Origin of the sequence: Hydrogenophaga intermedia, from assembly GCF_023715105.1 — a bacterium.
Classification (GTDB): Bacteria; Pseudomonadota; Gammaproteobacteria; order Burkholderiales; family Burkholderiaceae_C; genus Hydrogenophaga; species Hydrogenophaga intermedia_A.
Window position 1 is genome coordinate 1 of the sequence record NZ_JAMBNO010000010.1, and the last position, 55,658, is coordinate 55,658.

Annotated in this window: 54 protein-coding genes and 3 pseudogenes (1 of these 57 running past the window's edge); 24 read left to right on the forward strand and 33 right to left on the reverse strand. The window is 68.0% G+C overall.

Going from position 1 to position 55,658, the window contains the following annotated elements:
* The 3 genes and pseudogenes from M3149_RS10660 to M3149_RS10670 form a co-directional block, all read right to left on the reverse strand.
* Window positions 1-124: pseudogene (locus tag M3149_RS10660) on the reverse strand (ketol-acid reductoisomerase); the annotation flags it as partial.
* Between the two features lie 26 nt (window positions 125-150).
* A complete protein-coding gene (ilvN, locus tag M3149_RS10665) occupies window positions 151-642 on the reverse strand; it encodes an acetolactate synthase small subunit (RefSeq protein WP_251709296.1) in 492 nt (163 codons plus the stop codon).
* A 111-nt stretch (window positions 643-753) separates the two neighbouring features.
* Window positions 754-2,532, reverse strand: coding sequence for an acetolactate synthase 3 catalytic subunit (locus tag M3149_RS10670; protein WP_251709297.1), 1,779 nt, complete (start codon window positions 2,530-2,532; stop codon window positions 754-756).
* Window positions 2,533-2,775: 243 nt separating this feature from the next.
* Here M3149_RS10670 and M3149_RS10675 point away from each other — a divergent pair, with 243 nt between their 5' ends.
* Genes M3149_RS10675 through M3149_RS10685 form a run of 3 tightly spaced genes read left to right on the forward strand, consistent with a single transcriptional unit; the run spans window position 2,776 to window position 4,294 of the window.
* Entirely contained in the window at window positions 2,776-3,315 is a 540-nt protein-coding gene (locus M3149_RS10675; protein ID WP_251709298.1) for an RDD family protein, read from the forward strand.
* A complete protein-coding gene (locus M3149_RS10680) occupies window positions 3,312-3,710 on the forward strand; it encodes a diacylglycerol kinase (protein WP_251709299.1) in 399 nt (132 codons plus the stop codon). Before M3149_RS10675 ends, M3149_RS10680 begins: the two co-directional genes overlap by 4 nt.
* Window positions 3,707-4,294: a TIGR00730 family Rossman fold protein gene (locus M3149_RS10685; RefSeq protein WP_251709300.1), complete on the forward strand. Its 588-nt coding sequence runs from the start codon at window positions 3,707-3,709 to the stop codon at window positions 4,292-4,294. The genes M3149_RS10680 and M3149_RS10685 overlap by 4 nt, the downstream gene beginning before the upstream one ends.
* A gap of 29 nt (window positions 4,295-4,323) precedes the next feature.
* On the opposite strand, the gene M3149_RS10690 is transcribed toward M3149_RS10685, so the two are convergent.
* The 3 genes from M3149_RS10690 to M3149_RS10700 form a co-directional block, all read right to left on the reverse strand.
* Entirely contained in the window at window positions 4,324-4,662 is a 339-nt protein-coding gene (locus M3149_RS10690) for a P-II family nitrogen regulator (protein WP_251709301.1), read from the reverse strand.
* Between the two features lie 83 nt (window positions 4,663-4,745).
* Window positions 4,746-5,624, reverse strand: coding sequence for a hypothetical protein (locus M3149_RS10695; RefSeq protein WP_251709302.1), 879 nt, complete (start codon window positions 5,622-5,624; stop codon window positions 4,746-4,748).
* Complete coding sequence (locus tag M3149_RS10700) at window positions 5,621-6,211, reverse strand: phage tail protein (RefSeq protein ID WP_251709303.1); 591 nt, start codon at window positions 6,209-6,211, stop codon at window positions 5,621-5,623. The genes M3149_RS10695 and M3149_RS10700 overlap by 4 nt, the downstream gene beginning before the upstream one ends.
* A gap of 147 nt (window positions 6,212-6,358) precedes the next feature.
* On the opposite strand from M3149_RS10700, the gene M3149_RS10705 reads away from it, so the two are divergent.
* The gene (locus tag M3149_RS10705) at window positions 6,359-7,423 is read left to right on the forward strand and encodes an asparaginase (RefSeq protein WP_251709304.1); all 1,065 of its coding nucleotides are present in this window, start codon (window positions 6,359-6,361) and stop codon (window positions 7,421-7,423) included.
* On the opposite strand, the gene M3149_RS10710 is transcribed toward M3149_RS10705, so the two are convergent.
* Window positions 7,401-9,086 (reverse strand): NAD+ synthase, encoded by a 1,686-nt coding sequence (locus M3149_RS10710; RefSeq protein ID WP_251709306.1) that lies wholly within the window; start codon window positions 9,084-9,086, stop codon window positions 7,401-7,403. The two genes, M3149_RS10705 and M3149_RS10710, sit on opposite strands and share 23 nt — an antisense overlap.
* Between M3149_RS10710 and M3149_RS10715 the strand changes: the two genes are divergently transcribed.
* The 3 genes from M3149_RS10715 to M3149_RS10725 are packed head-to-tail and all read left to right on the forward strand — an operon-like array spanning window position 9,085 to window position 11,098.
* Window positions 9,085-10,260: a GNAT family N-acetyltransferase gene (locus M3149_RS10715; protein WP_251709307.1), complete on the forward strand. Its 1,176-nt coding sequence runs from the start codon at window positions 9,085-9,087 to the stop codon at window positions 10,258-10,260. The two genes, M3149_RS10710 and M3149_RS10715, sit on opposite strands and share 2 nt — an antisense overlap.
* A 32-nt stretch (window positions 10,261-10,292) precedes the next feature.
* Window positions 10,293-10,643, forward strand: coding sequence for a hypothetical protein (locus tag M3149_RS10720; RefSeq protein ID WP_251709308.1), 351 nt, complete (start codon window positions 10,293-10,295; stop codon window positions 10,641-10,643).
* The gene (locus tag M3149_RS10725; RefSeq protein WP_251709309.1) at window positions 10,640-11,098 is read left to right on the forward strand and encodes a bactofilin family protein; all 459 of its coding nucleotides are present in this window, start codon (window positions 10,640-10,642) and stop codon (window positions 11,096-11,098) included. Before M3149_RS10720 ends, M3149_RS10725 begins: the two co-directional genes overlap by 4 nt.
* 4 nt (window positions 11,099-11,102) lie before the next feature.
* Here the strand turns inward: M3149_RS10725 and ppa are convergent, their stop codons facing one another.
* A complete protein-coding gene (ppa, locus tag M3149_RS10730; RefSeq protein WP_251709310.1) occupies window positions 11,103-11,642 on the reverse strand; it encodes an inorganic diphosphatase in 540 nt (179 codons plus the stop codon).
* 275 nt (window positions 11,643-11,917) lie between these two features.
* Between ppa and M3149_RS10735 the strand changes: the two genes are divergently transcribed.
* A complete protein-coding gene (locus M3149_RS10735; protein ID WP_251709311.1) occupies window positions 11,918-13,978 on the forward strand; it encodes a sodium-translocating pyrophosphatase in 2,061 nt (686 codons plus the stop codon).
* Between the two features lie 43 nt (window positions 13,979-14,021).
* Here M3149_RS10735 and M3149_RS10740 read toward each other — a convergent pair whose 3' ends face one another.
* The gene (locus tag M3149_RS10740) at window positions 14,022-14,615 is read right to left on the reverse strand and encodes a TetR/AcrR family transcriptional regulator (RefSeq protein WP_251709312.1); all 594 of its coding nucleotides are present in this window, start codon (window positions 14,613-14,615) and stop codon (window positions 14,022-14,024) included.
* A gap of 110 nt (window positions 14,616-14,725) precedes the next feature.
* Between M3149_RS10740 and M3149_RS10745 the strand changes: the two genes are divergently transcribed.
* From M3149_RS10745 to M3149_RS10800, 12 genes and pseudogenes are all read left to right on the forward strand, one after another.
* A complete protein-coding gene (locus M3149_RS10745) occupies window positions 14,726-15,544 on the forward strand; it encodes a metal-dependent hydrolase (protein WP_251709313.1) in 819 nt (272 codons plus the stop codon).
* A gap of 87 nt (window positions 15,545-15,631) precedes the next feature.
* Window positions 15,632-16,402: a FadR/GntR family transcriptional regulator gene (locus M3149_RS10750; protein ID WP_251709314.1), complete on the forward strand. Its 771-nt coding sequence runs from the start codon at window positions 15,632-15,634 to the stop codon at window positions 16,400-16,402.
* Entirely contained in the window at window positions 16,399-17,343 is a 945-nt protein-coding gene (ltnD, locus tag M3149_RS10755) for an L-threonate dehydrogenase (RefSeq protein WP_251709315.1), read from the forward strand. The genes M3149_RS10750 and ltnD overlap by 4 nt, the downstream gene beginning before the upstream one ends.
* Window positions 17,340-18,617 (forward strand): 3-oxo-tetronate kinase, encoded by a 1,278-nt coding sequence (gene otnK / locus M3149_RS10760; protein WP_251709316.1) that lies wholly within the window; start codon window positions 17,340-17,342, stop codon window positions 18,615-18,617. Before ltnD ends, otnK begins: the two co-directional genes overlap by 4 nt.
* Before the next feature lie 29 nt (window positions 18,618-18,646).
* The gene (locus M3149_RS10765) at window positions 18,647-19,291 is read left to right on the forward strand and encodes a class II aldolase/adducin family protein (RefSeq protein WP_251709564.1); all 645 of its coding nucleotides are present in this window, start codon (window positions 18,647-18,649) and stop codon (window positions 19,289-19,291) included.
* Between the two features lies 1 nt (window position 19,292).
* Complete coding sequence (gene otnI, locus M3149_RS10770; RefSeq protein WP_251709317.1) at window positions 19,293-20,096, forward strand: 2-oxo-tetronate isomerase; 804 nt, start codon at window positions 19,293-19,295, stop codon at window positions 20,094-20,096.
* Window positions 20,093-21,121, forward strand: a complete 1,029-nt coding sequence (gene denD, locus M3149_RS10775; protein WP_251709318.1) for a D-erythronate dehydrogenase — start codon at window positions 20,093-20,095, stop codon at window positions 21,119-21,121. The genes otnI and denD overlap by 4 nt, the downstream gene beginning before the upstream one ends.
* Before the next feature lie 44 nt (window positions 21,122-21,165).
* Window positions 21,166-22,136 (forward strand): annotated as a pseudogene (locus M3149_RS10780) (TRAP transporter substrate-binding protein).
* Window positions 22,137-22,260: 124 nt separating this feature from the next.
* A complete protein-coding gene (locus M3149_RS10785; protein WP_251709319.1) occupies window positions 22,261-22,752 on the forward strand; it encodes a TRAP transporter small permease in 492 nt (163 codons plus the stop codon).
* A gap of 42 nt (window positions 22,753-22,794) precedes the next feature.
* A complete protein-coding gene (locus tag M3149_RS10790; RefSeq protein ID WP_251709320.1) occupies window positions 22,795-24,123 on the forward strand; it encodes a TRAP transporter large permease in 1,329 nt (442 codons plus the stop codon).
* Window positions 24,124-24,133: 10 nt separating this feature from the next.
* The gene (locus M3149_RS10795) at window positions 24,134-25,567 is read left to right on the forward strand and encodes an aldehyde dehydrogenase family protein (RefSeq protein WP_251709321.1); all 1,434 of its coding nucleotides are present in this window, start codon (window positions 24,134-24,136) and stop codon (window positions 25,565-25,567) included.
* Between the two features lie 37 nt (window positions 25,568-25,604).
* On the forward strand, window positions 25,605-26,366 hold the full coding sequence (locus M3149_RS10800; RefSeq protein ID WP_251709323.1) for an SDR family oxidoreductase: 762 nt from the start codon (window positions 25,605-25,607) through the stop codon (window positions 26,364-26,366).
* Window positions 26,367-26,396: 30 nt separating this feature from the next.
* Here M3149_RS10800 and M3149_RS10805 read toward each other — a convergent pair whose 3' ends face one another.
* The 4 genes and pseudogenes from M3149_RS10805 to purL all read right to left on the reverse strand — a co-directional run bounded on the left by M3149_RS10805 (window position 26,397) and on the right by purL (window position 32,002).
* Window positions 26,397-27,314, reverse strand: coding sequence for a DUF808 domain-containing protein (locus tag M3149_RS10805; RefSeq protein ID WP_251709324.1), 918 nt, complete (start codon window positions 27,312-27,314; stop codon window positions 26,397-26,399).
* A 25-nt stretch (window positions 27,315-27,339) separates the two neighbouring features.
* The gene (locus M3149_RS10810; protein ID WP_251709325.1) at window positions 27,340-27,651 is read right to left on the reverse strand and encodes a HigA family addiction module antitoxin; all 312 of its coding nucleotides are present in this window, start codon (window positions 27,649-27,651) and stop codon (window positions 27,340-27,342) included.
* Window positions 27,652-27,663: 12 nt separating this feature from the next.
* A pseudogene (locus M3149_RS10815) lies at window positions 27,664-27,953 on the reverse strand (type II toxin-antitoxin system RelE/ParE family toxin).
* A 38-nt stretch (window positions 27,954-27,991) separates the two neighbouring features.
* On the reverse strand, window positions 27,992-32,002 hold the full coding sequence (gene purL, locus M3149_RS10820; RefSeq protein WP_251709326.1) for a phosphoribosylformylglycinamidine synthase: 4,011 nt from the start codon (window positions 32,000-32,002) through the stop codon (window positions 27,992-27,994).
* A gap of 130 nt (window positions 32,003-32,132) precedes the next feature.
* Between purL and map the strand changes: the two genes are divergently transcribed.
* Complete coding sequence (gene map, locus M3149_RS10825) at window positions 32,133-32,963, forward strand: type I methionyl aminopeptidase (RefSeq protein ID WP_251709327.1); 831 nt, start codon at window positions 32,133-32,135, stop codon at window positions 32,961-32,963.
* Between the two features lie 13 nt (window positions 32,964-32,976).
* A complete protein-coding gene (locus M3149_RS10830) occupies window positions 32,977-35,616 on the forward strand; it encodes a [protein-PII] uridylyltransferase (protein ID WP_251709328.1) in 2,640 nt (879 codons plus the stop codon).
* On the opposite strand, the gene M3149_RS10835 is transcribed toward M3149_RS10830, so the two are convergent.
* From M3149_RS10835 to M3149_RS10845, 3 genes are read right to left on the reverse strand one after another with little or no spacing between them, the layout of a single operon-like run.
* Window positions 35,613-36,344, reverse strand: a complete 732-nt coding sequence (locus tag M3149_RS10835; RefSeq protein ID WP_251709329.1) for an SIR2 family NAD-dependent protein deacylase — start codon at window positions 36,342-36,344, stop codon at window positions 35,613-35,615. The genes M3149_RS10830 and M3149_RS10835 overlap by 4 nt on opposite strands.
* A gap of 1 nt (window position 36,345) precedes the next feature.
* Entirely contained in the window at window positions 36,346-37,113 is a 768-nt protein-coding gene (gene rlmB, locus M3149_RS10840; protein ID WP_251709331.1) for a 23S rRNA (guanosine(2251)-2'-O)-methyltransferase RlmB, read from the reverse strand.
* Window positions 37,114-37,135: 22 nt separating this feature from the next.
* Complete coding sequence (locus M3149_RS10845; protein WP_251709332.1) at window positions 37,136-37,837, reverse strand: ABC transporter ATP-binding protein; 702 nt, start codon at window positions 37,835-37,837, stop codon at window positions 37,136-37,138.
* Between the two features lie 46 nt (window positions 37,838-37,883).
* On the opposite strand from M3149_RS10845, the gene M3149_RS10850 reads away from it, so the two are divergent.
* Both M3149_RS10850 and mnmH read left to right on the forward strand, forming a co-directional pair.
* Entirely contained in the window at window positions 37,884-38,501 is a 618-nt protein-coding gene (locus tag M3149_RS10850) for an arylesterase (protein ID WP_251709334.1), read from the forward strand.
* A gap of 7 nt (window positions 38,502-38,508) precedes the next feature.
* Window positions 38,509-39,573 carry a tRNA 2-selenouridine(34) synthase MnmH gene (mnmH, locus tag M3149_RS10855; RefSeq protein WP_251709335.1) on the forward strand — a complete coding sequence of 355 codons (1,065 nt, stop codon included), beginning with the start codon at window positions 38,509-38,511 and terminating at the stop codon, window positions 39,571-39,573.
* Window positions 39,574-39,637: 64 nt separating this feature from the next.
* Here the strand turns inward: mnmH and M3149_RS10860 are convergent, their stop codons facing one another.
* The 17 genes from M3149_RS10860 to pilW form a co-directional block, all read right to left on the reverse strand.
* The gene (locus M3149_RS10860) at window positions 39,638-39,829 is read right to left on the reverse strand and encodes a hypothetical protein (protein WP_251709337.1); all 192 of its coding nucleotides are present in this window, start codon (window positions 39,827-39,829) and stop codon (window positions 39,638-39,640) included.
* Window positions 39,830-39,857: 28 nt separating this feature from the next.
* Window positions 39,858-41,057 carry a PLP-dependent transferase gene (locus tag M3149_RS10865; protein WP_251709339.1) on the reverse strand — a complete coding sequence of 400 codons (1,200 nt, stop codon included), beginning with the start codon at window positions 41,055-41,057 and terminating at the stop codon, window positions 39,858-39,860.
* Window positions 41,057-41,581 carry a phosphoribosyltransferase gene (locus tag M3149_RS10870; protein ID WP_251709340.1) on the reverse strand — a complete coding sequence of 175 codons (525 nt, stop codon included), beginning with the start codon at window positions 41,579-41,581 and terminating at the stop codon, window positions 41,057-41,059. The genes M3149_RS10865 and M3149_RS10870 overlap by 1 nt, the downstream gene beginning before the upstream one ends.
* A gap of 62 nt (window positions 41,582-41,643) precedes the next feature.
* Window positions 41,644-43,032, reverse strand: coding sequence for an adenylosuccinate synthase (locus M3149_RS10875; RefSeq protein WP_251709342.1), 1,389 nt, complete (start codon window positions 43,030-43,032; stop codon window positions 41,644-41,646).
* A gap of 12 nt (window positions 43,033-43,044) precedes the next feature.
* A complete protein-coding gene (locus M3149_RS10880; protein ID WP_251709344.1) occupies window positions 43,045-44,211 on the reverse strand; it encodes an ATP phosphoribosyltransferase regulatory subunit in 1,167 nt (388 codons plus the stop codon).
* Window positions 44,212-44,296: 85 nt separating this feature from the next.
* Window positions 44,297-44,482, reverse strand: coding sequence for a DUF2065 domain-containing protein (locus M3149_RS10885; RefSeq protein ID WP_251709345.1), 186 nt, complete (start codon window positions 44,480-44,482; stop codon window positions 44,297-44,299).
* A 31-nt stretch (window positions 44,483-44,513) separates the two neighbouring features.
* Window positions 44,514-45,407: a protease modulator HflC gene (gene hflC, locus M3149_RS10890; protein ID WP_251709347.1), complete on the reverse strand. Its 894-nt coding sequence runs from the start codon at window positions 45,405-45,407 to the stop codon at window positions 44,514-44,516.
* Window positions 45,408-45,425: 18 nt separating this feature from the next.
* The gene (gene hflK / locus M3149_RS10895) at window positions 45,426-46,784 is read right to left on the reverse strand and encodes an FtsH protease activity modulator HflK (RefSeq protein WP_251709349.1); all 1,359 of its coding nucleotides are present in this window, start codon (window positions 46,782-46,784) and stop codon (window positions 45,426-45,428) included.
* Window positions 46,785-46,831: 47 nt separating this feature from the next.
* Window positions 46,832-48,019, reverse strand: a complete 1,188-nt coding sequence (gene hflX / locus M3149_RS10900; RefSeq protein ID WP_251709351.1) for a GTPase HflX — start codon at window positions 48,017-48,019, stop codon at window positions 46,832-46,834.
* Between the two features lie 75 nt (window positions 48,020-48,094).
* Complete coding sequence (hfq, locus tag M3149_RS10905) at window positions 48,095-48,394, reverse strand: RNA chaperone Hfq (RefSeq protein ID WP_251709566.1); 300 nt, start codon at window positions 48,392-48,394, stop codon at window positions 48,095-48,097.
* Between the two features lie 21 nt (window positions 48,395-48,415).
* Window positions 48,416-49,756: a ribosome biogenesis GTPase Der gene (gene der, locus M3149_RS10910; protein WP_251709352.1), complete on the reverse strand. Its 1,341-nt coding sequence runs from the start codon at window positions 49,754-49,756 to the stop codon at window positions 48,416-48,418.
* A 10-nt stretch (window positions 49,757-49,766) separates the two neighbouring features.
* A complete protein-coding gene (bamB, locus tag M3149_RS10915; protein ID WP_251709354.1) occupies window positions 49,767-50,888 on the reverse strand; it encodes an outer membrane protein assembly factor BamB in 1,122 nt (373 codons plus the stop codon).
* Entirely contained in the window at window positions 50,885-51,544 is a 660-nt protein-coding gene (locus tag M3149_RS10920) for a YfgM family protein (protein WP_251709356.1), read from the reverse strand. The genes bamB and M3149_RS10920 overlap by 4 nt, the downstream gene beginning before the upstream one ends.
* A gap of 53 nt (window positions 51,545-51,597) precedes the next feature.
* Window positions 51,598-52,893 carry a histidine--tRNA ligase gene (gene hisS / locus M3149_RS10925; protein WP_251709358.1) on the reverse strand — a complete coding sequence of 432 codons (1,296 nt, stop codon included), beginning with the start codon at window positions 52,891-52,893 and terminating at the stop codon, window positions 51,598-51,600.
* A gap of 14 nt (window positions 52,894-52,907) precedes the next feature.
* Window positions 52,908-54,161 (reverse strand): flavodoxin-dependent (E)-4-hydroxy-3-methylbut-2-enyl-diphosphate synthase, encoded by a 1,254-nt coding sequence (gene ispG / locus M3149_RS10930; RefSeq protein ID WP_251709568.1) that lies wholly within the window; start codon window positions 54,159-54,161, stop codon window positions 52,908-52,910.
* A 29-nt stretch (window positions 54,162-54,190) separates the two neighbouring features.
* Complete coding sequence (locus tag M3149_RS10935; RefSeq protein ID WP_251709360.1) at window positions 54,191-55,138, reverse strand: RodZ domain-containing protein; 948 nt, start codon at window positions 55,136-55,138, stop codon at window positions 54,191-54,193.
* Window positions 55,139-55,145: 7 nt separating this feature from the next.
* A protein-coding gene (gene pilW / locus M3149_RS10940; RefSeq protein WP_251709361.1) for a type IV pilus biogenesis/stability protein PilW crosses the window boundary here: on the reverse strand, window positions 55,146-55,658 show its 3' portion. The gene runs 330 nt beyond the window's last position; 513 of the gene's 843 nt are visible here — the last part of the coding sequence; its start codon lies off the right edge, out of view; its stop codon occupies window positions 55,146-55,148.

Genomic DNA, 55,658 nt, shown 5'->3' on the forward strand with positions numbered 1-55,658 from the left:
CCTTCACGCCGCTGTCGTTGAGGTTCTGCGCGTGCGCGTGGCCCTGGCTGCCGTAGCCGATGATCGCGACCGTCTTGCCCTTGATGAGGGAAAGATCGCAGTCCTTGTCGTAGAAAACTTTCATGGTTGCTCCGTTGGGGGATGGGGTGATCAGACGCGCAGGATTCTCTCGCCACGACCGATGCCGCTGGCACCGGTGCGCACCGTCTCGAGGATGGCGCCGCGGTCGATGGCTTCCAGGAAGGCGTCGTTCTTGCTCTGGTCGCCGGTGAGTTCGATGGTGTAGCTCTTGTCGGTCACGTCGATGATGCGACCGCGGAAGATGTCGGCCATGCGCTTCATCTCCTCGCGTTCCTTGCCCACCGCGCGCACCTTCACCATCATGAGCTCGCGCTCGGTGTAGGAGCCCTCGGTGAGGTCGACCACCTTGACCACCTCGATGAGGCGGTTGAGGTGCTTGGTGATCTGTTCGATGACGTCATCCGACCCGGTGGTCTGGATCGTCATGCGCGACAGGCTGGGGTCTTCGGTGGGCGCGACGGTGAGCGACTCGATGTTGTAGCCGCGGGCCGAGAACAGGCCCACCACGCGCGAGAGTGCACCGGGCTCGTTCTCGAGCAACACGGCAATGATGTGTTTCATGTGCAGCTTCCTCTTTTCGCCGCCCTCCCCTGGCACCGGTAAGTGCCAGGCTCGGCGGTCAATAGATTCGACTTGAGGGAATGGGCCGGCGTTGCCACCGGCCCGCGGGGATCAAAGGTCTTCGGAACCCAGCAGCATCTCGGTGATGCCCTTGCCGGCCTGGACCATCGGGAAGACGTTCTCGGTCGGATCGGTACGGAAGTCCATGAAGACGGTGCGGTCCTTGAGCTTGCGCGCCTCGCGCAACGCGGGCTCCACATCCTGCGGGCGCTCGATCAGCATGCCCACGTGGCCATAAGCCTCGGCCAGCTTCACGAAGTTGGGTAGCGCGTCCATGTAGCTGTGGCTGTAGCGGCCGGAGTATTCGATCTCCTGCCACTGGCGCACCATGCCCAGGTAGCGGTTGTTGAGCGAGACCACCTTGATCGGCGTGTTGTACTGCAGGCAGGTGGAAAGCTCCTGGATGCACATCTGCACCGAGCCTTCACCGGTGATGCAGAACACCTCGGCATCGGGCTTGGCCAGCTTGATGCCCATGGCGTAGGGAATGCCCACACCCATGGTGCCCAGACCGCCCGAGTTGATCCAGCGGCGCGGCTCGTCGAACTTGTAGAACTGCGCGGCCCACATCTGGTGCTGCCCGACGTCGGACGTGATGTAGGTCTCGGTGTCCTTGGTCATGTTCCACAGCGTCTCGACGACCATCTGCGGCTTGATGACGTCCTTGTTGCCACGGTCGTACTTGAGGCAATCGCGCGAGCGCCAGCCTTCGATGGTCTTCCACCAGTCGGCCAGGGCCTTCTCTTCGACGCGCTGGGGCGTCTCGCGGATCATGTGGATCAGCTCGGTCAGCACGTCCTTCACATCGCCCACGATGGGCACGTCGACCTTGACGCGCTTGGAGATGCTCGACGGGTCGATGTCGATGTGGATGATCTTGCGTTCGTTCTGCGCGAAATGCTTCGGGTTGCCGATCACGCGGTCGTCGAAACGCGCGCCCACCGCGAGCAGGACGTCGCAGTTCTGCATCGCGTTGTTGGCCTCGATGGTGCCGTGCATGCCCAGCATGCCGAGAAACTTGCGGTCCGACGCCGGGTAGGCACCCAGGCCCATCAGCGTGTTGGTGACCGGGTAGCCGAGCATGTCGACCAGCGTGCGCAGCTCTTGCGTGGCATTGCCCAGCAGCACACCACCGCCGGTATAGATGTAAGGGCGCTTGGCGTTGAGCAGCAGTTGAAGTGCCTTGCGGATCTGTCCGCCATGGCCCTTGCGCACCGGGTTGTACGAGCGCATGGTGACGCTCTCGGGGTAACCCGTCCATGACGCCTTGTTGAAGGAAACGTCCTTCGGTACATCGACCACCACCGGGCCGGGACGGCCGCTGCGCGCGATGTGAAAGGCCTTCTTCATCACCTCGGCCATCTGCCGCACGTCCTTCACCAGGAAGTTGTGCTTGACGATGGGGCGCGTGATGCCGACGGTGTCGCACTCCTGGAAGGCGTCCAGGCCGATCGCCGGCGTGGGCACCTGCCCGGTGATGATCACCATCGGGATGCTGTCCATGTAGGCGGTGGCGATGCCGGTGACCGCGTTGGTGACGCCCGGGCCGGACGTGACCAGTGCGACGCCGACGTCGCCCGTGGCGCGCGCATAGCCGTCGGCCGCATGCACGGCTGCCTGCTCGTGGCGCACCAGCACGTGCTGGATGGTGTCCTGCTTGTAGAACGCGTCGTAGATGTGCAGCACGGCGCCGCCGGGGTAACCCCAGACGTACTTGACGCCTTCGGCCTGCAGGGCCTTGACGAGGATTTCCGCGCCGCGAAGTTCGAGGGGGGGCTGGGTGGCCGTGGCGGCCGCTGCCGAGGCCAGTTCGGCCTTCGAGATGTCCATGATCAACCTTTCGGGTATTTCTCTGACGAAAAACCTTGGGTGCCCCTTGGCCCGCCCTTGTGGGGCAGCTTCGGGACTTGAGACCAGTGGCCATGAGCGGAACGAATACCCGCCGGACCCTGATCCGTTTGCCTTGTAATGACGAAAGCCGCAGATTATGGCACTGCAACAAGGACATCCCGCGGATTTTTTTGCCCGCTGGGCGGCAATGCGACAATTCGCACCCACCCGAACGATGCCGACATGACCTCCGACGCCCCTGCCTCCGGCGCCGCCGACCGCCCCGATCTCACCGCCCCGTCACTGCGCCGCCGCATGGCTTGCTGGCTGTACGAAGGCATGCTCATGTTCGGCGTCGTCTTCATCGCCGGTTACCTGTTCTCCGCCCTTACCCAGCAGCGCCACGCCCTGGACAACCGCCACCCGCTGCAGGGTTTTCTGTTCGTGGTGTTCGGGATCTACTTCACCTGGTTCTGGCACAAGGGCCAGACGCTGGCGCAAAAGACCTGGCACATCCGCGTCGTGGATGCCAAGGGTCGCCCGGTCAGCCAGTGGCGCGCGCTGCTTCGCTACGTGCTCTCGTGGCTGTGGCTGCTTCCCCCGCTGGGGCTGAGCTGGGTGCTCGGCGCGCGCGGTGGCGGGCTGGTGGTGCTGCTGCTGGGTTGGGTGGTCGTTTATGCGCTGCTATCGCGCTTCCATGCGCAGAAGCAGTTCCTGCACGACGCACTGGCGGGTACACGGCTCGTGCACCACGCCCCGGCCGACAAGCCCGCCAAGGCATGACGACCCCCGAGGACGCCAATCCGCAAAAGCGCCGTACCGGGCTGAGCCGCGTCTGGCACGCGCTGCACTATTCCCTGGCCGGCCTGCGCGCCGGTTGGAGCGAGACCGCTTTTCGCCAGGAGGCCCTCGCCGCGTTCGTGCTGGTGCCACTGGCTTTTTTCGTCGGCCAGGGCTGGGTGGAAACCGCCTTGCTGATCGGTACCGTCGTGCTGGTGATGATCGTGGAACTGCTCAACACGGGCATCGAAACCGCCATCGACCGCATTGGGCCCGAGTGGCACGCGCTGTCCAAGCGCGCAAAGGACATGGGCAGCGCAGCCGTGCTGTTGAGCCTGCTGCTGTGCGGGGGCACCTGGCTGGCAGCCTTGTGGGGGCATTTCGGGAGCCTGATTTGATTGACCCCGCATTCTCCATCTGCGTTTATTGCGGCTCGCGCCCAGGGGCGAGCCCTGTTTATGCCGACGCCGCACGCGCCGTGGGCCGCTGGATAGGCCGCCGCGGGGGACAACTGGTGTACGGCGGTGGTCGCAACGGCCTCATGGGCATCGTGGCCGACAGCACGCTGCAGGCCGGTGGACGTGTGGTGGGCGTGATTCCCAAGGCTTTGGTCGAGAAGGAATGGGCACACCACGGCTGCAGCGAACTGCATGTGGTCGACACGATGCACGAGCGCAAGCGATTGATGGCCGAGCACGCCGACGCGTTTCTCGCCCTGCCCGGCGGCATCGGCACCTTCGAGGAGTTCTTCGAGGTCTGGACCTGGCGCCAGCTCGGCTACCACGACAAACCCGTGGGCCTGCTGAACGTCGACGGGTACTACGACGGCCTGCTCGCCTTTCTGCGCACCAGCGTGCAGGCGCAGTTCATGGGCGATTGGCAGATGGACCTGATGCGCGTGTCGGCCGACGTGAACGCGCTGATGCCGGAGCTGGTGCAGTCGGCCGGGCTCGTGCCAGAGTCGCGGCTCGACGAAATCTGAAACATCGGCGCTTGCGAAGCGCCAGCCGCTCAGACCGCGGCTTCGTCTTCCTCGCCGGTGCGAATGCGCACCACGCGCTCCACGGGCGCCACGAAGATCTTCCCGTCACCGATCTTGCCGGTGCGAGCGGCATTGACGATGGACTCGACGCAGCGGTCGACGTCCTCGTCTTTGACCACGACTTCCACCTTGACCTTGGGCAGAAAATCCACCACGTACTCGGCACCGCGATACAGCTCGGTGTGGCCCTTCTGGCGGCCAAAGCCCTTGACCTCGGTCACCGTCAAGCCGGTCACGCCCTGTGCGGCGAGCGCTTCGCGCACTTCCTCCAGCTTGAAAGGTTTGATGACGGCGGTGATCTGTTTCATAAGCGAGACCTTCGGTCGGTGACGGAACGTGCTGAAAAATGTATCACGCTCGCCACAACGACCGATGCGGCAGGTCTCCCGGACTACGAGCAGGTGAACGCGATGCCCCATGAGCCGGGTGTGGGCATGCTGTCCATCGGTTCGTTGCCGATCAATCGGACTTCGATGGCATCGCCCTCCGACAGGGTCACCGCCGCATTCGCGTCGCAGTATCGCCGGGCGCTGGTGATTTCGCACTCAAGCGGGGTGTCGATGGTGTTGGCCTCCAGCAGTTCGGGGCCTGGGATGTGCCTCAGCGTGAACCGGAAGACTGTACCGGGCGAGGGCACGGCCAAGGTGGCAACCTGCAACCTGGCCTGGGTGCATGCCTGGGGCATCAGCACTGGGTTACGGGCGTTGATGTTGGGTCCTTGTGGCCAGAGGTAGTACGTGCCATTGCCGAATGTGGAGTTGGACGGCATGGACCAGTGACGGCTGAAGATGGCCGTGCCGGTCGGGCCCTGGAGCCCTGCAGGGCCGACGAGTGGCAACCCGGAAGAAGGCCAGGCACCGCCTTGCTTGGGCCCGAACAACGTGGATGTGGAAAGGTCCACATAGAAGTCACCATCGCGCCCGAGCGCATCCGAGGGCAAGCCGTTCCCACTGACGATACCGGCTCCGGCTGCTCCGGTCGATCCGGGGGCTCCAGGTGAACCGACAAGTGCCGCGGGGGGCTGCGGCCACTGACCCGCGGTTCGCGGACCGTAGAGCGCCAGCGCTTGGGTATCGATGTAGTACTGGCCGTCCTGCCCGATGGAATCAGGGGGCGCCTGGTTGCCGGCAAGTACCACCGCCTGGCCGTCATCGACCGCCGGCGTCTCCACGACGCGGACGTCGTCGCCACCACCGCAGCCGACCACAATCCAGGCAACGACAAGCGTCGTGACGAGCGACGCAAGCCCGCGTTGATCGAGAGGCTTCATGCGGACCTCTGGGGATACACGCCCTGCAGGGCGATGATGAAATTGAGCCCCAGCCCCGGATTGCGCACATCAACAGGCTCACCGCCTCCCGTGGCCTGAACGACCACCTGCCCATCCACCGGCAATGGCGACATGCCCGCGCTGGCCTGGGCCGCGGGGGCAAACGCCGGCAGGGCGATACCACCTTCGCCCACCGGGTTGGCGGGGACTGCCCCGGTCGGGTCTGTCAGCGAGCCACCGCCGCGGTATGCCACGGGACGCACGCCGGCGCTCGCAAACGTGGCATCGTGGGTGTGAGCAGGCAAGTGACGCTGCAGAAGAGTCAGGTCCTCTGCACCCAGATACTCACCGAAGGCGATGTTGCCGAGGTTGGCACCTTGGCCTGAGCCGATCGGCGAACGGCCTCGAAGGTCCGGCAAGCCGAACGTGTTCAAGCCGTCACCGCCGAACACGGTGCCAAGCAGGGCGTAAAGCGCAGTGTGCTGCTGCAGAGGCAGAAGTCGGCCGTCACAGAGCGCCCAGCCCTCAGGCGCGAACGGAAAAGCGACAAGACGAATCTCGCCGATGAAGGGATCGGTTGCGGACATGGGGAACTCCCTGGGGGTTTTTGGTGATCTCGTGCGCTGCCGCGATGACTGCCTTCAGCGCTCGCGGGCGAATACTTGGACATGGCACGCGGATGTCCAATACTGCGGCTGCAGTAATTGCTGCGTTCGTCATGAAATCCTCAATCCATGAGCATCCGCGTCGAGACCCTTGAGCAACCCTTGCATGGCCATGCACCCATCGCCGCCAGTTTTCGCGGCGGTCATCCCGAGAACATCCACCATGGGTCGTTTGCCGTTGTGTCGGCCGATGGCGGGTTGATCGCCGCCTGTGGCGACGTCGAGTACCCGGTGTTCACGCGCTCGGCGCTCAAACCACTGCAGGCCATGCCACTGGTGGCCTCGTCGGCCGAGCGTCTCGGCCTGAGCGACGCCGACATCGCCTTGCTCTGTGCCAGCCACAACGGTGAACCGATGCACGTTGAGCGCGCGGCCAGCCTGCTCGCTCGCATCGGCGCCGGCGAGGCCGCACTGGCCTGCGGCACGCACGAGCCCTATCTGTTCCGCTTTACCGACCAGAGGCCCGCCGCCGGGGCGCGCTTCGGCCCGCTGCACCACAACTGCTCGGGCAAGCACGCCGGCATGCTGCTACTGGCCGATGCGCTGGGAGCGCCGCTGACGGGCTACCTCGATCCGGCACACCCTACGCAACAGGCCATCGCACGCAGCGTGAGCCATTGGTCCGGTGTGCCTGAAGCCGATCTGGTGCGCGGCATCGACGGCTGCAGCGCGCCTAACTTTGCCCTGCCCTTGCGCGCATTGGCGCACGCTTTTGCGCGCCTTACGTCGGTCGAGCCCGATGCGCAGTACGGCAGTGCTCCGCTGCGCATTGCGCGCGCCATGAGCCGCCATCCCGAGCTGGTAAGCGGCCAGGGCCGCAACGACCTTGTGTTGATGCAGGCCGGCCGGGGCGACTGGTTCAGCAAGGTTGGCGCCGACGGCGTGCAGGCCCTGGGCAGCTTCAGCCGCGGCATCGGCATCGCGGCCAAGTGCAGCGACGGCCAGCTCGCGCCGTTGATGGTGGCGCTGGTGTCCGCGCTCGACCAGCTGGGCTGGCTCGACGACGATGCCCGCGCCGCACTCGCCGCGCTGATTCCGCCGCCGCTGAAGAACGCGGCCGGCATTGAGGTCGGCGAATGGCGCGCCGTACTCAAACTCCAGCCCGGCGGACTCAAGCCCGGTACTTGCTCGTGATCGGGTAGCGCCAGTCCTTGCCGAAGCTGCGGTGGGTCACGCGGATGCCCACCGGGGCCTGGCGGCGCTTGTACTCGTTGATGCGGATCAGACGCACCACCTTCTCCACGTCGGCGCGCGCAAAACCCTCGGCAATGATCGTCTCGGGGCTCTGGTCGTTTTCCATGTAGCGCTCGATGATGGCGTCGAGCACCTCGTAGGGGGGCAGGCTGTCCTGGTCTGTCTGGTCGGGACGCAGTTCGGCGCTGGGCGGGCGCGTGATGATGCGCTCGGGGATCGGGTTGGCACCGGTGCCGTATGGGTCGTGCGCGTTGCGCCAGCGCGCGAGCTTGAACACCACCGTCTTGGCCACGTCCTTGATGACGGCAAAGCCGCCGGCCATGTCGCCGTAGAGCGTGCAGTAGCCGGTGGCCATCTCGCTCTTGTTGCCGGTCGTCAGCACGATGCTGCCGAACTTGTTGGACAGCGCCATCAGCAGCGTGCCGCGGATGCGCGCCTGCAGGTTCTCTTCGGTGGTGTCCTCGGCCCGGCCTTCGAACAGCGGCGCGAGCGAGGCCTTGAATGCCTCGAACTCGGGCGCGATGGAGATTTCGTCGTAGCGCACACCCATGCGCGCGGCCATGTCGCGGGCGTCGATCCACGATATGTCGGCCGTGTACGGCGAGGGCATCATCACCGCACGCACCTTGTCCTTGCCCAGCGCATCCACCGCAATCGCCAGCACCAGCGCCGAGTCGATGCCGCCCGACAGACCGAGGATGGCGCCGGGGAATCCGTTCTTGCCCAGGTAGTCGCGCACGCCCAGCACCAGTGCATGCCACAGGTCGGCCTCAGCGCTGTGGGCACGGTCGATCTCGGCCGTGATGCGCCAGGCGCTGCCCTGGCGCTCGAAACTCGCGTCGAACTCGGCCTCCTTGAAGCTCACCGCACGGCCCACGAGTTCGCCCGCTGCATCCAGCACGAAGCTGCGGCCCTCGAACACGATCTCGTCCTGCCCGCCCACGAGGTGCGCGTAGACCAGCGGCAGGCCGGTCTCACGCACGCGCTCACGCATGGTGGCTTCGCGCTCGCCTCCCTTGCCGGCGTGGAACGGTGAGGCATTGATGACGGCGATGAGGTCGGCACCTGCGGCCTTGAGCTCGGCGGCCGGGGCCTCGAACCAGGCGTCTTCACAGATCAGCAGGCCCACCTGAACGGGTCGGCCCTGGGCATCCGGCACCGCAAACACGCACGGGGCCTGGCCCGGCGTGAAATAGCGGCGCTCATCGAACACCTGGTAGTTGGGCAGTTCGCGTTTGGCGTACGTCACCACGACACGCCCCTCGGCAACCACACTGGCGGCGTTGTACAGCGCCGCCACCGACACACTGCGCTCGCGCGCGCCGCGCCCGGCCCGCGCCGGATGTCCCACCACGATGTGCAGGCCTTTGAGGCCTGCGGTCGCGGCCGCGATGGTCTTCAGGGCATCATCGCAGGCGTCGACGAAGGCGGGGCGCAGGTACAGGTCTTCCGCCGCGTAGCCGCAGATCGCGAGTTCGGGGGTGAGCAGCAGTTGCGCCCCGCGCGCATGGGCCGCGTGGGCGGCGTCGACGATGCGGCGGGCGTTGCCCACCATGTCCCCCACCACGAAGTCGAGCTGGGCAACCGATACGGAAAACGTCATGGAAACAGGTGGGCTGACAGGGGAAAAACATTATGTCACCCGGGTTCTGAGCGACTGGGCCGAAATCCGCGAAGCCGACTGGGACGCGCTGCTGGCCCGCAGCAGCGATCCGAGCCCGTTTGCCCGCCACGCCTACCTGCGCGCCATGGCCGACAGCGGCAGCGCCACGCCCGAGACGGGCTGGGCGCTGCACCTGATCACGCTCTGGCGCGGCCAGGCGTTGTGCGCGGCCTGTGCGGTCTACCTCAAGGCGCATTCCTACGGCGAGTACGTCTTCGACTGGGCCTGGGCCGATGCCTATGCCCGCCACGGCCTGCGTTACTACCCGAAGGCGCTGGCCGCGGTGCCGTTCACGCCGGTGCCGGGCGCACGCCTGTTGGCGGTCGACGACCAAGCGCGAAGCGCGCTGGTGCAGGCCCTGTTGCGTTGGTGCGAAACGCAGGAACTCTCCTCGCTGCATCTGCTGTTCCTGCAGCCCGAGGACATCAAGGCCTGTGAAGGCGAGGGCCTGATGCTTCGCCACACCGTGCAGTTCCACTGGCACAACCCGGGCTGGCGCGACTGGGAGGCCTTTCTGGCCAGCCTGCAGCAGGAGAAGCGCAAGAAGATTCGCCAGGAACGCCGCAAGGTGGCCGAGGCCGGTGTGACGTTTCGCTGGGTGCAGGGCCGCGACATCACCGACGCCGACTGGGATTTTTTCTACCGCTGCTACGAGCGCACCTACCTCGAACACGGCAACCCGCCCTACCTCACACGCGAGTTTTTCGCCGCCATGGCACGTGACATGCACGGGCACTGGTTGCTGTTCATCGCCGAGGCGGGCGGGCAGGCCATCGCCAGCAGCCTGATTGCCATCGACCCGGAGCACCGCGTGGCGTATGGCCGCTACTGGGGTGCTCTGCAGCGGGTGGACTGCCTGCATTTCGAGGCCTGCTACTACCAGCCGCTGCAGTGGTGCATCGAGCACGGCTACCGGCGCTTCGAGGGCGGCGCCCAGGGCGAGCACAAGATGGCGCGCGCCCTGCTGCCGGTGAAGACCACCAGTGCCCACTGGCTGGCCCACCCGGCCTTCGCCGAGGCGGTGGACCGCTTCCTGCAGCGCGAGGGCGAGGGCGTGGCGCAATACCTGGACCACCTGGACGCACGCAACCCGCTCAAGCGAGGTGCTTGCTGAAATCCGCGCAACACCCCCTACACTCGGCCGCCATGGACGAGCAGGACGCCTTCTTCACCCAGGCTGTCGTCGGCGCACCCTTCTCGGTGCTCCTCGGGCGCCAGATGTCGGCGCCCGCTCTCAAGGCGCAGGGCCTCGAACTCCCGGTGGACGGCGGTACACCGCGCATCAGCCCGGCCTGGCAGCCCTGGGTGATCGAACGCCTGGCTTCGCTGCCCGCGGGTGTGCCACGCCCGCGCCCGCGCGGCCTGCGGCGCTGGTTGGAGCGCCACGCGCTGGCCATCGCCTTGCTCGGGCTGATCAGCCTGGTTGCCGCAGCGCTGCTCGCGGCACACGCGCGCGGCTGGCTGCAACCGCTGATGCAAGGAAGGCTGCCGTGGTGAACAAGACCGCACAGGACACCCTCACCATCGACCCGGTGGCGATGAACATCGTCAACCGCGTGGCCGCGGGCTGCGACCTGAGCGGCGACCTCAATTTCGAGGGCGGCCTGATCGTGCAGGGCCACGTCGAAGGCCACATCCGCGTCGACGGGCGCCTCATCATCTGGACCGGCGCCAGCGTGCGCGGGCGCATCCGCGTGCTGGGCGACCTCTATCTCTTCGGCCAGCTCGGCGCGCCCAACGGCGGGCCGCACGACACCAGCCTGGAATGCGAAGGCATGGTCTACGTGAGCAAGACCGGTGTGTCCACCGGCACGCTGCTGGCGCGCAAGCTGCAGATGTACGAAGGGGCCCAGTTCAAGGGCCCCTTCCGCACGCTGCAGACCAGCGACAAACTGCCTGTGCTGCGCGACGTGCTGGTGGAGCCGCCCGCCGCGCCTGAGGCAAACACCTGACAGATCAGGCCTCCTGCGCCTTCTCGTAGTTGGCGATCCCGTCCAGGATCTCCTTGTGGGCGGACTCCTTGCCCTCCCAGCCCAGCACCTTGACCCACTTGCCGGGCTCCAGGTCCTTGTAGTGCTCGAAGAAATGCTGGATGGTCTTCAAGCGCATCGGGTTCAGGTCTTCGGGCTTTTGCCACTGGGTGTAGATCGACAGGATCTTGTCCACCGGCACGGCGAGCAGCTTGGCGTCTTCGCCGGCCTCGTCTTCCATGCGCAGCATGCCCAGGGCGCGGCAGGTCACCACCACGCCGGGGATCAGCGGCACCGGCGTGATCACCAGCACGTCCACCGGGTCACCGTCGCCCGAGATGGTCTTGGGGATGTAGCCGTAGTTTGTGGGGTAGTGCATGGACGTGCTCATGAAGCGGTCCACGAAGATGGCGCCGGTCTCCTTGTCGACCTCGTATTTGATCGGGTCGGCGTTCATCGGGATCTCGATGATCACGTTGAAGGAATCGGGGACCTTGCTGCCAGGGGTGACGTTGTCGAGGGACATGGATGTCTCGGGGGGAGGTTGAGGGAATCGGGTTCGGCGCGTCGCGACGGCGACGCACGGGCGCGCGGCGCGCTCCGGATTTACCCTGATTTTACCGACGCGAGCCTGACGCCCCCGATGGCAAGCGGGGGGAATCTGGCTACAGTCGCGCCGTTGGCCAATCGCCTGTGCGTTGCTGCATCTTCTGCAGCAGCGGCGACAGCGAGGAAGCAACGCAGCGGGGGCAGCCCCGGAGGCGTTGCCCCCTCCAAGTCGATAACTGGCAGGAGAACTACATGGTTGGTCAAAGTGCGCTGATCTTTGCGCTCGCTTGCGGACTGGTCGCCGTCATTTACGGTTTCTGGTCGCGAAGCTGGATCCTTTCCCAAGACGCCGGCAACGCCCGCATGCAGGAGATCGCCAGTGCGATCCAGACCGGTGCGGCGGCCTACCTCGCGCGTCAGTACAAGACCATCGGCATGGTCGGCATCGTGCTCGCGGTGCTCATCGGCGTCTTCCTCGACGGCCCCACCGCCATTGGTTTCGTGCTCGGCGCGGTGCTCTCGGGCGCCTGCGGATTCATCGGCATGAACATCTCGGTGCGCGCCAACGTGCGCACGGCACAGGCGGCCACCAAGGGCATCGGCCCGGCGCTCGATGTCGCCTTCCGCGGCGGCGCCATCACCGGCATGCTGGTGGTGGGCCTGGGCCTGCTGGGCGTGGCCGGCTTCTTCTGGTTCCTGGTGGGCAACGGCAACCTCAACCCGGCCTCCAACCTGGCCAAGATGCTCAATCCGCTGATCGGCTTTGCGTTCGGCTCCTCGCTCATCTCGATCTTCGCGCGCCTGGGCGGCGGCATCTTCACCAAGGGTGCCGACGTCGGCGCCGACCTGGTGGGCAAGGTGGAAGCCGGCATTCCGGAAGACGACCCGCGCAACCCGGCGGTGATCGCCGACAACGTGGGCGACAACGTGGGCGATTGCGCCGGCATGGCCGCCGACCTGTTCGAGACCTACGCGGTCACGCTGATCGCGACCATGGTGCTGGGCGCGCTGATGGTGGCCGCCGCACCGATGCAGGCCGTGCTCTACCCGCTCGTGCTGGGCGCCGTGTCCATCATCGCGTCCATCATCGGCTGCTTCTTCGTCAAGGCCAGCCCGGGCATGAAGAACGTGATGCCGGCGCTCTACAAGGGTCTGGCGATTGCCGGCGTGCTCTCACTGATCGCCTTCTGGTTCGTGACCGCATGGATCATGCCCGACAACGCCATCACGGAAAGCGGCAGCCAGCTGCGGCTGTGGGGCTCGTGCGCGGTTGGTCTCATCCTGACTGCCGCCCTGGTCTGGATCACCGAGTTCTACACCGGCACGCAATACAGCCCGGTCAAGCACATCGCGCAAGCGTCCACCACCGGCCACGGCACCAACATCATCGCGGGTCTGGGCGTGTCGATGCGCTCCACCGCCTGGCCGGTGCTGTTCGTCTGCGCCGCCATCATCGCGTCGTATGCGCTGGCCGGCCTGTACGGCATTGCGGTGGCCGCCACGTCGATGCTGAGCATGGCCGGCATCGTGGTCGCCCTCGACGCCTACGGCCCCATCACCGACAACGCCGGCGGTATTGCCGAGATGGCCGAGCTGCCCAGCAGCGTGCGCGACATCACCGATCCGCTGGACGCCGTGGGCAACACCACCAAGGCCGTCACCAAGGGCTACGCCATCGGCTCCGCCGGCCTGGCCTCGCTGGTGCTGTTCGCCGACTACACCCACAAGCTTGAGACGTACGGCGCGCAGGTCAGCTTCGACCTCAGTGACCCGATGGTGATCATCGGCCTGTTCATCGGCGGCATGATCCCGTACCTGTTCGGCGCGATGGCGATGGAGGCCGTGGGCCGCGCTGCGGGATCGGTGGTGGTGGAAGTGCGCCGCCAGTTCAAGGAGATCGCCGGCATCATGGAAGGCACGGCCAAGCCCGAGTACGGCAAGGCGGTCGACATGCTCACCACGGCGGCCATCAAGGAAATGATCATCCCCAGCCTGCTGCCGGTGGTCGTGCCCATCCTGGTGGGTGTGTTCCTCGGGCCCAAGGCACTCGGCGGCCTGCTCATGGGCACCATCGTCACCGGCCTGTTCGTGGCCATCTCCATGTGCACCGGCGGTGGCGCCTGGGACAACGCCAAGAAGTACATCGAAGACGGTCACCACGGCGGCAAGGGCTCCGAGGCGCACAAGGCCGCGGTCACCGGCGACACCGTGGGCGACCCGTACAAGGACACGGCCGGCCCCGCGGTGAACCCGCTGATCAAGATCATCAACATCGTGGCGCTGCTGATCGTGCCGCTGCTGCCGCTGGCCTGACCTGCGCCCGCAACCCCGAAAAGCCCGCCGCGTGCGGGCTTTTCTACGCTTGCGCCAGCCTGCGCACGATGGCGCTGGCGACGGGAACCAGGCTTTCCAGTTCGGCCTGTTCGTTGCGCTCGATGGCTTGCAGCACGAGTTCGGTGATGGCACCGACCGCAGCCATCGCCATCGCGGGGCTGAGCGCCTGTTTGGCGGGGCGGTCGCGGTTGACGGTTTCGCACATGAAGTCCGCCAGCGAACCCATCACCTCGCGGCGGGCGGCGGCGCCGGCCTCGCCCAGGTGGTGGATCTCCACGAACAGGGTGCGCAGCAGGCGTGGACCCGCCGACAGATGCGAAAAGTAGGCCCGCAGCGCGGTCTCCACCTGTGCCTGCCAGGGCAGCGAAGGCTGCACCGCTGCGCGCAAGGTGTTGAGCGCCGAAGCGCTGGCGAGCCGGTAAAGGGTGAGGAAGCAGACGTCCTTGTCGGCAAAGTGCTCGTAGAAGGTGCGCTTGGAGACGCCGGCCACGCGCACGACATCGGCCACGGTGACGGCTGCGAAGCCCTTGTCGGCCGCCACGTCGGCCAGGGCATGGAGCAGGCGGCTGTCGGGTGCTTCAAGCGTGCTGGTGTTGGCGGCGTCTCGACGGGGCATGGCGCCATCTTAGGGGCCATCCACCCAGGCGCCATCCGGGCTTGACAGCGCGGCGCGAGCGACGCACAGTCCCTTTGGTACTCGTCGGTACCAAATGACGGAGCCCCATCATGTCCGACCTCACCGTTCGCCGCCTGCTGATCGATCTGGAACAACCCGTGGCGCGCCACTGGTGCGGTGGCGATGCCTTTCTCACCGCCTGGTTCAACGCGCTGTCGATGAGCTTTCCGGTCGGCGAGCAGTTCTTCATCGACGCCGTGCGCGAAGGCGCCAAAGGCCTGCCCGAGGAACAGCGCGCGCACTGGGACGCCGAGGTGAAGGGCTTCATCGGTCAGGAGGCCACGCACCGGCGCATCCATGCGCTTTTCAACGCACAGATCGAAAAGCACGGCCTGCAGAATGCCTGGGCGCCGCGCGCCGAGCGGCGCATGAAGCTGCTTGCCGGCACCGATGCGCGCCATGCGCTGGGCATCACCGCGGCCAACGAACACTTCACCGCCCTCTTCGCCGAATGGCTGCTGGGGCACCCCGAGGTGCTGGCCGGCAGCGAGCCGCGCCTGCAGGCGCTGTGGCTGTGGCACAGCGCCGAGGAAGCCGAGCACAAGTGCACTGCGTTCGATCTGTACCAGGCACTGGGCGGCAACCACGAATGGCGCGTGAAATGGATGCGCCGGGTGACCGTGTTCTTCCTGACCGACGCCCTGCGCCAGACGGTGAACAACCTGCGGCGCGATGGCACCCTGTGGCGCTGGTCGACCTGGCGCAGCGCCTGGAACCACCTGCTGGGCCCTCGCGGCATGTTGCGCGACAACTTGCCGGCCTGGCGCGACTATTTCCGCGCCGATTTCCACCCCAACCAGCAGCACAGCGAACGCTCCGCGGACTGGCTGCGCACGCACAGCGACCTCTTCATCGCCGTCGGCCGCTGATCGGACGACCCCGGGTTTTCCCGGTCGGTCCGTCGTCGGCTCAACTTGTATGATGACCTGATCAGCATACAAAGCATCCCGACACGCATGCTCTCCGACAACGCCGAGCCCCTGCAAGCACCGCAGCGCCTCACCGACCGGCTGGCGGCCTTGTTGATGCAGCGCATCGAGTCGGGCGATCTGGGCCCCGATCAGCGCCTGCCGACTGAACAGCGGCTGTCCGAACAGTTCGGGGTGTCGCGCACCGTGGTGCGCGAAGCCATCAGTCAGCTCAAATCCATCGGTTTGCTCACCTCGCGGCAGGGGGCCGGCGTGTTCGTGGCGCCCAGCCACCGTGCACGCCCGCTCGCTTTCGATCCGACCGTGCTGCACTCCATGGAGGCCGTGCTCCAGGTGGTGGAGGTGCGCCGTGGCCTGGAGGCCGACGTGGCCGAACTGGCGGCGCGGCGCATCACGCCGGAGAAGTCGCGCGCCATCCTCGACGCCCTGGCCGAGCTGGAAGCCTGCCCTGCCCTGGGTACGGCCGGCGTGGAGGCCGACCTGCGCTTTCACCGCAGCATCGCGCGCGCCACCGACAACCCGCACTACGAGCGGCTGCTGGGCTTCCTGGAGCAATACCAACGCGACGCGATGCGCGTCACCCGCACCAACGAATCGCTGGACAACGGCTACATGGCGCAGGTGCAACGGGAGCACCGTGCGATTGCCGAAGCGGTGACGCAAGGCGACCCCATGGCCGCGCGCGAGGCCGCGATGCGCCACATGGCCAACGCGGCGCACCGCATCGAGCACGCCTCGCCACCCGTTCGCCGCGCGCTCGACGCGCTGCTTCAACCCCCTGCATCCCCCCACGAATGACCGCTGTCAACACACCTTCGCCCACCACGCTGGGCGTCATCGGCCTGGGCTCCATGGGCATGGGCGCGGCCCGCTCGGCCCTGCGTCGCGGCCTCACCACCTGGGGTTGCGACCCGAACCCCACCGCACGCGAAACATTCGGGCAAGCCGGCGGCCGCGCCGTGCTGCACCCCGCTGAACTGGCCCCGCATTGCGATGTCGTGCTGGTGCTGGTGGTCAACGCCGCGCAAACCGAAACGGTGCTGTTCGGCGACAACGGCCTCGTGCCCGGCCTGCGCCGCGGCTCGGTGGTGATCGCCTCGGCCACCGTGGACCCGGCCTTGCCCGCGCAATGGGAGGCGCGCCTGGCCGAGCACGGCATCCTGCTGATCGACGGCCCGGTCTCGGGTGGCGCCCGCAAAGCGGCCGAGGGCCAGATGACGGTGATGGCCTCGGGCAGCGACGCCGCGTTTGCGGCTGCCGACGCCGCGCTGCAGGCGATCGCGGGCAAGGTCTACCGCCTGGGCGATCGCGCGGGCGTGGGCTCCACCGTGAAGATGGTCAACCAGCATCTCGCCGGCGTGCACATCGCCACGGCCTGCGAGGCCATGGCACTGGGCATCAAGGCTGGCGCCGATCCGCGACAGCTCTACGAGGTCATCTGCAACAGCGCCGGCATGAGCTGGATGTTCGAGAACCGCGTGCCCCACATCCTGGACGGCGACTACACCCCGCTGTCGGCGGTGAACATCTTCGTGAAGGACCTGGGCATCGTGCTGGACGCCGCACGCGCGATGAAGTTTCCGCTGCCGCTGGCCGCCGCCGCCCACCAGCTCTACCTGGCCACGGCCGCCATGGGCCTGGGCGGCCAGGATGACGCCGCGGTGGTGAAGTACTACGCCGCGCTGGCCGGTCTGGAGCTGCCCTCGGCAGCACCGGGCGCGGGCGGGAGCGCGGCATGATCCTCGGCGTCATCGCAGACGATTTCACCGGCGCCACCGACGTGGCCAGCATGCTGGTGCGCGCCGGCATGCGCACGGTGCAGGTGCTGGGTGTGCCACAAGGGCCTCTTCCGCAGGCCGATGCGATCGTGGTGGCTCTCAAGTCACGCACCATCGCACCCGAACTCGCGGTTCAGCAAAGCCTGGATGCATTGGCCGCATTGCGCGCGGCCGGCGCCCGGCAGATTTACTTCAAGTACTGCTCCACCTTCGACTCCACGCCACGCGGCAACATCGGTCCCGTGATCGATGCGCTGATGCAGGCACTGAACACCGACCTCACCATCGCCTGCCCGGCGTTCCCCGAGAACGGGCGCACGGTCTACCGAGGCCACCTGTTCGTGGGCGATGCGCTGCTGAGTGACTCCGGCATGCGCAACCACCCGCTCACGCCCATGACCGACGCCAACCTGCTGCGGGTGCTGCAGGCACAAACGCCGCAACGCGTGGGCCTGCTGCGCCACGACACCGTCGCGCAGGGCGCCGATGCTACGCGCGCGAAATTGCAGTCGTTGCGCGCCGAAGGCACACGCGTCGCCGTGGCCGATGCACTCAGTCAGGACGACCTGCTCACGTTGGGCGAGGCATGCGCCGACCTGCCCCTGGTCACCGCCGGCTCCGGCGTGGCCCTGGGGCTGCCGCCAGCCTACGCGCGGCGCGGCTGGCTGCGGCCGGACGCCCAGGCCGCCGCCTTGCCCGCCGTGGGCGGTGCTGCGGCCGTGGTATCGGGCTCCTGCTCGCAGGCCACCAACGCCCAGGTCGCGCGCTGGCAACAGGGCGGCGGTGCTTCGGTTCAGGTCGATCCGCTGGCCCTGCACGAGGGCCGCACCAGCCCCGCCGATCTGCTGGCCGAGGCCACCGCGTCGCTGGCCCAGGGCCCGGTGCTGGTCTATGCCACCGCCACGCCAGAGCGCGTGGGCGCGGTGCAGCAGGCCCTGGGCGTGCAGGCCGCCGGCGAGCTGGTGGAACAGGCGCTGGCCCACATTGCTCGCGGCCTGGTGACGCGCGGCGTGCGAAGGCTGGTCGTCGCGGGCGGTGAAACGTCGGGCGCGGTCGTGCAGGCGCTCGCCGTGCAGCAGTTGCAGATCGGACCCAGCATCTGCCCCGGCGTGCCCTGGACCGCCACGCGCCATGGCGAAGCTGCAGACCCGCTGTTGCTGGCCCTCAAATCCGGCAACTTCGGCGGCCCCGATTTCTTCCGTGAGGCACTGGCCATGACGGAGGCGGCGGCGTGACGCTCTCGGCGCCCGACACCCAGCAAGCCATGCGCGCCGAGATCGTGCGCGTGGGATCGTCGCTTTTTTCGCGAGGCCTGGCCCACTCCACCGCCGGCAACATCAGTGTGCGTCTGGATGCGGCCCAAGGCGGCGGATTCCTGATCACGCCCACCGACGCCTGCCTGGGACATCTCGACCCCGACGAACTGGCCTGGGTCGGTGAGGACGGCCAGCAACGCGCTGGCGCACGCGCCAGCAAGACGCTGGCCCTGCACCGGCGCATTTACGAAGCGGCGCCCCACGCGCGCAGCGTGTTGCACACCCACAGCACCCACCTGGTGGCGCTGAGCCTGCAAGGCGTGTGGCAGGCACAGGACATCCTGCCGCCCATCACGCCCTACCAGGTGATGAAGGTGGGCCATGTGCCGCACCTTGCTTACCGCGCACCGGGCGACGCCGCCGTGGCCGATGAACTCGGCGCGCTGATCCGCCGGGCCGAGCGGCCGCTGCACGCGGCCATGCTCGAACGCCTGGGCCCCGTGGTGTGGCACCACAGCCCCGCGCAGGCCATGGCACTGCTGGAAGAACTCGAAGAAACCGCCCGACTGTGGCTGCTCTGCTCGCCCCGCCCCGCACCGCTCGACGACACCCGCATCGACGAACTGCGACAACGCTTCAACGCCCTCTGGTGACATGCCCCGATTCGCCGCCAACCTCACGATGATGTACACCGAAGTGCCCTTCCTGGAGCGCTTCGCAGCCGCCGCGGCCGATGGCTTCGACGCGGTCGAGTTCCTCTTTCCCTACGAGTTCGACGCCCAGGAACTGGCGCAGCGCCTGCGCGCGAGCGGCCTCACCCAGGCCCTGTTCAACATGCCGCCGGGTGACTGGGCCGCGGGTGAACGCGGCATGGCTTGCCTGCCCGGCCGCGAGGCCGAGTTCGCGGCCCATCTGGAGACCGCCCTGCGCTACGCACAAGCCACCGGTTGCCTGCGGCTGCATGCCATGGCCGGCCTCGTGCCCGAGGGCGCCGACCGCGCCGGCCTGCGCGCCACGTACGTTGCCAACCTGCGGCTGGCTGCGGCCCGCGCGGCACCGCTGGGCATCACGGTGCTGATCGAGCCGCTCAATGCCCGCGACGTGCCGGGCTACTTCCTCGGCACGCAACAGCAGGCGCATGACGTGGTGGCCGAGGTGGGCGCGGCCAACCTGCGCGTGCAGATGGACTTCTACCACTGCCAGATCAGCGAAGGCGACCTCACGCGCCGCCTGGAACGCCACTTCGATGGCGTTGGCCACATCCAGATCGCCGGCGTGCCCGACCGACACGAACCGGACGACGGCGAGATCAACCACCCCCATCTGTTCCAGCGCCTGGACGACCTGGGCTACGCGGGCTTCGTGGGGTGCGAGTACCGCCCGCGCGCGGGCACCAGCGCCGGCCTGGGCTGGCTGCGCCGCTGGCGCGAACAACAACAACGCGGGAGCCGCACATGAACATCCTGATCACCGGCGGCGCCGGATTTCTGGGCAGCCGCCTGGCGCGCGAGTTGCTGCAACGCGGCCACCTCGGATCGCGGCGTATCGAGCGCGTGATGCTGGCCGACCTCGTTGCACCACGCGACGCCACACTCGTCAACGATGCGCGCGTACAGACGCAGGCGGGCGACCTGCAGGCGAGCCTGCCTGCGCTGTTCGCGCAGCGCTGGGACGCGGTGTTCCACCTTGCCTCGGCCGTCTCGGCCGAATGCGAGGCGGATTTCGATCTTGGCCTGCATGCCAACCTTGACACCACGCGCCGCCTGCTCGACGCCTGCCGCCAGCAGACGCTGCAGGGCCATCCCGCGCCGATGTTCTTCTTCTCCAGCTCGGTCGCCGTCTATGGCAGCGACCCGGCCCTGCCGCTGCCCGCGGTGGTGGGCGACGACACGCTGCCAACGCCGCAATCGAGCTACGGCATCCACAAGTTCGTGTGCGAGCAGCTGGTGGCCGACTACACGCGCAAGGGCTTCATCGACGGCCGTGCAGCGCGCCTAATGACGGTTTCCGTGCGCCCGGGGCGGCCCAACGGCGCGGCCTCGGGATTCCTGTCGGGCATGCTGCGCGAACCGCTGGCAGGCCAGCCCAGCAACTGCCCCGTGCCGCTGGACACGCCGGTGGCGCTGTCCTCACCGGCCACCACCATCGCGGGCATCATCGCCGTGGCCGAGGCCTCGCGCGAGGCCTTCGGTGGGCGCACCGCCATCAACCTGCCGGCACTGAGCCTGCGCGTAAGCGACATGCTGGACGCGTTGGCCGCCTTCGCCGGCCGCGAGGCCACCGCGCTGGTGAGCCACGAGCCCGATGCCGCGACCGCGCGCATCGTGGCCGGCTGGCCCTCGCTGTTTCACAGCCCGCGTGCGCAGGCCCTGGGCCTGCGTGCCGACCCCGACTTCCATTCGGTCCTGCGCCAGTACGCGCAGGACCACCCCGATGCCGTGACCCTGCCGGCAGCGCGCGCACGGCTGACCACCGCGCACTGACCACCCTTCCCGCAACGACCCACCCTTCTCAAGGAGACAAGCGCATGATGAAGAAGCTGCTCACCCCCCTGGCCCTGGCCGCGATCCTCGCCGCCGGCGGCGTGCAGGCACAGACCGTGTGAAGATCGGCTACGCCACGTCGGCCACGTCGCACTACGGCGTGGGCTCCACGGTCTTCTGCGAAGAGATCGAAAAAGGCACGCAAGGCCGCTACAAGTGCCAGCAGTTCCCCAACTCCGCTCTCGGCGGCGAGCGCGAGCAGAACGAGGCGGTGCAGCTGGGCACGCAGGACCTGGTGAACACCTCAACCGGCCCGCTGGGCAACTTCGTGCCCGAGGTCAAGATCGTGGACATTCCCTTCCTCTTCCGTGACTACGACCACGCACGCAAGGTCATGGACGGCCCGATCGGCCAGGACCTGAGCAAGAAGATGGAAGCCAAGGGCCTGATCAACCTGGCCTGGACGGAAAACGGCTTTCGCCACATGACCAACAGCAAGCGGGCCATCAACCAGGCCAGCGATGCCAGCGGCCTGAAGATGCGCACCATGGAGAACAAGGTGCACATGGACGGCTACAAGACCTTCGGCATCCTGCCCACGCCGATGCCCTTCCCCGAGCTGTTCACCGCGCTGCAGCAAGGCACCGTGGACGGCCAGGAGAACCCGATCCCGGTGATCCTGTCCTCCAAGTTCTCGCAAGTGCAGAAGCACCTCTCGCTCACCGGCCACGTGTACTCGCCGGCGGCGCTGATCCTCTCGCCCGCGGTGTGGAACAAGCTGTCGGCCGCCGACAAGCAAGTGTTCCTGGAGGCCGGCAAGAAGGCCGCCGCGGCCCAGCGCAAGAAGGTGAACGACGACGAGAACACCGGCATCGCCCAGCTTGAGAAGGATGGCATGCAGGTGGTCAAGCAGGTCAACGGCGAGAGCTTCCGCAAGGCGGTGGCGCCGGCCTACGCACAGTACGCCAGAGAGTTCGGCGCCGACAAGATCGCCGCGATCCAGAACGTCAAGTGACGTTGTTTCCCCGGAGCGGGCGGTCCACGCGATGGGCCTTCCCCGCACCGGGGCCTTGCCGGCGCAAGCGCTCATGCGCTTCGCCGCTTTCCCGCCTTAGCGCACCTGCATTCCGAGTTGAACCATGAGACGCTTCATCCTGCGACTCGATCGCTGGCTTACCGGCCTGTGCCTGACCGTGGCCTGTCTGTTGCTGGCCACCATCTCCTGCCTGGGGCTGTGGCAGGTCACGAGCCGCTTCGTGCTGGAGCAGCCCTCGACCTGGACCGAAGAGTCGATGCGGCGCCTGCTCATCTGGATGGTCATGCTTGGCGTGGTGGCCTCGCTTCGCCAGGGTGCGCTGGTGTCGGTTGACCTCATGTTGCGCCTGTCGCGCGGCGCCTTTCACCAGATGGTCCGCTGGATCATCACCGTCGTGAACCTGACCTTCCTGAGCGTGCTGATCTGGTTCGGCATCGACCTGGTGTGGCGGGTGCGCTTCCAGACCTTTGCCAGCATGGAAATCTCCATGGGCTGGGCCTATGCGGCGTTGCCGGTGGGCGCGGCGCTGGCCGTGATCGCGGTCATCGCGTACCACCTCGACCCCCGCAACGAAGAACTCGCCGCCGCCCAGTAACCGCCCGACGGCCTGCGCCCAAGAAGCGCCGGTCAGCACACCATGTCTTTCACCTTACTGTTCACGATGCTGCTGGGCTTTGCCTTCAGCATCTCCGTTGCCGTTGCGATCGGGGGCTCGGCCATTCTGGGCCTGGCCATCTTCGACAGCGACAAGCTCATCCTCGTGCCCAAGGAGATGTTCTCCGCGATCGACAAATTTCCGCTCGCGGCCATCCCGTTCTTCATCCTTGCCGGCAACCTCATGGAAACCGGGGGCATCTCGCGCCGCCTGGTCGAATTCGCCAAATCGCTGGTGGGCGGCGTGCAGGGCGGCCTGCCCATGACCTGCGTGCTCACCTGCATGATCTTCGCGGCGGTCTCGGGCTCTTCGGTGGCCACCACCTTCGCGATCGGCGCCATCCTCATCCCGGCATTGGTCAAGCACGGCTATCCGCCGGGCTATGCCGCTTCGCTGCAAGCCACGTCGGCGGAACTGGGCGTGGTCATTCCGCCCTCCATTCCCATGATCCTGTTCGGCGTCGCCGCCGAGGTCTCGATCGGCGAGCTGTTCATCGCGGGAGTGGTGCCGGGCCTGTTCATCGGCGTCACGCTGATGCTGTTCGTGCACCTGTGGTGCCGCTTCAAGGGCCTGGGCAAGAACGACGGCGACGGCCGCCTGCCGGTGGGCCGCGCCACGCTGCAGGCCGGCTGGGCGCTGCTGATGCCGGTGATCATTCTGGGCGGCATCTACGGCGGTGTCTTCACCCCCACCGAAGCGTCCGTGATCGCCGTGTTCTACGCGTTGCTCGTGGGCATGGTCATACACCGCGAACTGGGCTTCAAGGACCTGCTGCCGGTGCTGCGCAAATCGGTGATCTCCAGCGCCGTGATCATGTTCATCATCGCCAACGCCGGCCTGTTCGCCTTCCTGATCACGCGCGCCGGCATTCCCGATGCCATCGGCCTGTGGCTCAAGGATGTGCTGCAGTCGCCCGTGCTGTTCCTGGTGGGCGTCAATGCCGCGCTGTTCGTCATCGGCATGTTCATCGAGACCTCGGCCGCCATCATCGTGCTGGCGCCCATCCTGGTGCCGGTGGCCGTGTACTTCGGGGTCGATCCGGTGCACTTCGGCATGATCATGGTGGTGAACCTCGCCATGGGCATGATCACGCCGCCCTTCGGCGTGAACCTGTTCGCCGCAGCCACGGTGGCCCGAATATCGCTGGATCGCATGATCGTGCACCTCGTGCCCTTCGTGCTGGTGATCGTGGGCTGCCTGGCCGTCATCACCTATTTCCCCTCGGTCTCGCTCACCCTGCGCGACATCGTGTTCGACAAACCCGCGGCGGTGATGCCCGTGGGCCCCACACCGGCCATCGGGCCGCAGTGAGGAGCGGCCCATGGCACTGCATTTCATCGACAACCGCAGCGTGCGCGGCGCGCTCGGGCAGACCCTGCCGGTCATCGACCCGGCCACCGGCGAGACCTACGACAGCCTGGAACGCGGCAACGCGGCCGACATCGACGCCGCCGTGCAGGCCGCGCAGCGCTGCCTGCACGGACCCTGGGCCCGCCTGAGCGCGGCCGAACGTGGCCGCCTGCTCATGAAGCTCAGCGCCAAGGTGGCGGAACACGCCGAGGAACTGGCCGCCATCGAGCAGCGCGACTGCGGCAAACCCGTCAAGCAGGCGCGCGCCGACGCGCTGGCGCTGGTGCGCTACTTCGAGTTCTACGCCGGCGCGGGCGACAAGCTGCATGGCCACACCATCCCCTACCTCGACGGCTACAGCGTGCTCACCTGGCACGAGCCGCACGGCGTGACCGGCCACGTGATCCCCTGGAACTACCCGATGCAGATTTTCGGGCGCAGCGTGGGCGGTGCGCTGGCCGCGGGCAACGTGTGCGTGGTCAAGCCGTCGGAGGACGCCTGCCTGTCGCTGCTGCGGGTGGCCGAACTGGCGGCCGAGGTCGGCTTTCCGGCGGGGGCCATCAACATCGTCACCGGCTACGGCCACGAAGTCGGCGACGCGCTGGCGCGCCACCCGGGCATCGACCACATCAGCTTCACGGGCAGCCCGCGCGTGGGCACCCTGATCCAGCAGGCCGCGGCCGAGCGGCATTGCCCCGTGACGCTCGAGCTCGGCGGCAAGGGGCCGCAGATCGTGTTCGACGATGCCGACGTCGACGCTGCCCTGCCCTTCATCGTCAACGCCATCGTGCAGAACAGCGGCCAGACCTGCAGCGCGGGCTCGCGCCTGCTGGTGCAACGCGGCCTGTACGAGCCGTTGCTACAGCGCCTGGGTGAGGCGTTCAGCACGCTGCGCGCGGGCCCGCCCGAGCTCGACCTCGATCTCGGGCCCCTGATTCGCCGCAGCCAGCTGGAGCGCGTGCGCGGCTTCCTGGACGACGTGCGCCGCGACGGCCTGCCCATCGTCGCGCAAGGGCAGATCGTGCCGCAGGCGAGCCAGCAGGGTTACTACGCTGCGCCGATCCTGGTGCGCGACGTGCCCGCGCAGCACCGCCTGGCGCAGGAAGAGGTGTTCGGCCCGGTGCTGGCGGCCATGGCGTTCGACGACGAAGACGACGCGGTGCGCCTGGCCAACGGCACGGCCTTCGGCCTGGTCGCGGGGGTCTGGACACGCGATGGCGCGCGCCAGCTGCGCATGGCCCGACGGGTCAAGGCCGGTCAGGTCTTCATCAACAACTACGGCGCCGGCGGCGGCGTCGAGCTGCCCTTTGGCGGCGTCAAGTCCAGTGGCTATGGCCGCGAAAAGGGCTTCGAAGCGCTGCTGGGCTTCACCACCCTCAAGACCGTGGCCATCCGCCACGGCTGAAACCAGGGCCGATCGGACCGTCACGGAGACACATCACATGCGAGTGCAGAACAAATCCATCATCGTCACCGGCGCGGGCAGTGGCATCGGCGAAGGCATTGCCCACCGCCTGGCCGCCGAGGGTGCCCAGGTGATCGTCAACGACGTCAACGTGTCCGGCGGCGAGCGCGTGGTGGCCGACATCACCGCCCGGGGCGGACGTGCCAGCTTCTTTGCGGCCGACGTCACCCGCTCGGACGATGTCAAGGCGCTGGTCCAGGCCGCGGTGGAAAGACACGGCCGTCTGGACGTGATGGTCAACAACGCCGGCTGGACCCACCGCAACCAACCCGCGCTGGACGTGAGCGAGGAAGAGTTCGACCGCTGCTACGCGGTCAACGTCAAGAGCATCTACCTCTCGGCCCTGCACGCGGTGCCCGTGTTCCGCGCCAACGGCGGCGGCGCTTTCATCAACATCGCGTCCACCGCTGGCGTGCGGCCGCGCCCGGGGCTCACCTGGTACAACGGCTCCAAGGGCGCGGTGATCATCACCAGCAAATCGCTGGCCGCCGAGTTCGGGCCGGACAACATCCGCGTGAACTGCGTGAACCCGGTGATGAACCCGTTCACCGGGTTGGGGGCATCGTTCGCGGGCGGCGAACTCACCGACGAGCGCCTGGCGAAATTCCGCAGCACCATTCCACTCGGTCGCTTCTCCACCCCGGAGGACGTGGCCAACGCCGTGCTCTACCTCGCCAGCGACGAGGCGGCCTTCATCTCGGGCGTGTGCCTGGAAGTGGACGGCGCTCGCTGCGTGTGACCGGGCTGGCTGGCCAACCGGGCATGCGCCTCAAGCCGGCATGGGCTTGCCGCGCAGGCGCTTGACCAACGCCACCACGGCCACCACCGCAGCGCCGGCCACCACGCCCACCAGCGCGCCGGTGAGGCTGGGCACGAAGGCGCCCAGCCAGCCCATGGTCTCGGCCATGGCTTCCACACCATGCGCCAGCAGCGGCAGGCCGTGCAGCAGGATGCCGCCGCCCACCAGGAACATGGCCGCCGTGCCCAGCACCGACAGCGACTTCATCAGCCACGGCGCAAAGGCCAGGATGCCGCGGCCGAACGCCTGCTTCCAGGCCTGCGCCTGGCGGTTCAGGTGCAGGCCCAGGTCGTCGAGCTTGACGATGCCGGCCACCAGGCCGTACACGCCCACCGTCATCAGCAGCGAGATACCCACCAGCACACCGACGCGCTGACCCATGGTGGCGCTGGCCACGGTGCCCAGGCTGATGACGATGATCTCCGCCGAGAGAATGAAGTCGGTGCGGACCGCGCCCTTGATCTTCTGCTTCTCGAAGGCCACGAGATCGACCTTCTCGTCCGCAACCGCCTTCACCAGCTCGTCGTGGTGCTTCTTGTCGTCGGCCTTGTGCGCCCCCAGGCTGTGCATCAGCTTCTCGACGCCTTCAAAGCACAGAAACAGGCCGCCCAGCATGAGCAGCGGCGTGATGAGCACCGGCGCGAACGCGCTGATGAGCAACGCCGCCGGCACGAGGATGGCCTTGTTGAGCATCGAGCCCTTGGCCACCGCCCACACCACCGACAACTCGCGGTCGGCCTTTACCCCGGTGACCTGCTGCGCATTGAGCGCCAGGTCGTCACCCAGCACGCCCGCCGTCTTCTTGGCCGCGACCTTGGTCATCACCGACACGTCGTCCAGCAGCGTGGCGATGTCGTCGATGAGTGCGAGAAGGCTGGTACCGGCCATGGTGGTGTCCTGGATCGGGTGATGTTCAGGCTGCCATGGGCAGCACTTCCTTGGCAATGCGGGCAGCGAGTTCCTTTTGGGCCACTTTCACTTCGTACGCCGTCTGCAGATTCATCCAGGTCTGCACGTCGCCACCAAAATAGCGGACCAGGCGCAAAGCGGTATCGACCGTGATGCCACGGCGCTCAAGCACGATGTCGTTGATGCGGGAAGCCGGCACCTTGAGCGCTTGTGCCAGCGCATTGGCGCTCATGCCCAGCGGGGCGAGGTACTCCTCCCGAAGAATCTCCCCCGGGTGAACGGGGCGCATACCGTTGCGAACCGATTTGATGGCCATGGCGACCTCCAGTCAGTGGTAATCCACGATCTGCACATCGTGCACGCCGTCGGCACGCCGTCGGCACGCCAGACGAAGCAGACTCGAAACTGATCGTTCACCCGGATGCTGTGTTGGCCGCGTCGGTCACCCGTCAGGGCTTCGAGACGGTTACCCGGTGGCACGCGCAGGGCATCCAGCGTGGCGGCACTGTCGAGCAACTGCAGCTTGCGCTGCGCCACCGCCAGAATGTTCACCCAGCGCCGGACTTTGCGCCCGGCAAACACAGCGGCCGTGTCCTCGTCCAGAAAGGAAACGATCATGCGGCCAGCAGTTTATACCGTTTACCGGTAAACAGCAATCATCCCACCCAGCGCCGCGCGTTGCGCCACATCCGCATCCAGCCGCTGTGGGCCGACACGTCCTGGTCCGTCCAGCTCATGAGCACGTTGCGGAACACGCGTTCCGGGTGCGGCATCAGCGCGGTGAAGCGGCCGTCGGCGGTGGTAACGGCGGTGAGGCCACCCGGGCTGCCGTTGGGGTTGAACGGGTAGCGCTCGGTGGCGGCACCGGTGTTGTCCACGAAGCGCATGGCGGCGATGGCCTTGGCCGGGTCGCCACGGTGGCGGAAGTTGGCGTGGCCTTCACCGTGCGCCACGGCAATCGGTAGTCGCGTGCCGGCCATGCCCTGGAAGAACAGGCTGGGCGAGTCGAGCACCTCCACCAGCGACAGCCGCGCCTCGAAGCGCTCGCTCTGGTTGGTGGTGAAGCGCGGCCAGGCTTCGGCGCCCGGGATGATGTCGGCCAGCTCCGCGAACATCTGGCAGCCGTTGCAAACGCCCAGGCCGAAGGTGTCGCTGCGCGCAAAGAACGCCTGGAACTGGTCCGACAGCACCGGGTTGAAAGTGATGGAGCGCGCCCAGCCAATGCCCGCGCCCAGCGTGTCGCCATAGCTGAAGCCGCCGCAGGCCACCACGCCGCGCATGTCGCGGAGGTTGGCGCGGCCGCTTTGCAGGTCGGTCATGTGCACGTCGATGGCCTCGAAGCCGGCCTGCGTGAAGCACCACGCCATTTCCACGTGCGAGTTCACGCCTTGCTCACGCAGGATGGCCACCTTGGGCCGCGACAGGTTCAGGAACGGCGCGGCCACGTCCTCGGCCGGGTCGAACGACAGGTGCGTGTGCAGGCCGGGATCGGTCGGGTCGCCGGCGGCGGCGTGCTCGGCGTCGGCGCAGGCCGGGTTGTCGCGCTGCTGGTTGATCTTCCAGCTCACGCTGTCCCAGACCTGATGCAGGTCGACCAGCTTCGCGCTGAACACGGCCTTGGTGTCGCGCCAGACCTGCAGCTCGCCCTTGCCGGCGTCGATGGCGGACGACAGGGGCCGCGTCTTGCCGATGAAGTGGCTGTGCTTCGACAGGCCGTGCTCGCGCAGCACCTGCATGACCTCGTTGCGCTGATCGGTGCGCACCTGCAGCACCACGCCCAGCTCTTCGTTGAAGAGCGCCTTGAGCGTGAGTTCCTCGCGGCGCGCGCTCACCTGTTTGGTCCAGTTCTTGGCATCGCCCATCTCGGCGCGACTGTCGCTGATGCCGTCGCCCTCGGTGACGAGCTGGTCCACGTTCAGCGCCACGCCCACCTGGCCGGCAAAGGCCATCTCGGCCACGCTGGCCAGCAGGCCGCCGTCGCTGCGGTCGTGGTAGGCGAGGATGCGGCCCTGGGCGCGCAGCGCGTTCACCGCGTTGACGAGGTTCACCAGGTCCTGCGGGTCGTCGAGATCGGGCACGTCGCCGCCCGGGTGGCCCAGGGTCTGCGCGAGGATGCTTCCGCCCAGGCGGTGGCGGCCCTTGCCGAGATCGACCAGCACCAGGGTGCTGTCCTCGATCTCGCGGTTCAATTGCGGTGTGAGCGTGCCGCGCACGTCGGCCAGCGAGGCAAAGGCACTCACGATCAGGCTCACCGGCGCGGTGACCTTCTTCGTCTGTCCATCGGCCTGCCACTGCGTGCGCATCGACAGGCTGTCCTTGCCCACGGGAATGGACACGCCCAGCGCCGGGCACAGTTCCATGCCCACGGCCTTCACGGTCTCGTAGAGCGCGGCGTCCTCGCCGGGCTCGCCGCAGGCGGCCATCCAGTTGGCGCTGAGCTTCACGCGCGGCAGCTCGATCGGCGCGGCGAGCAGGTTGGTGATGGCCTCGGCCACCGCCATGCGGCCCGATGCCGCGGCATGGGTGGCCGCCAGTGGCGTGCGCTCGCCCATGGCCATGGCTTCGCCAGCGAAGCCCGCGTGGTCGGCCAGGGTGACGGCGCAGTCAGCCACCGGCACCTGCCAGGGGCCCACCATCTGGTCGCGGTGGGTGAACGCGCCCACGGTGCGGTCGCCGATGGTGATCAGGAAACGCTTGGAGGCCACCGTGGGGTGGCTCAGCACGTCGATCACGCTTCTCTGCAGATCGACACCGGTGAGATCGATGGCGGGCGAGGTGCGCGCCACGGTCTTGACGTCGCGGTGCATCTTGGGCGGCTTGCCAAGCAGCACATCCATCGGCATGTCGACCGGACTCTCCTGCCTTTCGTCGACCAGCCGCAATTGACGCTCTTCGGTGGCCACGCCCACCACGGCGAACGGGCAGCGCTCGCGCTCGCAGAAGGCCTGAAACTGCGGCAGCGACGCGGGCGCGATGGCCAGCACGTAGCGCTCCTGGCTCTCGTTGCACCAGATCTCCTTGGGCGCCAGGCCACTCTCTTCGAGCGGGACCGCGCGCAGGTCAAAGCGTGCGCCACGGCCGGCGTCGTTGGTGATCTCGGGGAAGGCGTTCGACAGGCCACCCGCGCCCACGTCGTGGATCGCCAGGATGGGGTTGTTCTCCCCCTGCGCCCAGCAGTGGTTGATGACCTCCTGCGCTCGGCGTTCGATCTCGGGGTTGCCGCGCTGCACGGAGTCGAAGTCGAGCGCGGCGGCGTTGGTGCCGGTGGCCATGGAACTGGCCGCACCGCCGCCCATGCCGATCTTCATGCCCGGGCCGCCGAGCTGGATGAGCAGCGTGCCGGCCGGGAACAGGATCTTTCTGGTGAGCTTTGCGTCGATGGTGCCGACGCCGCCCGCGATCATGATGGGCTTGTGGTAGCCGCGTTGCACGCCATCCACCACCTGCTCGTATTCGCGGAAATAGCCCGCCAGGTTGGGCCGGCCGAACTCGTTGTTGAAGGCCGCGCCACCCAGCGGGCCCTCGGTCATGATCTGCAGCGGGCTGGCGATGTGCTCGGGCTTGCCGGCGGGCTGATCGGCCAGGCCACCCCAGAGTTTGCCGACCGAGAAGCCGGTGAGACCGGCCTTGGGTCTGGCACCCCGACCGGTGGCTCCCTCGTCGCGGATCTCACCGCCGGCGCCGGTGGAGGCGCCCGGGAACGGCGAGATGGCGGTGGGGTGGTTGTGCGTTTCCACCTTCATGAGCACGTGCTGAGTCACGGACTCGGCCCGGTAGGCGGGTGCCGCATCACCGTCGTAGCGCGCCGCAAAGCGCTGCACGTCGTGGCCTTCCATCACCGAGGCGTTGTCGGCATAGGCGATCACCGTGTGCTGCGGGCTGGTCTGGTGGGTGTGGCGAATCATCCCGAACAGGCTCTTGTCCTGCGCCACGCCGTCGATGGTGAACTGCGCGTTGAAGATCTTGTGGCGGCAGTGCTCGCTGTTGGCCTGCGCGAACATCATGAGCTCCACGTCGGTGGGGTTGCGCCCCAGCCCGGTGAAGGCGTTGATGAGGTAGTCGATCTCGTCGTCGGCCAGGGCCAGGCCCCAGTCGGTGTTGGCGCGCTCCAGTGCGGCCCGGCCGCCGCCGAGCACGTCCACGCGCTCCATGGGCGCGGCGTGCAGTTCGGTGAACAGGGCGTGGGCTTCGTCGCGCGTGGCGACCACAGCCTCGGTCATGCGGTCGTGCAGCAGGCTGGCCACGGCCCAGCGCTGCTCGGGCGTGAGAGCAGGCTTTCCACCCAGCAATCCGGGCTTGAGGGCGATGCGGTACTCGATGAGGCGCTCCACGCGGTGCACCGTGAGGCCACAGTTGCGCGCGATGTCGGTGGCTTTGGAGGCCCAGGGCGACACGGTGCCCAGGCGGGGCATCACGATCAGTGCGGGGGCACCATCGGCTTCGAGCTTGAGGTGCTCGACCTGCGCGGGTTCGCCATAGGTGAGCAACTCGCCCAGGCGGCGTTCGGTACCGGCGTCGGGCGCGGCGTCGAATGCCGCCAGGTGCACGAAGCGCGCGCTGAGGCCGACAATCTTGTCGTGGATGGCTTGAAGGCGGGGAAGAAGCTGCTGGACTTTGAAGTCGCTAATGGCGTGGCCGCCATCAAAAGTGCGCAGGTGCAGGGACACGGTGGGGCCTGTGGTGCGTTGAACCACCCGCGGGCGGGGCGGTGGAAAGCCCGCGATTTTACCTGCCGGCCCCATGGCGATTGGCCCGCCAGGGGCGTGCAGACGGGGTCCGGTGGGATAATCCAGCCCCATGAGCATCACCTACAAGGACGCCGCCGGTATCGAGGGCATGCGCACCGCCTGCCGCCTCGCCTCCGAGGTGCTGGACTACCTCACGCCGCTGATCCAGCCCGGCATCACCACGCTCGAGATCGACCGCCTGGCGGCCGACTACATGAAGCAGCAAGGCACGCGCTCTGCCACCATCGGCTATCAGCCGAGCGGCTACCCGCCCTACCCCGGCCACCTGTGCACCTCGCTCAACCACGTGGTGTGCCACGGCATTCCGAACGACAAGCCGCTCAAGAAGGGCGACATCCTCAACGTGGACGTCACCGTCATCACGCCCGACGGCTGGTACGGCGACAACTCCCGCATGTTCCTCATCGGCGGCGAGGCGGCCTGCTCGCTGCAGGCACGCAGGTTGTGCCAGGTCACCTACGAGGCCATGTGGAAAGGCATCGTTCTGGTGCGCCCAGGCGCCCGGCTGGGCGATATCGGCCACGCCATCCAGACCTACGCCGAGGGCAACGGCTACTCGGTGGTGCGCGAATTCTGCGGTCACGGCATCGGCCAGCGCTTCCACGAGGAGCCCCAGGTGCTGCACTACGGCCGCCCGGGCACGCTGGAAGAACTCGAGCCCGGCATGACCTTCACCATCGAGCCCATGATCAACGCCGGTCGGCGCGAGATCAAGGAGCTTGGCGACGGCTGGACCATCGTCACGCGCGACCGCTCGCTCTCGGCCCAGTGGGAGCACACGGTGCTGGTCACCGAAACCGGCTACGAGGTGCTCACGCTGTCGGCCGGCAGCCTGGCGCCACCGGCCTTCGTGACCGCCGCCGCCGCCGTTCCCGCCTGACGTTGCGCGCGCCATGGACGACCTGGCCGCGCTGCGCCAGCGCTACCGCGACGAAAAGGCCGCGCTGTTCGCGGAGCTGGGCAAGTCCGGCGCGTCCACCCGCGGCGTGCGCCAGGCGCTCGCCCGCCTCGCCCGGCTCACCGACCAGACCCTGAGAACCCTGTGGCAGCGCGCCGGTTTCGGCCCGCGCTACGCGCTGCTGGCGGTGGGCGGCTTTGGCCGTGGTGAGCTGTTCCCGCACTCCGACGTGGACGTGCTGGTGCTCCTGCCCGACGGCTGCGTGCCCGACGCCGATGCCGAACTGAAGGCGCGCATCGAAGGCTTCATCGGCGCTTGCTGGGACCTCGGGCTGGAGATCGGCTCCAGCGTGCGCACGGCCGACGACTGCGTGGCCGAAGCCGGCAAGGACGTGACGGTTCAGACCTCGCTGCTGGAATGCCGCCTCATCACCGGCCACCGCGCAGGCTTCAACACCTTGGTGCGCCGCCTGGGTGAGGCCATGGACCCAAAGGCCTTCTTCGTGGCCAAGACGCTGGAGATGCGCCAGCGCCACCACAAGTTCGAGAACACGCCCTACTCGCTCGAGCCCAACTGCAAGGAAAGCCCCGGCGGCCTGCGAGACCTGCAGATCATCCTGTGGGTGGCCAAGGCCGCGGGCCTGGGCCGCAGCTGGGACGAACTCGCGCGCACCGGCCTGGCCACGCCGCTGGAGGCGCGCCAGATCAAGGCCAACGAGGCGCTGCTGAGCCTCATCCGCGCCCGGCTGCACCTCATCGCCAAACGCCGCGAAGACCGGCTGGTGTTCGACCTGCAGACCGCGGTGGCCGAGTCGTTCGGCTTCAAGGCACAGTTGCCTGCGCCCGGCGAGACCAACCCACGCGGCACGCGCCGTGCCAGCGAGGCGCTGATGAAGCGCTACTACTGGGCGGCCAAGGCGGTCACGCAGCTCAACCAGATCCTGCTGCTCAACATCGAGGAACGTCTGGCCAGTGGTGAGCCGGGCGTGCAGCGCCTGCGCCCCATCAACGAGCGCTTCTTCGAGAAAGGCGGCATGCTGGAGGTGGCGCACGACAACCTCTACATCCAGCAGCCGCACGCCATCCTCGAGACCTTCCACATCTACCAGACCACGGTGGGCGTGAAAGGCCTGTCGGCGCGCACGCTGCGAGCGCTGTACAACGCGCGTCACGTCATGAACGGGCGTTTCCGCAGTGATCCGGTCAACCGCGAGACCTTCCGCCGCATCATCATGGAGCCCCAGGGCATCACGCACGCCATGCGGCTGATGAACCAGACCTCGGTGCTCGGGCGCTACCTCTGGGTGTTCCGCAACATCGTCGGGCAGATGCAGCACGACCTGTTCCACGTCTACACCGTGGACCAGCACATCCTGATGGTGCTGCGCAATGTGCGCCGCTTCTTCATCGCCGAGCACTCGCACGAGTACCCGTTCTGCTCGCAGCTCGCCGCGGGCTGGGACAAGCCCTGGATCCTGTACGTGGCCGCGCTGTTTCACGACATCGCCAAGGGCCGCGGTGGTGACCACTCCGAACTCGGCGCGCACGACGTGCGCAGCTTCTGCCGCCAGCATGGCATCGACCGCGAGGACGCGAAGCTGATTGCGTTTCTGGTCGCCGAGCATCTCACCATGAGCCGCCTGGCCCAGAAGGCGGATCTGTCCGACCCCGACGTGATCGCCGATTTCGCGCGCCGCGTGGGCAACGAGCGCCACCTCACCGCGCTCTACCTGCTCACGGTGGCCGACATTCGCGGCACCAGCCCGAAGGTGTGGAACGCCTGGAAAGGCAAGTTGCTGGAAGACCTGTACCGCTACACGCTGCGCGTGCTGGGCGGGCGCGCGCCCGACCCGGGTGCCGTCATCGAAGGCCGCAAGCGCGAGGCGCTGCAGATGCTGGCCCTGCACGCCCTGCCCCACAACGCGCACAAGGCGCTGTGGGACACGCTGGACGTGAGCTACTTCATGCGCCACCAGGCCGATGAAATCGCCTGGCACACCCGCGTGCTCACGCGCGAGCTTGCCAAGGCCGAGCGCGACCCGCAGCGCTGCATCGTGCGCGCACGCCTCTCGCCCGAGGGCGAGGGCCTGCAGGTGCTGGTGTACGCCCCCGACCAGAACGACCTCTTTGCACGGATCTGCGGCTACTTCGACATGTCGCAGTTCAGCATCCTGGACGCGCGCGTGCACACCACCCTGACCGGCCACGCGCTCGACACCTTCCAGGTGGTCGTGCCCGAGCTGGCCGAGCACTACCGAGAGTTGGTGGCCATGGTCGAGAACCGGCTGGCCCAGGTGATCGACGCCCGGGGCCCACTGCCGCCACCCACCAAGGGCCGGCTGTCGCGGCGCGTGAAGAGCTTTCCCATCACCCCGCGCGTGGACCTGCGCCCCGACGAGAAGGCCCAGCGCTGGCTGCTCTCGGTGTCTGCCAGCGACCGGGCCGGGCTGCTCTACGGCATCTCGCGCGTGCTGGCCCGCCACGGCGTGAGCGTGCAGCTGGCCAAGATCACGACGTTGGGCGAGCGTGTGGAAGACACCTTCCTCATCAGCGGTGCGCCGCTGCAGGTGAACAAACGCCAGATCGAGATCGAGACCGAGTTGCTCGAAACGCTCGAGGGCGCAAGCGGCGCTTAGCCTGGCTCGGCCAGCAGAGCCGGCAGCGCCTGCGCTGCGGTCTGGCGCCATGTGACGTGGGCCACATCATCGAGCGCGGTCTCGTGCGGGTTGACGATCACCACGCGTGCACCGGCATGGCGTGCCACCCCCGCCAGCCCCGCGGCGGGGTACACCTCCCCCGAGGTGCCCACCACGAGCATCAGGTCACAGGCCTCGGCGGCTGCCTGGGCAGCAACCAGTTCGGCCTGCGGCAGCATCTCGCCGAACCACACCACCGCGGGGCGGCGCAGGTTCCCGCATACCGGGCAGCGCGGCGGTCGACCGGGCTCGATGGCCTCCTTCTGGCAGCAGGCCCGCGGCGCGTCCAGCCAGCGGTCCTCGGCGATGTTGCCGTGCAGGGCCAGCACCCCGGGACTGCCCGCGCGCTGATGCAGGCCATCCACGTTCTGCGTGATCAGCGTCAGGCGCCCCGGGTGGCGCTGCTGGTACGCCGCGATGGCGCGGTGCCCGGCATTGGGAAGCACCCGGGCAATGGCCTCGCGCCGCTCGGCGTACCAGTCCCACACCAGGGCTGGGCTGCGTCGGTACGCCGCTTCGGTGGCGAGCTGCTGCGGGTCGAACTGCGCCCACAGCCCCGTGAGCGCGTCGCGGAAGGTAGGCACGCCCGACTCGGCGCTCATGCCGGCGCCGCTGAGCAAGACGATGGCGCGCGCCGAGCGTACCGTCTCGCGCAGCGCTTCGACCACGTCACACCTCGCGTTGTCGCAAGGCTTCGTACAAGCACACGCCGCTGGCCACCGACACGTTGAGGCTTTCCACCGCCCCGCGCATGGGGATGCTGACCAGCTCGTCGCAGGTCTTGCGCGTCAGCTGGCGCATGCCCGGGCCCTCGGCACCCAGCACCAGGGCCACCGGCCCCTTGAGGTCCACCTGATAGACCGTCTTCGGCGCGTCATCGCTGGTACCGATGACCCAGATGTTGCGCTCCTTGAGTTCGTTCAGGGTACGCGCCAGGTTGGTCACCATGAAGTACGGCATCGTCTCGCCGGCACCACTGGCCACCTTGGCCACGGTGGCGTTCAGGCCCACGGCGTGGTCCTTGGGGGCGATGACGGCGTGCGCCCCGGCGCCGTCGGCCACGCGCAGGCAGGCACCCAGGTTGTGCGGGTCGGTCACGCCATCGAGCACGAGCAGCAGCGGCACCTCGCCCGTGCCCTCGAGCTGGTCGAGCAAGTCGTCGAGCGAGCGTGCCTGTTCGATCGGCAGCACCCGCGCGGCCACACCCTGGTGGCCGTGGCTGCCGGCCAGCTTGGCGATGCGCAGTGCATCGGCTTCGATGAGGCGCACGCCCGCCTCCTTGGCTCGCTCGAGGAACTGGCGCATGCGCGCGTCGCGCCGCGTGCCCTCGAACACCACCTCAACGATGCTTTGCGGTGCGGTCTTGAGCCGCACGCCCACGGCGTGGAAACCGAACAGGACCTTGGTGGCGGAGGGAGCTTTGGGCGATGAGGACATGGCGGGATTATCCCGCCACGGCTCAGGCAAGCCTCGCGGTGAGGCGGTTGCTGATGTCCGCCACCTGCCCGGCAGCGATGGTGATGCGCCGGTCGCAGCGCTCAGCAATGCTGCGGTCGTGCGTGACGAGCATCAGCGTGGTGTCTTGCTCGCGGTTGAGCTCGAACATCAGCGCCATAACGGCCTCGCCGGTCGCGAAATCCAGGCTGCCTGTGGGCTCGTCGGCCAGCAACACGGCCGGGCGAACCACAAAGGCACGTGCCAGCGCCACGCGCTGCTGCTCTCCGCCCGACAGCACCTTGGGGTAGTGGTTCAGCCGCTCGCCCAGGCCCACGCGCTGCAGCATGGCGGTAGCGGCCGCGCGCGCGTCACGCCGCCCGGCCAGCTCCAGCGGCAGCATCACGTTCTCCAGCGCCGTGAGGTTGGCCAGCAGCTGGAAACTCTGGAACACGAAGCCCACCTTGGCCGCGCGCAGCGCCGCGCGCTGGTCCTCATCAAGCGCGAACAGATCGTTACCGTCGATGTGAACCGTTCCCTGCGTGGGCGTATCCAACCCCGCGACGATGGACAGCAGCGTGCTCTTGCCCGAGCCCGAGGCGCCCACGATCGCCACCGTCTCGCCACGGCGCACGGTGAAATCGATATCCCGCAGAATGGTCAGTGTGCCGGTCGAATCGGTGACCGACTTGAACACATGGCTGACCGCAATCATCACATCCGACATGAAGCATTCCCTGAGTTCGAACCGCCGCCACTTTAGCCTGTGCCTCATGACAGCGCTGTCATTCGGACATGTCGGCATGCTGCAGGCCCAGGGCAGGACAGCCCCGGTGGTGCTGGTGGTGGGCGATTCGCTGAGTGCCGAGTACGGCCTGCGCCGCGGCAGCGGCTGGGTGGCGCTCACGGAGGAGAAACTCGCGAGCGAGAAGATCGACGCGCGGGTGGTCAATGCCAGCATCAGCGGAGATACCACCTCGGGTGGACGCTCGCGCCTGCCCGCCTTGCTCAAGCAGCACCGGCCGGCGGTGGTGGTCATCGAACTGGGCGGCAATGACGCGTTGCGCGGCCTGCCGCTGAACATGACGCGCGAAAACCTCACCGCCATGGTGAAGGCCGCCAAGGGCGCGGGCGCACGCGTTCTGCTGCTGGGCATGGACATGCCGCCCAACTACGGCGCGAAGTACGCACAGGAGTTTCGCGAGCTCTTCACCACGGTGGCGCGCGAGGAAAAGACCGCCCTGGTGCCTTTCTTCCTCAAGGGCGTGGCCGACACCGCCGACCCACTGGCGCTGTTCCAGAGCGACCGCATCCACCCCAACGAGAAGGCGCAACCCATCATGCGCGACACCGTCTGGCCCGAACTGCGCAAGCTGGTGGCGGCCGGATAATCGGCGCATGCCTGTTGCCACCCTGAGCGCTGCCGACGCCCTGCAGCGCCTCGACGACTTCGACACCATCATCGACGCCCGCACCGAGGACGAGCATGCGCTCGACCATGTGCCCGGGGCGTTGAACTGGCCCACCCTGAACAACGCCGAGCGCATCGAAATCGGCACGATGTACAAGCAGGTCAGCGCCTTCGAAGCCAAGAAGCGCGGCGCGGCGCTGTCGGCACGCAACATCGCGGCGCACATCGAGCGCGAGGTGATCGACAAACCCAAGGGCTGGCGCCCGCTGGTGTATTGCTGGCGCGGCGGCAACCGCAGCGGCGCGCTGGCCACCATCCTGGGCGCCATCGGGTTTCAGGTCACGCTGATCGAAGGCGGCTACAAGGCCTGGCGCGCGGCGCTGGTGGACGACCTGCCGCACCGGGCCAGCCGCCTGCGCTACCGCGTGCTGTGCGGCCCCACGGGCAGCGGCAAGACCCGGCTGCTGCAGGCGCTGGCGGCAGAGGGCGCGCAGGTGCTCGACCTTGAAGGCCTGGCTTGTCACCGCAGCTCGGTGCTGGGCCTGCTGCCGGGCCAGCCGCAGCCCAGTCAGAAGCGCTTCGATTCACTGATCTGGGACGCCCTGCGCCGCTTCGACCCGGCGTGGCCGGTGTACGTGGAGAGCGAGAGCAAGAAGGTGGGCAACCTGCGCGTGCCCGATGCCCTGATGGATGCCATGCGCGCCAGCGACTGCATCGCGCTGGAACTGGCGGACGCCGAACGCGTGGCACTGCTGCTGGAAGACTATGACTTCTTCGTGCAGCGACCGGATTTCTTCATCGAGCGCCTGCAGGCGCTGCGTCAGGTGCGCGGGGCCGAGATCGTCGACGGCTGGTCGAAGCAGGTGCGCGAAGGCCAGACACCTGCGGTGGTGCTGGACCTGCTGGTGCGTCACTACGACCCCACCTATCAGGCCTCGACCCATCGGAACTTCCAGCGCCTCGCACAGGCGCTGCCCTGCGTGCTGGCCGACCGCTCTGCCGGTGCGATGCGCGCCGCAGCCCGGGCACTCATCGCCACCGAAGGGGCTTGATCGGGCGGCCTCACGGGGTCGGTGAGGCCGGTATCGCGCCCCGCCGTGACAACCTGGCCGGGTCTCAGTCGGCGCTGCCGCCTTCGCCGCCCGGTGCACCGGTACCAGCGGCGCCACTGTCGTTCTGCGGTTCATCGCCGGGGTGAGCGCCCTCGTCGGTCTTGCGGGCGGCCTTCTGGCGCGCTTTTTCTTCCTTCTTCTGCTTCTTGGCCAGCTCGCGCTGGCGCTTCTCGTATCCGTAGTTGGGGGTGGCCAATGCGATGTTCCTGGAGGGGTTGAAGGGGTCAGGGATGCAGCCGGGGCAACGCCTGGGCCAGGTCGGCGCGGAGGTCTTCGACATCCTCCAGGCCTGCGGCAAAGCGTACCAGACCCCCTGCGTGAGGCCAACCCAGCGTGCGGATGCCCGGGACGTTGTAGGGTGCGCACAGGCTGACGGGGCCCGCCCAGCTCCAGCCGAGCCGGAAGCGGCGCAGCCCGTCGCAGAAGGCGTCGATGCGCTCCTGCGGTATCGAGGCGTCGAACGCGGCACTGAACAGACAGGCGGCGGCGCTCGCATCGCGCTGCCAGGTGGCGTGCCCGGGCGATCCGGGCAAGGCCGGGTGAAACACGCGCGCCACGCCGGGCTGTGTCTGCAGCCAGGTGGCCAGTTCACGGGCGGTGGCGTCCTGCTGGTGGTATCGCAATTCGATGGTCTGCAGACCGCGGAGCACGAGTTCGGCGTCGTTGGCCGAGACACCCAGGCCCAGGCGCATGTGGCACAACAGGACATCGCGATGCAAGGCCTCGTCGCGCGTCACCACCGAGCCCATGAGCACGTCGGCTCCGCCGCTGGGGTACTTGGTGAGCGCCTGCATGGAGACGTCCACGCCCAGGTCGAAGGCGCTGAAGGCAATGCCCGCGCCCCAGGTGTTGTCCAGCGCGGTCACGATCGCGCGATCGCCGCCGGCCCGCGCCCGGTTGGCGGCCTTGACCACCGCCACCAGCGCTGGAACGTCCGGAAACTCCAGCGTGATCGAGCCCGGCGCCTCGAACCACACGAGGCGCGTGGCCGGCGTGATCTTCGCGGCCAGATCGGCCGGGTTCATCGCGTCGTAGAAGCGGTGCGTGATGCCCCAGGCCGCCAGCTCACCGGCCGCAAAAGCCTTGCCGGGGCCGTAGGCGTTGTCGGGAACCAGCAGTTCGTCGCCGCTGCGCAGGAAGGCCATGTCGACCAGCGCCAGCGCCGACAGGCCGCTGGGCGCCAGCACGCAGAAGCGCCCGCCCTCCAGCGTGGCGATGCGCTCTTCCAGCGTGAAGGTGGTCGGCGTGCCATGCAGGCCGTAGGTGTAGCCGCTCTTGTCCTTCCAGTCGTACGTGCGCAGGGCGTGTACGTTCGGAAAAATGACGGTGGAGGCCTTGTGCACGCCCGGCGCGACGGCCTCGAAGCCCTCCGGGGGCTTGTAAGGGTGATGGATCAGCTGGGTGGAGAGCTTCTCCTTCCCCATCACAGCTTCCACTTTTCCAGCAATTGCGCCGGGCGCAGGCTGTCGTAGCCCTCGAAAGGCTGATGGATCCAGGGGTTGGTGGGCAGGTATTCCACCGAATAGTCGGGCGTGAAGGTGGACATCGCCTTGGTCCAGATCACCGCACTGCGCAGCTCGGTGATGGGCGCGTAGTTGTTCTTGAGCAGGTCGATCACGACCTTGAGCGTGTGACCGGAGTCCGCCAGATCATCGACCAGCAGCACCTTGCCGGCAATCTCGCCCTTGGGCGTCGTGATGTAGCGCGCGATGTCAAGCTTGCCCTGCACCGTGCCCGCCTCGGCGCGGTACGAGCTGGTGGACATGATGGCCAGCGGCTTGTCGAAGATGCGCGAGAGGATGTCGCCCGGGCGCATGCCGCCGCGAGCCAGGCACAGGATGGTGTCGAACTCCCAGCCCGATTGGTAGACCTTGAGCGCGAGCTTTTCGATCAGGTTGTGGTACTCGTCGTAGGAGACGTAGAGGTGTTTGCCGTCTTCGGTGAGCATGCGGACTCCGGGAGGGGATTCGGAAAAGTGTGGTCTGACAAGAACGAGCGCCCTACCCGGAATTACCCGTGGAACGGGTGGTGCAGCAGGATGGTGTGATCGCGGTCGGGGCTGGTGGACACCACGTGGATGGGCACGCCGGTGGTCTCCTGGATGCGCTGCAGGTACAGGCGGGCGTTGGCCGGCAGGTCCTCGTAGCGCGTCACGCCCACGGAGCTTTCCGTCCAGCCCGGAATTGACTCGTAGATCGGCTTGCAACGCGCAATGTCGTCCGCTCCCATGGGCAGGATGTCGATGCGCTCGCCGTCGAGCTCGTATCCCGTGCACAGCTGCAACTCGGGCAGGCCGTCGAGCACATCGAGCTTGGTGATGCACAGACCCGTCAGGCCGTTGACCTGCGCCGAGCGCTTGAGCAGCGCGGCGTCGAACCAGCCGCAGCGGCGCGAGCGGCCGGTGGTGACGCCTTTTTCGGCCCCCACGGTGGACATGTGCCAGCCGGGTGTGCCTTCGGTTTCCCAGTCGAGCTCGGTGGGGAACGGGCCACCGCCCACGCGCGTGCAGTAGGCCTTGGTGATGCCCAGCACGTAGTGCAGCAGTTGCGGGCCCACGCCGGCACCCGCGGCGGCGTTGCCGGCCACGCAGTTGCTGGAGGTCACGAACGGGTAGGTGCCGTGATCGATGTCGAGCAAGGTGCCCTGCGCGCCCTCGAACAGCAGATTGACGCCGGCCTTGTGTGCCTCGTTGAGCTCGCGCGACACGTCGGCGATCATGGGTTTGAGCGCTTCGGCCTGGCGCATGGCCTCGGCGTACACCGGCTCGAACTGGATGGCGCCGCCCTTCATGTAGGGCGCGATCTTGTCGTCCCAGGCCATGTCGGCCGAATGCAGGTACGTGGTCAGCACATGGTTGTGCAGATCCAGCAGCTCGCGCAGCTTGGTCGCGAAGCGTTCGGGGTATTTCAGGTCCTGCACGCGCAGGGCGCGGCGGGCGATCTTGTCCTCGTAGGCCGGACCGATGCCGCGGCCGGTGGTGCCGATCTTCTCGGTGCCGGCCTTCACCTTGGCAGCCTCGCGCGCGATGTCGATCGCGGCATGGAACGGCAGGATCAGCGGACAGGCCTCGCTCACGCGCAGGCGCGAGCGCACCTCCACACCCGCCTTCTCCAGCCCCGCGATCTCCTCGAACAGCTTGCCCACCGAGAGCACCACGCCGTTGCCGATGTAGCACTTGACGCCAGCGCGCATGATGCCGCTCGGGATGAGGTGCAGCGCGGTCTTGACGCCGTTGATGACCAGCGTGTGGCCGGCGTTGTGGCCGCCCTGGAAACGCACCACACCCTGCGCGGTCTCGGTCAGCCAGTCAACCAGCTTGCCCTTGCCTTCGTCGCCCCACTGGGTGCCGACCACCACCACGTTGCGCCCGGGGGTTGCGGCGCTGCCCTTGTTGCTCATCGCGTTTTCCAATCAGAGGGTTCTAACGGTCCAGGTGCCCGCGCGGCCGGCATCGGACACCAGCTCACGGTCACAGTGGAATTCATCGACCTGGTGGTCGTGGCCCGGCAGGGCGCACACCACGGTCTGGCCCTGCGCGCGCAATGCGGCGATCGCCTCGCGCAGACCAGGGTCGTTGCCCCAGGGAGCCCGGATGGCAGCGGCCAGCGCGCGCGGCGCGACGGCGGCCACCAGCTCCTTGAGGTCAAGGCTGAAACCCACGGCCGGGCGCTTGCGGCCGAAGACGGCACCGACCTCGTCATAGCGGCCACCGCGCGCGATGTCGGCCACCGGGCTGCGTGCGTCACGGGCAAACACCGCGAAGCGCACGCCGCTGTAGTAGGCATACCCGCGCAGGTCGGACAGGTCGAAGGACAACTGCATGCCCTGCACGTGATCGGCAAGCCATTGCAGCGCATCCAGTGCGGTGTGCAGCAGCGGTGACGGCGTGAGCGCGCGACGCGCCTCAGCCAGCACGCCCCGGCCGCCGTAGAGCGTTGGCAGGCGAGCCAGGTCGGCGCGGGTGGACTCGGGCAGGTCGCGCGACAGGGTACGCAGTTCTGCCGCGTCCTTGGCGGTCAGCGCGGCGTGCAGTCGCGCCACCTGGGCCGCCGGCAACCGCAGGGGATCGAGCACGGCATCGATGACGCGAACATCGGCCAGATCCAGTTGCAGGTCGCGCAAGCCCGCGGCATGCAAGCAGGCCTGCGCCAGCTCGACGGCCTCGAGATCGGCCTCAAGGCCCGCGTGGCCATAGATTTCGGCTCCGAACTGAAGTGGCTCGCGCGTGGCCGCGGGACGATCGGCCCGCGTGTGCACCACCGGCCCGCAGTAGCAAAGGCGGGCCACGCCCCGGCGGTTGAGCAGGTGGGCGTCGATGCGGGCGACTTGCGGCGTGCTGTCGGCGCGCAGACCAAGCGTGCGCCCGCTGAGCTGGTCGACGAGCTTGAAGGTCTGCAGGTCCAGCGATTCGCCGGTGCCGGTAAGCAGCGACTCCAGATGCTCCACCAACGGCGGCATCACGAGCTCGTAGCCGTACGAGCGCGCGGTGTCGAGCAGGCTTCGGCGGAGTTCCTCGATGTGCCGGGCCTCGGAGGGCAGGACATCGGCGATGTGATCCGGGAGGACCCAGGCGGACATGGCGTTTATGGGACGCTGTTAAAAACGCGATTCTACCGGGCAGGTCTGGCCTGCCCTGGCAGCACACGCGGCTGCGGGCGCACCTTCAGCCGAACAACAGGACGATGAGCCCGCCCACGGCAACGCTGATCAGGCCGAAGAAGCGGATCTGCCCGTCGCGCAGCGAGAGCATCTGGCTGAACACGCGCCGCCAGCCGCCGGGCGAGAGCAGCGGCAACAGGCCCTCGAACACCAGCACCAGGCCCAGCGCGAGCCACCAGGCGTCGCTCATGTCCGCCGTCGCCCGGGCCAGACGCTGGCCATCAACGCGGCGCGCCGACGTTGCTGCTGCGCAGGCTGCCGAAGAAGTCGGTGGACGGGTCGACCAGCATCACGTCGCCCTTGCCCGCGAAGCTGGACTTGTAGGCCTCAAGCTGACGGTAAAACCGCGCGAACGCAGGGTCACGGCCAAAGGCGTCGGAGAACGCAGCCGCGGCCAGGGCATCGCCCTCACCCTTGATGCGCTGTGCGTCGCGATAGGCCTCGGCCACGATCACCTCGCGCTGGCGGTCGGCGTCGGCGCGAATGGCCTCCCCCTCGGCAAAGCCCGTGGAACGCAGTTCGTTGGCGACACGCTTGCGCTCGGCCTCCATGCGCTGGTAGACCGAGGTCACGATGGACTCGGCGTAGTCGACGCGGTTGATGCGCACATCCACCACCTCCATGCCCCAGGGCTGGTTGGCGCCCTGGATGGCAGCAGCCACCTGGGTCTGCACGTCGCGCATGAGATCGTCACGGCGCGCCGAGAGCAGTTCGCGCAAGGTACGCTTGTTCACCTCCTGCTGGAACGAGTTGCGCACGACGCGGTTGAGCTGCAGGGCACCGGCGCGCTCGTTGGTGCCGACGTTGCGGATGTAGGCCTGCGGGTCGCTGATGCGCCAGCGCACGTACCAGTCGATCACCACGCGCTGCTTCTCGGCCGTCAGCGTGGGTTCGGTGTCCTGGCTTTCCAGCGTGAGCAGGCGCTTGTCGATGTAGGACACGTTCTGGAACGGCGGCGGGAGCTTGAAGTTCAGGCCCGGCTCGGTGACGACCTGCTTGATCTGGCCGAGCTGGTAGACCACGCCGAACTGGCGCTGGTCGACGACGAACAACATGGAACTGGCGATGGCCAGAACCACGATGAGCGAGGTGATGACGAATCCGATCTTGTTCATGTGCTTGTCCTCCCGTGCTCAACGGCTTTCGCGATCGCGCGAACGTGCCGAGTCGGGCGCTCGCTCCAGGGGGCTGGAGACGGGCGCGGGCGTGCCGGGCATGGTGGTGGACGACGCCGGGGCGGTGGTCGATGCGCCGGCGGCCTGCATCAGCTTGTCCAGGGGCAGGTACAGCAGGTTGGAGCCGCTGTTGCGCGTGTCCACCAGCACCTTGGTGACGTTGCTGTAGATCTGCTGCATGGCCTCGGTGTGCAGGCGCTCGCGCGTGACCTGGGGCGCCTTCTGGTACTCGGCCAGGACCGAGCGGAACCGCTGCGCATCACCCTGCGCCTGCGCCACGATGCGGGCCTTGTAACCCTCGGCCTCCTCGGTCAGGCGGGAGGCGGTACCGCGCGCACGCGGGACCACGTCGTTACGATAGGCCTCGGCGTCGTTCTTGGCGCGCTCACGCTCCTGGCCGGCGCGCAGCACGTCGTCGAACGCGGCCTGGACCTGCTCGGGCGGGCGAACGCCGCCTTGCTGCAGGTTCACCGCCACCACCTCGATGCCGACCTTGTAGCGGTCGAGGATGGTCTGCATGAGCGTGCGCACGCGCGGTGCGATCTGGTCGCGTTCCTCGGCAAGCACGGCGTCCATGCGCATCTTGCCCACCACCTCGCGCACCGCCGTCTCGGCGGCCTTGAGCACGGACAGGTCTGGATCGCGGCTCTCGAAGAGGAACGCACGGGCATCGCTCAGGCGGTACTGCACCACGAACTTGATGTCGACGATGTTCTCGTCCTCGGTGAGCATGGAGGACTCGCGCAGGCCGGTCGCGGGCACCACGTTGTCGCGGCCCACGTCGACCGAGCGCAGCTGCGTCACGAACACCGTTTCGTGGCGCTGGATCGGGTACGGCAGGCGCCAGTTGAAGCCGGCGCCCACGGTGCTGTGGTAGCGGCCGAATTGCGTGACGACCGCCTGCTGGCCCTCCTGCACGATGAAAAAGCCCGTGCCGAGCCAGATCAGCAGCGCCACACCGACGATGAGGCCGGCGCCGACACCGGCGGCCTTGGGGTTGGGCGTGAAGCCACCGCCGCCACCGCCATTGCCGCCCGCACCGCCGCCCTGCCCGCTGCCACCGCCCCCGCGGCGATTGCCCAGCAGACCGCCGAGCTTGCGGTTGAAGTCGCGCCAGAGTTCGTCGAGGTCGGGCGGGCCCTGGTTGGGGCCCTGGCCGCGCGGGCGCTGCCCGCCGCGCGCGTCCTCGTCATTGCGGCCGTCCTGCCCGCCCTCGTCGCGGCCCCAGCGGGGGTCGTTGAGATTGAACATGCCGCGCCAGCGGCGCCAGCCACGTTTGGGCTGGCCGGTGTGCGGGTGGGTGGGGGTCACATCCATGCTGTGAGAGTTTCCTGTGTGCAACGGTGTCATGCCATTGTGCCGAATCAGGCCGGGGGGTTCCCGGATTCAAGTGCTTCCTGGGGGTCTTGTGTCGCGGCGCCCGCACTGCGGCGTGCCACCTCGGCCGCCAGCCAGGCCCGCAATTCGGGCAGGCCGGTGCCCTCGTGCGCGCTGACGAACAGGCGTGGCAGCGCGCGACCGCCCACCTCGATCGTGTCGAGCCGCTGGTGCGGCATGCGCGCAGGATCGAGGGCGTCGACCTTGTTGAAGACGAGCAACTGGGGGACGTCGGCCGCGCCGATCTCGCCCAGCACGCGCTCCACGGCGGCAATCTGTTCGGGATGGTCGGGGTTGGAGGCGTCGACCACGTGCAGCAGCAGGTCAGCCTCGGCGGCCTCCTGCAGCGTGGCGGCAAAGGCTTCCACCAGGCCGTGCGGGAGGTCGCGGATGAACCCCACGGTGTCCGACAGCGACACGGTACGGCCGGCCTCACCAAGGTAGAGCTGGCGCGTGGTGGTGTCCAGGGTGGCGAACAATTGATCCGCCGCGTAGCTGCGGGCCTTCACCAGGGCATTGAAGAGCGAGCTCTTGCCGGCGTTGGTGTATCCCACCAGCGAAATGGTGAAGGCGTCGCGCCGTTCGCGCTGGCGGCGCTGGGTGGCGCGCTGCTTCTTGACCTTCTCCAGCCGTTCCTTGGTGCGCTTGATGGCCTCGGCGATCATGCGGCGGTCGAGCTCGATCTGGGTTTCCCCGGGGCCGCCGCGCATGCCGATGCCGCCGCTCTGGCGTTCCAGGTGCGACCAGCGCCGCACCAGGCGGGTGGAGAGGTACTGCAGTCGCGCCAGCTCGACCTGCAGCTTGCCCTCGTGGCTGCGCGCGCGCTGCGCGAAGATTTCGAGGATGAGCAGCGTTCGGTCGTTGACCGGCAGGCCCAGGTGGCGCTCCAGGTTGCGCTGTTGCGCGGGGCTCAGCGACTGGTCAAACAGCACCTCGGTGGCGCCGGTGGACTGCGCGAGCATCTTGATTTCATCGGCCTTGCCGGAACCCACGAACAGCGCCGGGTCGGGCGCGCGGCGCTTGCAGGCCACCCGATCAGCCACGCGGTAGCCTGCGGTCTCGGCCAACAGGCCGAGCTCGAGCAGTTCGCCGTCGAAATGCGGCGTGCCGAAGTCCACGCCGACGAGGATGACGGCGGGCGTGTTGGCAGAAGCGGAGCGGGGCTCGGAGGTCAAATCAGAGGGGCAACGCGCCCTGCGTTGCCCACCCGGCCCGCAATGGCAGGCCTGGGGCGTATGCGCGGGCGGCGCTCAGGGGTTGGGTTCTTCGGAGGCGGTGGCCGAGAACTGGATCGGACGACCCGGCACGATGGTGGAGATGGCGTGCTTGTAGACCATCTGGGTGACCGTGTTGCGCAGCAGGACGACGTACTGGTCGAAAGACTCGATCTGGCCCTGCAGCTTGATGCCGTTGACCAGATAAATCGACACCGGCACATGCTCCCGGCGCAGCTGGTTCAGGAAAGGGTCTTGCAAAAGCTGACCTTTGTTGTTGCTCACGATATGCTCCGTGTTCGACGTTTCGGAACGTGGAACATACCACAGGGGCATTCCCACCGCCGTGTGGGGAAATCAGCTGTCCTTGAACGGGTTGTCGGCGGTGCGGTACTCGATGCGCAGCGGGGTCCCGACCAGGTCGAAGGCCTTGCGAAAACGCCCTTCCAGGAAGCGCGTGTAGGCATCGGGCACGCGGTCCAGCGCATTGCCGTGGATCACGATCACCGGCGGGTTCATGCCGCCCTGGTGGGCATAGCGCATCTTGGGCCGTCCGCCGCCGCTGCGCGGCGGCGCCTGGAACGCCACCGACTCGGCCAGCAGGCGCGTGAGCAGGGGCGTGGACATCTTGCGCATGGCCGAGGCGTGCGCCTGACCGATGGACTTCCACACCGGGGCCAGGCCCTGGCGCTTGCGCGCCGAGATCAGGTGCAGCGAGGCAAACTTCAGGAACGCCAGCCGGGTCTCGATCTGGCGCTCGACCTGCTCGCGCTGGTAGGCATCCACCGCGTCCCATTTGTTGATCGCCAGCACCACAGCGCGCCCGCTCTCAAGGATGTAGCCCGCGATGTGGGCATCCTGGTCGGTCACACCCTGCGTGGCATCGAGCAGCAGCAGCACCACGTGCGCGCCTTCGATGGCCTGGAGTGTCTTGACCACCGAGAACTTCTCGATCGCCTCGAACACCTTGCCCTTGCGGCGCAGGCCGGCGGTGTCGATGAGTTCGAATTTCTGCCCGTTGCGCTCGAACGGCACGCGGATCGCATCGCGCGTGGTGCCGGGCATGTCGAAGGCCACCAGGCGTTCCTCGCCCAGCCAGGCGTTGATGAGGGTCGACTTGCCGACGTTGGGCCGGCCAGCCACGGCCAGGCGGATCACGCCACTCTCGGCTTCGGGTTCTTCCTCGTCTTCGGGCGGCAGGCCCGGGATGCGCTCGAGCGCGGCCTCCAGCATGGAGCGCACGCCCTGGCCGTGCGCCGCCGAGACCGGCAGCACTTCGCCCAGGCCGAGTTCGAAGAACTCCACCAACTGCGCGCCCGCGGTCATGCCCTCGGCCTTGTTCGCCACCAGCAGGCAGGGTTTGCCGAGGCGGCGCAGGTAGTTGGCGATGTCGTGGTCCTGCGCGCTCAGGCCAGCACGGGCGTCCACCACGAAGATGACGACGTCGCTCTCGGCCACGGCCTGGCGCGTCTGTTTGGCCATCTCGCGGTAGATGCTGCCCTCACCTGCGTCGGGCTCGAAACCCCCGGTGTCGATGACGATGTATTCGCGCTTGCCGATGCGGCCATTGCCGTAGTGGCGGTCGCGCGTGAGGCCGGCGAAGTCGGCCACGATGGCGTCTCGCGTGCCCGTGAGGCGGTTGAAGAGCGTGGATTTGCCGACGTTGGGACGACCGACGAGGGCGATGACGGGTTTCAAGCGGGCACTTTCACTGCGGACGCCAGGCATAGAGGTTGCCGCGGCTGGTCATGGCCACGAGCGCGTCCCCGGCAAGCACCAGGGGCGAGACGATGGGCGAGCCGTCGGTGGTCAGGCGCGCCATCTCGCTGCCGTCCTCGCGCGAGAGCAGGTGCACCAGGCCATTGCCGTCGGGCACGGCGAACACACGGCCCAGGGCCAGCGGTGCGCCCAGCGGGTGGTGCTTGAGGCGCTCGCTGCGCCACGCGGGTTCGCCGCTGTCGCGGCGCCACGCCACCAGCGTGCCATCGCTCTCGGTGCCGAACACGAGGCGGTCGTCGCCGTGCACGCCGCTGGTACCGTTGGCCGGACGCGTCCACACCGGCTGGCCGCGTTGCGTGTCCACGCAGCCCACCGCGGCACCGTAGGCGCGCACGCAGACGGTGCCACCAATTCGGCTCACCGGCGCAACGATGTCGACCAGGCGCTCCACCTCGTTGGTGCCGCGCGCGCTGGCCACCGGTACCTCCCAGCGAACAGCGCCGTTGTCGGGGTTGAAGCCCACCAGGCGGCCGGAGACCCCGGCCACCAGCGTGTCGCCCACGGCCGCCAGCGCTGCCGGGCGGCTGAGCACCAGCGGGTCGGCGGTTCGCGTCTGTGACCACAGGCGCGCACCGTTGGCAGCGTCGTAGGCCACCACGCTGCGGTCGGCCGTGAAGACGAAGACGCGCCCGCCAGCCACCAACGGCGGCGTGAACGAGCGCGCACCCAGGCGCACGCGCCAGCGCTCCTTGCCGTCGGCCAGGGCCAGCAGCAGGTTGTCGGCCGTGATGACGGCCGCGGTCTCGCCGTCGCTGCCGACACCGGCCGACAACGGGGTGCGCAGGTCGACGCGCCAGACATCGGCGCCGCTCGTGCGGTCGAACGCGGCCACGACACCGGCAGCGCTGGCCGCCACCACGCGGCCGCCAGCGACCGCCGGCACGAAACCGACGCCTGCCTCACCCACGTTGGCGCTCCAGATCAGGCGGGTGCCGATCAGGGCACTGGCGGGCCCGAGCGGGGTCGGTTGCGGGCGCGTCGGGCCCGAGGAACAGGCCGCCAGCACGGCGCTGGCGAGCAACAGGGCCAAGGCGACACGACGACGGCTCATGAGCGGGCCTCCGGCTCGACCGCCACACCCAGTGCAGCAAGCTTGATCGCCACCAGCCGGCGTGTGTCGCTGCGCGGCTCCAGGGCATTCCAGGCCGCCTGGTACTGGGCCTTGGCCTCATCGGGTTTGCCCTGGGCCATGAGCACGTCACCGCGCCGGTCGGCCAGCAGGGGCTCGAACGCGGCGGGCGCGCTGGCCTGCAGCACCTTCAATGCAGCCTCCGCTTGGCCCGCCTCCAGTTCGACCGAGGCGAGGCGAAGACGCGCCACGGCCTGCAGGCCCGCGTCCTTGCTGCCATCGATCACGCCTTGCAGTGCGGCGCGCGCCTTGTCGGTCTGACCGTTCTCGAAGAGCACCTTTGCGGCCAGCAGGCCAGCCTGCGCGGCGAAGGTGGTGCCACCGAAATCGGCGCGCATGTCGGTCAGCACGCGCTCGATGCGCTCAAGATCCTTGGCCGCGGCGGCTGTGTCCATCTCTTCGTACAGTGCCGCGGCCTTGGCGCCCTGGTTGCGCTGCCACCAGTTCCAGCCGTTCCAGGCGGCAAAGCTGCCCATCACCACAATCAGCACCCAGGTGATGGCGTTGCCATACCTGGCCCAGAAGTGCTTGATCTGATCGAGCTGTTCCTGTTCTTCGAGGTCGAGATGCTTGGCCATGGCTTGGGTCGTTGCGCGAAAGTGCTGGATTGTAGGTAGCGCGGTGCGCAGGCTCAGGCCGGACGCACGCGAGCCGCGAGGGTGGCCACGTCGCCGAGCGGCAGCAGCACCTGCGCGCTGGCATCGCCGCGCTCACCGCGCAGCGGCTTGAGCGCCACCTGGCCCTGGGCGAGTTCGTCGCCGCCGAAGATCAACGCCCAGCGTGCGCCGCTGGCATCGGCCTTCTTGAACTGCGACTTCATGCTGCCCATGCCGTCGGCACCGCCGGCGTGCATCTGTACGCGCGCGCCGGCTTCGCGCAGCGCGCGCAGCACGGGCATCACGCGCGGCAGATCGGCCGCGTCGGGCACCACGGCGTAGGCGTCGGGCACGGGGGCTTCGGGCAGACGGCCCTGTTCCTTCAGAAGCTCCAGGATGCGTTCCATGCCGAGCGCCCAGCCCACGGCCGGCGTGGGTTTGCCACCAATCTGCTCGAACAGGCCGTCGTAGCGGCCGCCCGCGCAAACCGTGCCTTGCGAACCGAGTTGCGTCGTGACGAACTCGAACACCGACAGGTTGTAGTAGTCCATGCCGCGCACCAGGCGCGGGTTGATGCGATAGGCCACGCCATGCGCGTCCAGCAGCGCCTTCAAGCGCTCGAAGTGCGCAAGCGAGTCGGCGCCCAGGTGATCCATCAGCCGGGGCGCGGCGTTCACCGTCGCCTGCATCGCAGGGTTCTTGGTATCCAGGATGCGCAGCGGGTTGCTGTGCAGGCGCCGCTTCGCGTCTTCGTCCAGCAGTCCGGCGTGCGATTCGAGGTAATCGATCAGCGCCTTGCGGTGCGCCAGGCGTTCGGCGGGCTGGCCCAGGCTGTTGATCTCGAGTTCGATGCCGGTGAGGCCCAGCGCCTTCCACAGGTCGCAGGCCAGCACGATGAGTTCGGCATCGACGTCCGGGCCGGCAAACCCCAGCGCTTCGGCGCCGAACTGGTGGAACTGGCGGTAGCGGCCGCGCTGCGGGCGCTCATGGCGAAACATCGGGCCCATGTAGTAAAGGCGCCGCGGTCCGTCGTAGAGCATGTTGCTCTCGAGTGCGGCGCGCACCACGCCGGCGGTGTTCTCGGGCCGCAGCGTGAGGTGCTCGCCGTTGAGCTTGTCCTCGAAGGAGTACATCTCCTTCTCGACGATGTCGGTGACCTCGCCCAGGCCTCGCACGAACAGTGCCGTCGGCTCGACAATGGGCGTGCGGATGTTGCGGTAGCCGTAGCGCGCCATCAGATCGCGCAGCGTGGCCTCTAGCCACTCCCAATGCGCCGATTGCGGCGGCGCGATGTCGTTCATGCCTTTGACGGCACTGAGTTTTTCTGCCATGGCGTGTGCGAGGTTCAGGCGTGCGTGCCGAACCGCTTCTGGATGTAGTTTTCGACGATGGTCTGGAACTCTTGCGCGATGCCCGCGCCGCGCAGGGTCATGGCCTTCTGGCCGTCGATGAACACCGGCGCAGCAGGTGCCTCGCCGGTGCCAGGCAGGCTGATGCCGATGTCGGCGTGCTTGCTCTCGCCTGGGCCGTTGACGATGCAGCCCATGACCGCCACCTTCATGCCCTCGACACCCGGATAGCGCTCGCGCCACGCCGGCATGGACGCGCGCAGGTAGTCGTCAATCTGCTTGGCGAGTTCCTGGAAGGTGGTGCTGGTGGTGCGCCCGCAACCGGGACAGGCAGTGACGCTGGGCACGAAGCTGCGCAGCCCCAGCGCCTGCAGGATTTCCAGGCCCACCACCACCTCCTGCGTGCGTGCCTCGCCGGGTTGGGGCGTGAGCGAGATGCGGATGGTGTCGCCGATGCCCTGCTGCAGCAGCACGGACAGCGCCGCTGTGGAAGCCACGGCGCCTTTGGTGCCCATGCCCGCCTCGGTGAGGCCCAGGTGCAGTGGGTAGTCGCAGCGCTGCGCGAGTGCCTGGTAAACGGCGATGAGATCCTGCACCGCACTGACCTTGCACGACAGCACGATGTTCTCGCCCGGCAGGCCGATGGCCTCGGCCTTCTTCGCCGATTCGATCGCCGAGGTGATGAGGGCCTCGTACATCACCTGTTTGGCGTCCCAGGGCTGGGCGCGCGCGTGGTTCTCGTCCATCAGGCGCGCGAGCAGGTCCTGGTCGAGGCTGCCCCAGTTGACGCCGATGCGGATGTGCTTGCCGTGGCGCGCGGCGATCTCGACCATCCGCGCGAACTGGCGGTCACCCTTGTCGCCGCGGCCCACGTTGCCGGGGTTGATGCGGTACTTGGACAAGGCCTCTGCGCAAGCCGGATGGTCGGTCAGCAGGCGGTGGCCGTTGTAGTGGAAGTCGCCGATGAGTGGCACCGCGATGCCCATGCGGTCGAGCTGCTCGCGGATGTGCGGCACGGCCGCGGCGGCTTCGTCGTTGTTGACAGTGATGCGCACGAGCTCGGAGCCTGCCTGCGCGAGTTCCTTCACCTGGATCGCCGTGGCAATGGCGTCGGCGGTGTCGGTGTTGGTCATGGACTGCACGCGCACCGGGGCATCGCCGCCAATGGTGACGGCATGGCTGCCCCAGCGCACCACGCCCTGGCGGGTGCGGCGGCGCGGTGCCTCGGGCAAGGGAATCGGCTGCTCCATGCGGGTCTCGTATGTCTTTTCGTGTGCCATCACCGCGCTTCGAACCGCGCCACGTTGTTGCGTGCGATGGCGGCCGCGTCGAACGCGCGCCCGCGCACGGTGACCTGCACTTCGCCGGCATTGCCAAGCAAGACCGAATACGGCGGTGCGGCCGAGAATTCCACGCGCTCGCCGGGCTGCAGCAGGCGCTGCAGCACGACGGTGCCCGTGCCGTTGGTGACCTCGGCCCACGATTCCTGACGCGCCTGGAGCCGCAGCACCGCCCCTTCGGCGGGTGCGGTGCCGGACGCGGTGGGCACGTCGGGTGCCGCGGCGGTCGCGGTACCGGACGGCGCCACGGTGGCGTCGGTCGCCGGTGAAGTCGCCGGGGCAGGTGCGGCGTCCCCTTGCGACGCCGTCGCTGCCTGCGCGGTGCCACCCGAGTCACCCGGCGCTGACGCGTCGGCAGCAGGCGCGGCAAGCGGCCCGGCACCCTCGACAGCCGCAGGCGCACCCGGCTGGAAGATCGGTGCGGCGGGCGCTGCCGAAGGCAGCGTCGCCACGGGTGCCGGCTCGGGCGGTGATGCCGACTTCGGCAGGAACAGCACCACCAGGGCCGCCAGCAACAGCGCGATCGCGCCCAGCAGAGCTGGCTTGGACAACCAGACCAAGGGGCTCGCGGCCGGGGCCTCGCTAGCAGGTTTGAACGGGGCGTTGATCGCGTTGTCGCGATCGCCGAGCGCCGGTGCCGGGTTCTGCGGAATCTGCTCCAGCACCGGTGCTGGGTCGATCTTGAGCTGGCGGCAAGCGCTCGAGGCGAGCGCGCGCGCAAACGTGAGATCGGGCAGTTCGTCATAGCGCCCCGCCTCCAGTGCCTCCAGTTTGCGCACCGGCACCTTCAACGCGGCAGCCATGGCCGCGATGTGCAGCCCCGCCGCTTCGCGTGCCTCGCGCAGGCGCACCGGCCGCTCAGGCAATGACGCGGGTGCGGCCTCCATCACCCCCTCACTCATTGAAGGCCCCCCGCTGATAGGCGGCCCACTGCGGCGACTCCGGGAAGCGGCGGCTGAGCTGTTGTGCAAGCTGCGCCACCACCACGTCATTGCCCAGGCGACGTTCCACGCGGATGCCCAGCCAGAGCGTCTCGGCGTTGGCCAGTTCGGAGTTGTTGACCCGGCGGATGATGAACTGCGCACCCTGGCTGTCGCCCCGGCGGTGCTTCAGGCTGGCCAGGTTGTAGGCGGCGATCGGGTTGGCCGGGTCGAACTCGTAGGCGCGCGCCAGCGCAGCCTCGGCCTCGGGCAGCTTGCCCGCGCGCAATAGGCACACGCCCTGCACCAGCAGCGTGCGCGGCCGGTTCTTGTAAGTGGGGCTGGCCAGGGCCTGCTGAAACAGGCGATCAGCCTCGACGTAGCGCGCCTTTTCGCAATAGAAAAGGCCGTAGTGGTGCTGCGCCTCGGCATCGAGCGGGTTGATCTGCAGCGCGCGGCGAAAACTGTCCTCTGCCAGGGCATCGTC

Coding starts and splice junctions, on each gene's coding strand:
- ilvN (WP_251709296.1), bottom strand. CDS start 642: ATGAAACACATCATTGCCGTGTTGCTCGAGAACGAGCCCGGTGCACTC.
- M3149_RS10670 (WP_251709297.1), bottom strand. CDS start 2,532: ATGGACATCTCGAAGGCCGAACTGGCCTCGGCAGCGGCCGCCACGGCC.
- M3149_RS10675 (WP_251709298.1), top strand. CDS start 2,776: ATGACCTCCGACGCCCCTGCCTCCGGCGCCGCCGACCGCCCCGATCTC.
- M3149_RS10680 (WP_251709299.1), top strand. CDS start 3,312: ATGACGACCCCCGAGGACGCCAATCCGCAAAAGCGCCGTACCGGGCTG.
- M3149_RS10690 (WP_251709301.1), bottom strand. CDS start 4,662: ATGAAACAGATCACCGCCGTCATCAAACCTTTCAAGCTGGAGGAAGTG.
- M3149_RS10695 (WP_251709302.1), bottom strand. CDS start 5,624: ATGAAGCCTCTCGATCAACGCGGGCTTGCGTCGCTCGTCACGACGCTT.
- M3149_RS10700 (WP_251709303.1), bottom strand. CDS start 6,211: ATGTCCGCAACCGATCCCTTCATCGGCGAGATTCGTCTTGTCGCTTTT.
- M3149_RS10705 (WP_251709304.1), top strand. CDS start 6,359: ATGAGCATCCGCGTCGAGACCCTTGAGCAACCCTTGCATGGCCATGCA.
- M3149_RS10715 (WP_251709307.1), top strand. CDS start 9,085: ATGGAAACAGGTGGGCTGACAGGGGAAAAACATTATGTCACCCGGGTT.
- M3149_RS10710 (WP_251709306.1), bottom strand. CDS start 9,086: ATGACGTTTTCCGTATCGGTTGCCCAGCTCGACTTCGTGGTGGGGGAC.
- M3149_RS10720 (WP_251709308.1), top strand. CDS start 10,293: ATGGACGAGCAGGACGCCTTCTTCACCCAGGCTGTCGTCGGCGCACCC.
- ppa (WP_251709310.1), bottom strand. CDS start 11,642: ATGTCCCTCGACAACGTCACCCCTGGCAGCAAGGTCCCCGATTCCTTC.
- M3149_RS10735 (WP_251709311.1), top strand. CDS start 11,918: ATGGTTGGTCAAAGTGCGCTGATCTTTGCGCTCGCTTGCGGACTGGTC.
- M3149_RS10740 (WP_251709312.1), bottom strand. CDS start 14,615: ATGCCCCGTCGAGACGCCGCCAACACCAGCACGCTTGAAGCACCCGAC.
- M3149_RS10745 (WP_251709313.1), top strand. CDS start 14,726: ATGTCCGACCTCACCGTTCGCCGCCTGCTGATCGATCTGGAACAACCC.
- M3149_RS10750 (WP_251709314.1), top strand. CDS start 15,632: ATGCTCTCCGACAACGCCGAGCCCCTGCAAGCACCGCAGCGCCTCACC.
- ltnD (WP_251709315.1), top strand. CDS start 16,399: ATGACCGCTGTCAACACACCTTCGCCCACCACGCTGGGCGTCATCGGC.
- otnK (WP_251709316.1), top strand. CDS start 17,340: ATGATCCTCGGCGTCATCGCAGACGATTTCACCGGCGCCACCGACGTG.
- M3149_RS10765 (WP_251709564.1), top strand. CDS start 18,647: ATGCGCGCCGAGATCGTGCGCGTGGGATCGTCGCTTTTTTCGCGAGGC.
- otnI (WP_251709317.1), top strand. CDS start 19,293: ATGCCCCGATTCGCCGCCAACCTCACGATGATGTACACCGAAGTGCCC.
- denD (WP_251709318.1), top strand. CDS start 20,093: ATGAACATCCTGATCACCGGCGGCGCCGGATTTCTGGGCAGCCGCCTG.
- M3149_RS10785 (WP_251709319.1), top strand. CDS start 22,261: ATGAGACGCTTCATCCTGCGACTCGATCGCTGGCTTACCGGCCTGTGC.
- M3149_RS10790 (WP_251709320.1), top strand. CDS start 22,795: ATGTCTTTCACCTTACTGTTCACGATGCTGCTGGGCTTTGCCTTCAGC.
- M3149_RS10795 (WP_251709321.1), top strand. CDS start 24,134: ATGGCACTGCATTTCATCGACAACCGCAGCGTGCGCGGCGCGCTCGGG.
- M3149_RS10800 (WP_251709323.1), top strand. CDS start 25,605: ATGCGAGTGCAGAACAAATCCATCATCGTCACCGGCGCGGGCAGTGGC.
- M3149_RS10805 (WP_251709324.1), bottom strand. CDS start 27,314: ATGGCCGGTACCAGCCTTCTCGCACTCATCGACGACATCGCCACGCTG.
- M3149_RS10810 (WP_251709325.1), bottom strand. CDS start 27,651: ATGGCCATCAAATCGGTTCGCAACGGTATGCGCCCCGTTCACCCGGGG.
- map (WP_251709327.1), top strand. CDS start 32,133: ATGAGCATCACCTACAAGGACGCCGCCGGTATCGAGGGCATGCGCACC.
- M3149_RS10830 (WP_251709328.1), top strand. CDS start 32,977: ATGGACGACCTGGCCGCGCTGCGCCAGCGCTACCGCGACGAAAAGGCC.
- rlmB (WP_251709331.1), bottom strand. CDS start 37,113: ATGTCCTCATCGCCCAAAGCTCCCTCCGCCACCAAGGTCCTGTTCGGT.
- M3149_RS10845 (WP_251709332.1), bottom strand. CDS start 37,837: ATGTCGGATGTGATGATTGCGGTCAGCCATGTGTTCAAGTCGGTCACC.
- M3149_RS10850 (WP_251709334.1), top strand. CDS start 37,884: ATGACAGCGCTGTCATTCGGACATGTCGGCATGCTGCAGGCCCAGGGC.
- mnmH (WP_251709335.1), top strand. CDS start 38,509: ATGCCTGTTGCCACCCTGAGCGCTGCCGACGCCCTGCAGCGCCTCGAC.
- M3149_RS10865 (WP_251709339.1), bottom strand. CDS start 41,057: ATGGGGAAGGAGAAGCTCTCCACCCAGCTGATCCATCACCCTTACAAG.
- M3149_RS10870 (WP_251709340.1), bottom strand. CDS start 41,581: ATGCTCACCGAAGACGGCAAACACCTCTACGTCTCCTACGACGAGTAC.
- M3149_RS10875 (WP_251709342.1), bottom strand. CDS start 43,032: ATGAGCAACAAGGGCAGCGCCGCAACCCCCGGGCGCAACGTGGTGGTG.
- M3149_RS10880 (WP_251709344.1), bottom strand. CDS start 44,211: ATGTCCGCCTGGGTCCTCCCGGATCACATCGCCGATGTCCTGCCCTCC.
- M3149_RS10885 (WP_251709345.1), bottom strand. CDS start 44,482: ATGAGCGACGCCTGGTGGCTCGCGCTGGGCCTGGTGCTGGTGTTCGAG.
- hflC (WP_251709347.1), bottom strand. CDS start 45,407: ATGAACAAGATCGGATTCGTCATCACCTCGCTCATCGTGGTTCTGGCC.
- hflK (WP_251709349.1), bottom strand. CDS start 46,784: ATGGATGTGACCCCCACCCACCCGCACACCGGCCAGCCCAAACGTGGC.
- hfq (WP_251709566.1), bottom strand. CDS start 48,394: ATGCCCCTGTGGTATGTTCCACGTTCCGAAACGTCGAACACGGAGCAT.
- bamB (WP_251709354.1), bottom strand. CDS start 50,888: ATGAGCCGTCGTCGTGTCGCCTTGGCCCTGTTGCTCGCCAGCGCCGTG.
- M3149_RS10920 (WP_251709356.1), bottom strand. CDS start 51,544: ATGGCCAAGCATCTCGACCTCGAAGAACAGGAACAGCTCGATCAGATC.
- hisS (WP_251709358.1), bottom strand. CDS start 52,893: ATGGCAGAAAAACTCAGTGCCGTCAAAGGCATGAACGACATCGCGCCG.
- ispG (WP_251709568.1), bottom strand. CDS start 54,161: ATGGAGCAGCCGATTCCCTTGCCCGAGGCACCGCGCCGCCGCACCCGC.
- M3149_RS10935 (WP_251709360.1), bottom strand. CDS start 55,138: ATGGAGGCCGCACCCGCGTCATTGCCTGAGCGGCCGGTGCGCCTGCGC.